Raw genomic sequence first — 57671 nt, 5'->3', positions numbered from 1 at the left:
TGAGATCAGCGCCCCCGCGCTGGGCGCGGCGGTCCAGGTCTGGAACGCTGAGGGCGAGGAGGTCCCGGTCGGCACACCGGGAGAGATGGTGATCACCGAGCCGATGCCGTCGATGCCGTTGCGCTTCTGGGACGACCCCGACGGCCGGATACTGCGGGACACGTACTTCGACATGTTCCCCGGCGTGTGGCGCCACGGGGACCTGACCGCGATCACGGAGCGTGGCACCGTCGTGATCCTCGGGCGCTCGGACGCGACGATCAACCGACACGGGGTGCGGCTGGGCTCGGCGGAGATCTACGAGGCCCTCAGCGGCATGCCGCAGGTCGAGGACGCTCTTGTCGTGGGCGTCGAGGAACCGGACGGCGGATACTGGATGCCGCTCTTCGTCGTGCCGCACGGCGATCAGGACCCGGCCGACCTCGTCAGCCGGATTCGCCGGCGCATCGCCGAACGGGCCTCGCCCCGGCACGTGCCCGACGAGGTGATCCTGGTTGCCCAACTGCCGCACACGAAGACCGGCAAGCGTCTCGAGGTCCCGGTCAAACGCATCCTGCAAGGCGCTGACGCGGACCGCGTGGTCAACCGCGGCGCCGTCGACAACCCGGAGGCCCTCGACATGCTCATCAGCTCCGCACGGTCGAGGCGGCGTGAGCAGTGAACAGGCGAACCGAACACGAGGCCCCCGGATTCACGTTCAGCGAGGTGACGACCGAGCCGATGTCTGCCGACTCCAACTGGCGGGAGTACGGGCCCTTCGAATTCCCGCGCATTCTCGACGCCGCCCTGCAGGCGTTCCACGAACACGGCTACCACGGCACGACGACGCGTGACCTGGCGCGCCGGTCCGGCCTGTCCGTGCCCGGCGTGTACCACCACTACCCGTCCAAGCAGGACATCCTCATCGACCTCATGATGGTCATCATCGACGAGCTGTTGACCCGCAGCCGCCAGGCGCTGGAGACCGCGTCCCCCGACGCCCGTTCGCAGTTCGACGCGCTGGTCGAGTCGCTGCTGCGGTTCCACATGTACCGGCGCACGGGCGCCATGGTGTCGACGGCCGAGCTGCGCAGCCTCGAGCCGGGCAATCGGCAGCGTTACATCGCCAAACGGGACGAGCAGCAACGCATGCTCGACCGGGTGATCCTCGAAGGTGTGCGCAACGGCGACTTCTCCACGCCCTATCCGGAGCATGCGAGCCGGGCGATCGCCTCGCTGTGCGTAGGCGTCGCGTCGTGGTACCGGCCGGATGGCACGCTGCCGGTCGAAGCGCTCCTCGATCGCTACCTGACGATCGCGCGGTCGATCGTCGGGATCGGCGAAGGAACCTCCGGCGAGGCAGCCTCGATGACGACCGCCACCAAACCCTCGGCCGGACGGTCGACGGCGACCCGCCATGAGCCGGCGCGGTCCGCGATCGTCACCGGCGCGTCCCGCGGCATTGGACGCGGCATCGCGCTCGCGCTCGCCGCGCGTGGATGGCGGCTGACACTCGCGGCTCGCGATCCGGACCGCCTGGCCGCCGCGGCGGCCGAGGTCGAGGCGGCCGGAGCGTCGCATGTGGACTATGTCGACGTCGACCTCGCCACACCGGACGCGCCCGCAGCTCTCGTCACCGCGCACGCCGAGCGGCACGACTGCCTGGACGCCCTCGTGCTCGCGGCGGGCGTCGGCTCGGCCGCGCCGCTGGACGGATATCCGGTATCGCGTTACGACCAGCAGTTCGCGCTGAACACACGCGCCCCCTTCCTCATGATCAGCCAAGCGCTGCCGCTGCTGCGCGCCGCGGCGCAGCGGCGTCCGTCCAGCGGAGCGAAGGTCGTCGCCCTGGCGTCGATCGGCGGGGTGTACGCCGAACCGTCCCTCACCGTCTACGGGGCCGCGAAGGCGGCCCTGCTGGCCCTGTGCCGTGGGCTCAACGCCGAGGAGTCGGCCGGCGGCGTCACCGCGACGGCGATCGCGCCCGGGTACGTCGACACCGACATGAGCGCGTGGGTGCACGATGCGGTGCCGCCCGAGTCGATGATTCCGGTCGACGACGTCGTCGCCGCGGTGACCGCGCTGCTCGACATGTCGCCGCGCAGCGTGATCAACGAGATCGTGATCAGTCGGGCTGGAACAAGCGGATACCAGGCATGAGTCCCGACCCCTCCGTCCTCGACGTTCGCAGTGTGCGCAGGTTCCTCGAGAGCCAGGGCGTCCACGCGGCCGGACCGCTGACCAGCGAGCTGGTCAGCGGCGGAAAGTCCAACCTCACGTACGTCGTCACCGACGGCACGCACCGCTGGGTCGTCCGGCGGCCACCGATGTCCGGTCTCACCCAGTCAGCGCACGACGTCGCGCGGGAATGGCGGGTGACCCAGGCCCTGCAGTACAGCGCCGTCCCGGTGCCTCCGGCGGTCGCACTGTGCGAGGATCCGGCGGTCATCGGCGCGCCATTCGCGGTCACAGGTTTCGTACCGGGACAGGTCATGCGCACCCGCGCGCAGCTCGCCGCCTACACCTCCCACGAGCTCGAGTCCTGCGTCACGGAGCTCGTTCGGGTCCTGGCGGACCTGCACTCCGTCGACGTCGCCGAGGTCGGACTCGACGGCCTGGGCAGGCCCGACGGTTTCCTCGGGCGCCAGGTCCGCCTGTGGTGGCGACAGTGGAACGAGGTCAAGAGCCGGGACCTCGCCGACGCGACGCGCCTTCACGCGCACCTCCTCGCCGCACTTCCGAGCAGGTCGGTGCACATCGGCGTGGTCCATGGGGACTACCGGATCGACAACACGTTGGTGGACGGCTCGGACATCACGAAGGTGCTCGCGGTGGTCGACTGGGAGCTCGCGACCGTCGGCGACGTCCAGACGGACATCGCGCTGATGTGCGTCTACCGTCAACCACAGCTCGACTCGATCCTCGGGTTCGACGCAGCGTGGGCGAGCGACCGGCTGCCGGACGGTGACGCGATCGCCGAGGCGTACGCCCGCCGGCGTGATGTCGACCTGAACCACTGGCCGTTCTACCTGGCCCTGGCCAACTTCAAGCTGGCCGTCATCGCGCAGGGGATCAGCTACCGCGCTCGGCGGGGCGCGGCGGCCGATACGACCTCGGCGTTGGCCGAGCAGGCCGTTCCCGCGCTCCTCGCTGCCGGCCTCCGGGAACTGCCCACGTCATCCGGCGGCCCCGCTGCGGTGTGAGGATTTCACGCAAGCGTAGCGGATCGCGGCATACCGCCCGCGTTCAAGGTGCCGTCGCAACACCGCCCTTTCGATCACCATAGCCGATGGGCGCCCTGCGTGTGCTAATTCGTATTAGCGTCTTGACATCCTCCGATCGGAGCCGCAAAACTCATGGACCGTTCGTCTGATCGATTGATCGGACACTGACCAGGCCTGTGGCACGCGATCCACATGGGAGTTCCCGCCCCGGGCTCGAGTTCGCGTCAGTCACGTGAAAGGCAGCACATGCGCCGTCTGGTCTCCGCCCTTGCGACAACCGCCGCGTCCGTGGCGCTCGTCGTGACCGCCGCGCTCACCGCCCCGGCGGCGGTCGCCGAGGACGCCCCCGCCTTCGGCGCCCCGGACGCCATCGCCGCCGACTACTACGGCGCCCTGCTGCGGCACACGCGCTGGGTCGAGACGGTGTGGGACCCGGCGGCGGGCGCCTACCAGCTGACGGACTTCAACTTCGCCGTGGTCCTGGGCAACGCCGTCCTGCTCACGCACGGCGACTACGACGCCGACCTCGCGGGCGTGAGCAAGGACGTGCTGCGGGCCCACACGCTGGCCACGATCAAGAAGTTCGCCGCGGACAACCGGCTCGTCCGGGCGGACGGCACGTGGGGCAAGAGGCTCTTCTGGGACTCGACATTCGAGTCGTACTTCCTCGACGCCGGCCGGCTGATGTGGAACGACCTCGACGCGGTCACGCAGGCCAACCTCAAGACCATCGCGACGGGCCAGGCGAAGTACACCGCCGATCTGCACTTCGCGCAGGACCCGCTGTCGGGCAGCTGGGACGCGCGGTGGCCCGAGGGCGCCTACCAGGGCGACACGGCGCTGGAGGAGTCCGGCGTCTACACGCAGGCGTTGTCCCCGGGCGTGGCGTGGGCGCCCGACGACCCCGATGCGGGGCGCTGGAGCGAGCAGCTGAACACCTGGGCCCGCAACGCGGCCGGGCAGCCGACCGCGGACCGCAACAACCCGGCCCAGGTGGGCGGGGCGCCGATCTCGAGCAACGTGATGCACAACATCAGCGACACGTACCTCGTGGAGAACCACGGGACCTACGCGCCGCACTACCAGTCGGACATCTGGCGCTCGGGCGGCCGCAACTCCATCCAGTTCATCCTCAACGGCCGGCCCGTGCCCGAGGTCCTGCTGCACCAGCCGAACTCGGCCGAGCTGTGGAACTCGCTCCTGCTCGACATGTCGGCGCAGGGCGAGCCCTTCATGCCGATGGTGGCCGACCGTGAGTTCCTGTACGGCCGCGACGTGATCCCGCTGGCGTTCGTGGGTCAGGTCCTGCGCCGGCCCGAGGCGGTCACCGCCGAGCAGCACCTGGCCGCGGGCCTGGCCGCCTACCAGGCATACGCGCCGGTGAACCGGCTGACGAAGTTCTCCGGCGAGGCGAAGTACGAGCCCGAGGCGCGCGCGGAGATCGCGATCTCCTACCTGCTGCACGAGCACGCGGCCGGCTCGGCCGCCGGGCCCGTGCGGCCCCTGACCGACGCGCAGGCGTTCGCCGCGGCCGCGGGCGTGCGCGACTACGGCGCGAGCGCGGGGATCGTCATGCAGCAGAGCCCGAAGGCCTGGGCGGCCGCCCTCAGCAAGCCCGGATACGTCAAGTTCCCGTGGGTACCGGGCCAGGACTCGTGGCTGTTCCAGATCTCGGGCTCGACGCCGTACCTGTACCCGTCGACGAGCGCGAAGGTCGCCTCCCGCGACGTCACGACGTACGTCAAGCCGCGCGACGGGTTCGACGGCACGGCGTCGGTCTTCCAGGTCGGGTCCGGCTACGCGGGGCAGGCGACGCTGCCCACGGGCGCGGCGGTCTACGCCTCCACGGGCGCCGGAGCCGATGACGGCATCGTCTCGGTCCGCAACCTCGACATGGGCGGCGCGTTCGGGCTCGACGGCTCGCGGGACTACACGACGGCCGAGGGCACCACCACGGTCGCGCCGGTCGCCAAGATCCCCGCCGACCCGGCCGACGCGAAAGCCGCCCGCGTGGACGAGCTCACGTTCGACGCGCCCACCACCGCCCGGTACGTGCGCATGCTCGGTCAGCAGGGCAACGCAAAGTACGGCTACTCCATGTACGCGCTGCACGCGTACGGCCCCGGCGACGGCTCGGCGACACCCACCGACGTCGCGGCCGGCAAGCCGGCGACGGCGTCGAGCGAGGACACCGCGACCGGCTACCTGGCCGCCCGTGTCACCGACGGCAACCCGTCGACCCGCTGGGCCGTCTCGGTCGCCGAGCGCACCCGGCCGGACTCCTGGCTCCAGGTCGACCTGGGCGCCCCGACCAGGCTGGGATCGGTCCGCCTCGCCTGGGAGTCGGCCGCCGGCGCCCGCTACCTGGTCCAGGTCTCCGACGACGGGCAGACCTGGCGCACGGCGGCGGCCTACGGCAACGCTCCCGCGGACGTCAACGTCGCGCGCCTCGACACCCTGGACCTGACCCCGCCCGGGCAGACGGCACCGGCGCCGGTCACGGCACGCTACGTGCGGATGCAAGGCGTGCGAGGCAACGCGCAGTACGGCTACTCGCTGTACCACTTCCGGGCGTTCTCTCCCAACGGCACCGACGTCGCGGCCACGCGGCCGGTGACGGCCTCGAGCGCCGACACCGGGCTCCCCGCGAGCGCCGTCACCGACGGCAGCCCGACCACGCGCTGGGCCGTCGCGAAGGCCGACCGGCTCCGCGGCGACTCGTGGATCCAGGTCGACCTCGGCGCGGCCACCGCGGTGTCGCAGGTGCAGCTCGGCTGGGAGTCCGCGGCGGGGCAGGAGTACCTCGTCCAGACCTCGACGGACGGCGTCACCTGGCAGAACGTCGCGCGGCACCGGGAGACCGGCAACCGCGTGCTCGAGTCGCACGGCGGCTGGATCTCCGTCGAGAACAAGGGCGGCTTCGTCGTGCGCGGCTCCGACGCCCCGATCACCGTCTCCCGCGCGAGCGACACCCAGCAGGTGATCCGCCTCGCCGACGGCGGCCAGGGACCGCGCGTGATCGAGATGGTGCCGGGCGCCGCCGCCGCGACGGCCGCGCAGTCCGCGCGGCCCGAGCCGACGACGTCGAACCCCGCCACGCAGGCCGCGCTCGTCGACGGCTTCCTCGTCGTCTTCAACCTCTCCGGCGCCGGGGCCACCACCGCGGTCACGATCCCGCACGACGGGGGTGCCGTTGCGCTCTTCACCGGCACGCAGCGCGTCGGGGCGACGTCATCCGAGCTGGACGTGACGCTCCGCCCGGGATCGGCCGTCGTGCTCGCCCCGCGGGCCACCGCGGTGGTGCCGGGCAAGGGGACGGCTCCGGCCGGACTGACCGCCGTGGTCACCGACGGGCGCACCATCCAGGTCTCCTCCCACGGCACCGTCCGCTCGGTGCAGCTGCGCAACCTCGAGACCGGGCAGGTGCAGGGCGCGGGCCTGCCGCCGACGGGCAAGGTTCAGACGGTGTCGTACGCCTCCGCCCACCCGTACCCGGTCGCGGACCTCGCGCTCGGCGCCGAGACGTTCCCCGCATCGGTACTGCCGCAGGGCATGACGTCGCCGTCCCTCGCCGTCGACGGCGAAGCAGGCACGGCCTGGGTTCCGGGCCCGGCCGGGCGCATGGTCGTCGATCTGGGACGGTCCACCGCGCTCGGCACGGTCCGGCTGAGCTGGAACGGCGCCAAGGCGCCGGCGGCGACCGTGTCGGTCAGCGACGACGGCCTGACGTTCACGAACGTCGGCTCGGTCGCGGCGGGCACGCGGCTGGGCTCGGTCAGGCTGGGCGTCACGGCCCGGTACGTCGCCGTGACCACCACGTGGCACTCGGGCGACGCCGGGCTCAGCGCACTGGAGGTCGGCCCGGGCGCGTCGTGAACCCGCCCGGCCGCGGGGCTAGTCCTCGACGTCCGCCTGCCACAGGTCCGGGCCGAACACCTCGTACCGGATGTCGCGCGACGCCACGTCGCGCTCGATCAGGGCGCCGCGCACGTACCGCATGAACGGCAGGCCCGACTCCGCGGTGACGAGGTGCGACAGCATCCCGGCCATCGGCGCGACCCCGATGCCGGCGCTCGCGAACACGACCGGACGGCCGGAGTCGTCGAGCACGACGTCGCCGTACGGCGCCGACAGCGTCACCCGGTCGCCGACGTGCAGGTCCTGGCACATCAGCGTCGACACCTCGCCGCGGGGCCCGTCGTCGCCGTGGACGCCCTTCACCGAGAACTGGCGGTGGCGGCCGTCGTCGGCGTGGCTGAGGCTGTACTGGCGCGGCTGTCTGACGCCGTCGGGCATCGGCATCAGCGCGGTGACGTACTGGCCGGGCAGCGAATGGCGCACGAGCCGGTCGTCGACGCGGCGCACGACGAACGTGACGACGTCGTCGGTCTCCGGGATCCGCCGGGCGACCTCCCACGTCCGCCACACCGTTTTCGGCGTGAGGCCGTGCCCGCCGCACCCGGCGGCAGCTTCACCGCCGCCGGGTGATCGCGTCGTGCACCGGAGCTTGCCGCGGCCGGCCCGGCGGTGGCCGTTGTCATCACCGGGCCGGTCCGGCGCTCAGAGCTGGCCCGACGTTCCCGTCGACCAGACCGCCTGGTTGCCGGTGGTGTAGATGACGAGGTTGCCGTCGTCCTGCAGGGACAGGTGCGCGCCATAGCTGGTCCAGGTGCCGGACGCCCACACCCCGGTGCCGTCCGGCTTGTAGAGCACGAGGTTGCCGTCGCCCTGCATCACGAGGTGGTTGCCGCCGGCGCCGAAGGAGTGCGTGGACCACAGCAGGTGGTAGCCGGGTCCGTAGAGCACGAGGTTGCCGTCGTCCTGCAGCAGCAGGTGGTATCGGCTGTCCGGTGACCGCAGGAAGTACGTCATCGTGATCTGCTGGTTGGTGGTCATCCCGGTCAGGCCCGAGAAGTTGGTGGTGTTCAGGTGGCTGCCGGACAGGGTGGCGGCGACCGAACCGTCCGAACGCTGCAGCACCAGGGCGCCGGTGTTGCGGACGGTGAAGTAGACCGCCCCGCTCTGTGCGGTGTTCGAGGCCCACGCGACGCTGTTGTCGGCGCGGTACACCACGAGGTTGCCGTCGGACTGCATGGCGACCCGGTTGCCCGGCTGGCCGGCGGTGTTCGTGCTCCACCACGGGTACGGGCCGGGGCAGTTGTCCGGCTGCAGGAAGCCGCACGGGCTGGGGCCGTACTCGACGAGGTTGCCGTCCGGCTGCATCAGCACCCCGTAGCGGCCGTCGGCGGAGAGCATGTACCGGCCGCCCGACATGGTTGCCGGCGCGGTCAGCGCGACCGGGCCGATGTAGCCGGCCCCGGCGAACGCGCCGGGGTTGACAGTGGCGGCCGCGGCGGGCGAGGCGGTGCCCGCGACGAGGGCCAGCGCGGCGGCCGCCGCGATGAGGAGATGCCGGCGGAGTCTCTTCACGGTGGGAGATCCTTCCTGTGGGCCAGGCCGGCGGCGCGCAGCAGGAAGACGATTGGCAGTCGCACGGCGGCCGTCCTGGGTTGCCGGTCCGCCGCGTTCGGGCGGGCTCGGGTTCAAGGTAGGAATCGGCCCGGATCCCCGGCATCCGTGTCAGCACGTACTCCCCGGATACGTCGGATGCCCGACGCATCCGGGGAGCCGGTCAGAGGGCGGCGCGGACCGCCCCGGCGAAGGTCCAGAAGGCGGTCGTCGTCGTGTTGCGCCGGCCCGCGCGGGTGTTGGTGCCGAACATCGCCGTGCGCAGCGGCGTCGTCAGCTCGAGCTGGGCTCCCGCGCCGGACAGCGTGCGGTTGATGATGTTCGCCGGGTCGTTGCCGTCGAGCTCGCCGACCCCGCCCGCGTCGACCGCGGTGAAGCCGGCCGCGACGAGCTGGTTGCGCAGGGCCGTGCGGAGCGCGGCGTCGCCGCCGCCGACGAGGACGGCCTGGGTGCCCTCCGGGAAGCCCGCCTGGCTCGGCGTGCAGCCGTGCAGCGACACGGCGCGCGTGGCGCCGCCGCAGATCGAGCGGGCGTAGGGGTCGTCGCAGTGCGTCGAGGTGACGTGCAGGACCCCGTTGTTCGACGCGCGCAGGCCTTCGAACATCCAGAAGTCGAACAGCGCCCCGCCCGTCGCCGCCACCGTCGCGGGGTGGTAGCCGGCGATCGCGAGGCAGAGCTCCGATGTGCCGGGCTCGATCCCGCCGCCGTGCGGCGCCACGATCGCCGTGCCGGGCAGCGCGGGCGACGCGGCGGTCTCGCTGTCGTCGACGGCCGCGTGCCGCCGGAACCGCCGCCCCCAGTCGGTGCCCTCCACGAGCGCCGGATCGGCGTAGAGCGCGGTGTTGGACGGATACACATCCGCCGCCGCGGCCGCCGGAACCGAGAGCGCGGGCGCCGCCAGGGCCGCCCCACCGATCGCCGCGAGCACAGCCCGCCGTTGCATCCCCATGTGGCCGAGGCTACTGAATCCGCTCGGTTCCCGCTGTCCCGCGCCGAGGACGCCTCCGGCCCGGCGATCGGCGGCGAGCGCCCCGCGGCGGCATCGTCGCCGATGCCGCCCCAGGGCGCTCTGCGCAGCTCCCACTGCGTGTCGTTCGGCCGGGAGGCCGCGGCGTCAGGGCCCGGTGACGCGGGCCCGCCGGGGGCTCACGCGCGGGTCCAGCGCTGGTTCGTGGCGCCGGTGCACGTCCACAGCTGGACGGGCGTGTTGTTGGCGGTGCCCGCGCCGCTCACGTCGAGGCACAGCCCGGACTGCACGCCGGTGATGGTGCCGTCGGCGTTGACGTTCCACTGCTGGTTGGTCTGGCCGTTGCAGTCCCAGATCTCCACCTTGGTGCCGGGCGAGGTCTGGTTGTTGTACGCGTCCAGGCACTTGCCGAGCACCTGCAGCTGCTTGGAAGCGGTGAAGGTCCACTGCTGGTTGGTGCCGCCGTTGCAGTCCCAGATCACCAGCTGCACGCCGTTGGTCGTGCTGCCGTTGGGGTCGTCGAGGCAGCGGCCGGACCCTGTGCCCCGGATCGTCGTCGTGGAACCGCCGCCCGGATTGCCGGTGGTACCGCCCGCGACCCGGTACATCACCACGCCGTGCCCGGGCACGCTCGCGGTGATCGCGCCGCTGGTGGTGCTGGTCGCCCCGCTCCACAGGTCGGTCAGCGAGTAGGACGACGCGCCGGACTTGCCGATCGCGGCGGCCGTGGTGCTGATCGTCGCGGTGGCGGTGTTCTCGTTGAACAGCACCACGGACACGTCGCCGTTCGCGAGCGGCTTGGCCAGCACGTCGAGCCCGCCGGAGGAGCTCACCATCCGGCCCTGCTTGCCGGCCGGGTCCTGGTCGACCGCGATCACCGCCTTGTTGCCCAGGATCGACAGCGTCGTGGAGCTCGCGTTGACCAGGTTGTTGCCGGCCAGGAGCGGCGCGGCCATCTCGGCCCACAGGCTGAAGTGCGCGCGGTCCTCGGTGGCGGACATCCCGTTGCCGACCTCGAGCATGTCGGGGTCGTTCCACTGGCCGGGGCCGGCGTAGGCGGCGAGGCCCACGTTCTGGTGGAAGATGTTGAGCACGCTGCCGAAGTTGGCCTGGATGTCGCCGGTGGTGCGCCACAGGTTGCCGACGCCGGGCGCCCAGGTCCACGGCGCGTTGACGCCCCATTCGCAGATGCTGTAGACGATCGGGCGCCCGGTGGCCGCGAGCGCGTCACGCATCGCCGAGTAGCGGGCGATGTACTGCTGGGTCGTCGAACTGCCGTTGTTGAAGCAGTTGTCGTACTTGAGGTAGTCGACGCCCCAGGCCGCGAAGCTGCGCGCGTCCTGCGTCTCGTGCCCGAGGCTGCCCGGGTAGCCGGCGCAGGTCTGGGTCCCGGCGTCCTCGTAGATGCCGAGCTTCAGGCCCTTGCTGTGCACGTACGCCGCGGTGCCGGAGATCCCGTCGGGGAACTTGGCGTAGTCGGGCTGCAGGTTGCCGCTCGCGTCGCGGCTGTGCTGCATCCAGCAGTCGTCGATGTTCACGTACTGGTAGCCCGCCGCCGCCAGCCCGGACGACACGAGCTTGTCGGCGGTCTGCTTGACCAGGGCCTCCGAGACGTTGCAGCCGTACGCGTTCCAGTCGTTCCACCCCATCGGCGGGGTGAGCGCCAGGTTGTTGGCCAGCGCCTGGGCCGGTCCGGCCGTGCGCACACCGATGAACCACAGGGCGGCACCGGCCGCGAGCAGCAATGCCACCGCGCGGGCCGGCCAGAGCCGCTGTTGTACACGCATGATCTCTCCCTCGATCGAGTCGGCTCGGCTGCGCTACTGCAGGGATGCGTCGTCGAGGTAGAGACCGTCGGTGCCGGCGGCCGTCTCGACGTAGAGTGTGGCGCCGCTCAGCGTGCCCGTCCACGAAACCGTGGCGGTGCCGGTCAGCTGGGTCCAGCCGCCGGTGTTCACCGTGGCGGCCGGGGTGAGCTGCACGTAGCTGGTCGTGCCGTTCGCGGTCAGGGCGAGCGTCACCTTCGCGCTCGGGGTGCCGCTCTGCGCGCGGACCCACGCGCTGGTCGTGTAGCTCTTGCCGTTGGTGAGCTTCGACGTGACGTCCTGGGCCGGGCCGTTCCACGCCGCGGTGCGGCCGGTGATCTGCAGCGACTGGCTGCCGCCGTGGGCGACCGAAGCGGCCGCCAGGGTGCCGGCGCCGAAGACCGACCAGCCGCTGGTGCCGCTCTCCATGGTGCCGTTGGCGAGCAGGTTGCCGCCGCCGTTGTCACCGCCGCCGGTGCCGGTGAACTGCCACCAGTTGACGTTGAAGAGGTTGCCGGAGCCGCCGGTGTACTTGAAGTACAGGTCGTGGGTGCCGGTCGCGCCGCTCACCGGGCAGGTCACGGTGGTCCAGGTCTGCCAGCCGCCGGTACCGCCGACGGTGCAGGTGCCGACGAGGGTGCCGTTGAGGCTGTCCAGGTGCAGCTCGATGCGTCCGCCACTGTTCGCCGAGGCGACCCGGGCGCTGAACGACGTCGCGCCGGCGCCGAACGCGACGCCCTTGACCTTGATGTTGTCGCCGTTCTCGATCCAGCCGACGTTCATGCCGCCCTCGCTGGACGGCTCGGTCTCCACGCCGTTCTCCCAGGCGATGGTCTCGGCCTCCTGGCGGGTGTACGGGTTCAGCGTGCCCACCTGCGGCGCGCCCGTCGTGGTCATGTTCATCGTCGGGATCGTGCCGTCGGCGTTGTAGCTGAACTTCTCCACGGCCACCGAGCGGGTGTAGCCGCCGCCGCCGGGCAGGGCCCCGTTGTGGTAGAAGAAGTACGACCCGCCGTTGAAGTCGATGACGCCCGGGTGGTTCGTGAAACTTGCACCCTGGGTCGGCATGACGGTGCCGCGGAAGGTCCACGGCCCGGTGGGCGACGTGGCGGTCGAGTAGGCGATGTACTCCGAGCAGCACTTCGCGGCGAAGACGTTGTAGTACAGGCCGTTGCGCTTGTAGACCCAGGGGCCCTCCTCGAACAGCGTCGGGCGGCTGGTGTTGCCGGTGCGGGTGCCGAACCCGGCGGTGGTCAGCGGGATCTGGGCCGGGCTGCCGGAGGTCGAGATCATGTCGGCGTTGAGCTTCACGTACCACAGGTGAGGGTTGCCGTAGTACAGGTACGCCTGCCCGTCGTCGTCGATGAAGACCGTCGGGTCGATCTCGGAGTTCTGGATCAGCGGCCGGCCCAGGGCGTCGCGGAACGGGCCGGTGGGGTTGTCGGCGACGCCGACCCCGATGGCGTTGCTGCCGTTGGCCATGCGCACCGGCACGTACCAGTAGAACTTGCCGTTGCGGTACACGGTCTGCCCGGCCCACGCGTCCGAGCTCGCCCAGCTGAACGTGGACAGGCTCATCGGCGATCCGTGGTCGGTCCAGTTGACCATGTCGGCGGAGGACCAGACCCGCCATTCGCGCATGGTGAAGTACGTCGAGTTGTCCTCGTCGTGCCCGGTGTACAGGTAGACCCGGCCGTTGTAGACCAGCGGCGCGGGGTCGGCGGTGTAGATCGTCTGCACGATCGGGTTGTCGGCCCGGGCCGCGGCGGCCGGCATGAGTCCGGTCAGGCACAGCAGGCCGGCGGCCGCTACGAGCGCGCGCCGGATGGAAGCTTTCACGGAACGCTCCTGGGGTGATTTGTTATCGCTCACATAGCGCTTGGCGGGCGCGGATGAGCGTCGGGGCGGGATGTCAGGGAACCTTGCCAGAATCGCTCACAGCATTCAAGTGAGTCGCTGTCCGGAGCCGGTGCGACCATCCCCGGGGCAGTCGCATAACGCTTTTCGAAGCGCTCCTTCCAGAACTTTGCCGCGAAAGTGTTATGGAGGGAGCGCGTGAAAGGTCGGCGGACCGCAATCGCGCCAATTCGCGCGGCAATGGCGGTCAAGGCTTGAAAGCGCGGGCTCGATCTGGCAACCTCATCGATCTCGATGCCTGACGGCCGGACGCGTTGACGCACCGCTGTTAGCGCTAACAAACAGTGAAGTCCCTACCGCCAGAAGGACTTACCTCATGCCTGCCCTTCTCCATCGCAACGCGCCCGCAGTCACACGGCGCCGGTCCGCGACGGCCTTCGCCGCCGTGCTCGTGCTGGCCGCGGCGGCCGCCGTCGTGGTGCACATCGCCCCGGCCGCCGCCGCCACGGTCGACACGAGCGCCTGGTACACCCTCGTCAACCGCAACAGCGGCAAGGCCATCGACGTCTACAACTCGGCCACCAACGACGGCGCGCGCATCACCCAGTGGACCCGCAACAACGGCGCGAACCAGCAGTGGCAGTTCGTCGACTCCGGCGGCGGCTACTACCGCCTCAAGTCGCGCTCGTCGGGCAAGGTGCTCGACGTCTACAACCTCTCCACCGCCGACGGCGCGAGCATCGTGCAGTGGGCCGACGGCAACGGCACGAACCAGCAGTTCCGCCTCGCCGACTCCGACGGTGGTTACGTGCGGCTGCTCAACCGCAACTCCGGCAAGGCGGTCGAGGTGCAGAACGCGTCGACCACGGACGGCGGCAACATCGTGCAGTACAGCGACTGGGGCGGCGCCAACCAGCAGTGGCAGCTGGTGCGGGCCGACGGCGGGACCAGCCCGACGCCGAGCACCTCGGCGCCGGCCGGGCAGTTCACCAACCCGGTGGTCTGGCAGGACTTCGCCGACGGCGACATCATCCGTGTCGGCGACGCCTACTACTACTCCGCCTCGACCATGCACTACTCGCCGGGCGCGCCGATCCTGCGCTCCTACGACCTCGTGCACTGGGAGTACGCCGGGCACTCCGTGCCGAGCCTCGACTTCGACTCCAACGCCTACAACCTCAGCGGCGGCCGGGCCTACGTCAAGGGCATCTGGGCCTCGACGCTGAACTACCGTCCGAGCAACAGCACCTACTACTGGCTCGGCTGCGTGGAGTTCAACCGGACCTACGTCTACACCGCCTCGGCGGTCGACGGGACCTGGTCGAAGAAGGCCCGGATCAACTCCTGCTACTACGACGCCGGCATGCTCATCGACGACAACGACACCATGTACGTCGCCTACGGCAACAGCACCCTCAGCGTCGCGCAGCTGTCGGCGGACGGGACGAGCCAGGTCCGCTCGCAGCAGGTGTTCACCGCGCCGTCCGGCATCACGCTCGAGGGCTCACGGTTCTACAAGCGCAACGGGTACTACTACATCTGGGTCACCCGCCCCGCCAACGGGCAGTACGTGCTGCGCTCCTCCAGCCCGTGGGGCCCGTACGAGATGCGCCAGGTCCTGCTCAACACGCCCGGCCCCATCTCCGGCGGGGGCGTGCCGCACCAGGGCGGGCTCGTGCAGACCCAGAACGGCGACTGGTACTACATGGCGTTCACCGACGCCTACCCGGGCGGCCGGGTGCCGACGCTCGCGCCGATCACGTGGAGCGGCGACTGGCCGGTGCTGCAGACCGTCAACGGCGCGTGGGGCGTGAACTACCCGAGGCCGAACATCACGACCTCGAAGACCGTCAAGCCGATGGTCGGCACCGACACGTTCACCACCGCCGCGCTCGGCCCGCAGTGGGAGTGGAACCACAACCCGGACAACACCAGGTGGTCGTCCGGCAGCGGCCTGCGGCTGCAGACCGCGACCGTGACGAACGACCTGTACTCGGCCCGCAACACGCTGACCCAGCGCATCCAGGGCCCGTCCTCGACGGCGACCGTCGAGCTGGACTCCTCGGCGATGGCCGACGGGGACCGCTCCGGCCTGGCCATGCTGCGCGACTCCTCGGCCTGGATCGGTCTGCAGCGCGACAACGGGTCGACCCGCGTCACCATGGTGAACGGCTTGACCATGGACGGCAGCTGGAACACCACCGGCACGGGCTCGGTAGCGGCCTCGGCCGCCGTCACCGGCGGCCGGATCTGGCTGCGCGCCACCGCCGACATCCGGCCCGGCTCCGGGCGGCAGGCCCGGTTCTCCTACAGCACCGACGGCGTCAATTTCACCGCCCTCGGGCCGGCGTTCACGCTCAACAACGCCTGGCAGTTCTTCATGGGCTACCGCTACGCCGTCTTCAACTACGCCACCAGGTCGCTCGGTGGCGCCGTCACCGTGCGCTCGTTCACCCAGACCGCTTAGGAGTTTCCGTGCACAGCAAAGCCCTCGGCGCCATGCTGGCGGCGACGGTCGTGGCGGCCGGGGTGGTGGTCGCTGTCAACGCGACCTCCGCCTCGGCGGCGACCGTCGACACCACGGCGTGGTACACCCTCGTCAACCGCAACTCCGGCAAGGCCCTCGACGTCTGCGGCGCGTCCACCGCGGACGGTGCGTGCATCCAGCAGTACAGCCGCTCCGGCGGGCAGAACCAGCAGTGGCAGTTCGTCGACTCCGGTGGCGGCTACTACCGGCTCAAGGCGCGCCACTCGGGCAAGGTCCTCGACGTCTACAACCTCTCCACCGCCGACTCCGCCAAGCTCGTGCAGTGGACCGACGGCAACGGCACGAACCAGCAGTTCCGCCTCGCCGACTCCGACAGCGGCTACGTGCGGCTCATCAACCGCAACTCCAGCAAGGCCGTCGAGGTGCAGGGCGCCTCGACCGCCGACGGGGGAGCGGTCGTGCAGTACAGCGACTGGGGCGGCACCAACCAGCAGTGGCAGCTGGTCCGGGTCGACGGCACGACCCCGACCACGCCGGGCAACACGGGCGGGGGCTGTTCGCTGCCGTCGTCGTACCGGTGGTCGTCGACGGGTGCGCTGGCGAGTCCGGCGAATGGTTGGGTGTCGTTGAAGGACTTCACGAATGTGGTCTACAACGGGAAGCATCTGGTGTATGCCACGACGCATGACACGGGTTCGTCGTGGGGGTCGATGAATTTCGGTTTGTTCACGAACTGGTCGGACATGGGGTCGGCGAGTCAGAACCGGATGAGTTTCAGTGCGGTCGCGCCGACGTTGTTCTACTTCGCGCCGAAGAACGTCTGGGTGCTGACGTATCAGTGGGGTGGGACGGCGTTTTCGTACCGTACGTCGAGTGATCCGTCCAATCCGAATGGCTGGTCGGCGCAGCAGACGCTGTTCACGGGGAGTATTTCGGGTTCTGGGACGGGTCCGATCGATCAGACGATCATCGGTGACGGGTCGAACATGTATCTGTTCTTCGCCGGTGACAACGGCAAGATCTACCGGGCGAGCATGCCGATCGGGAACTTCCCGGGCAGTTTCGGTTCCAGTTACACGCAGGTGATGAGTGACTCGACCAACAACCTGTTCGAGGGGGTCGAGGTCTACAAGGTGCAGGGGCAGAACCAGTACCTGATGCTTGTCGAGGCGATCGGTGGTCAGGGGCGTTACTTCCGGTCGTTCACCGCGACGAGTCTGGGTGGGTCGTGGACGCCGCAGGCGGCCAGTGAGAGCAACCCGTTCGCGGGCAAGGCCAACAGTGGTGCGACCTGGACCAACGACATCAGCCACGGTGACCTGGTGCGCACCAACCCCGATCAGACCAAGACGATCGACCCGTGCAACCTGCAGCTGCTGTATCAGGGCCGGTCCCCGAGCTCCGGCGGCGACTACGGCCTGCTGCCCTACCGCCCGGGCGTGCTGACCCTGCAACGCTGACCGTCCCTCGGCGTAGTTCCGGTGGTCGCAGGCGGATCGGCGTCGCCTGCGGCCACCCGTCGAGGTCTCGCGAACACTTACGTACGACGGATCGAGAGGTACCGCCATGTCCTCCTTGTTTCTGTCCCGCCGCGGTCTGCTGACCGTGGCCGCCGCCTCCACCGTGGCGACCGCCGCCGGGCTGTCGAGGCCCGGCGCCGCCACGGCCACCAGCGGCCCGCAGAGCTACACCGCGGCCTGGTCGTCGGTCGACCAGCACCCGCCCGCGCCGGAGTGGTTCCAGGACGCCAAGTTCGGCATCTACTACCACTGGGGCGCCTTCAGCGTCCCGGCGTACGCCAGCGAGTGGTACCCGCGCAACATGTACAACAACGGCTCGAACGAGAACAACCACCACAAGGCCGTCTACGGCGATCCGTCGGTGTGGCCGTACCACAACTTCATCAACGGGGCCCGCGACAAGGCCGGCAACTTCGTGCAGTTCGCGCCGCGGCTCGTCTCCGCCGGTGGCAACTTCGACCCCGACGCGTGGGCCCAGCTGTTCGCCGACGCCGGCGCGAAGTTCGCCGGCCCGGTCGCCGAGCACCACGACGGCTTCTCCATGTGGAACAGCAGCGTCAACGAGTGGAACTCGGTCGCCAAGGGGCCGCGCCTGGACCTGCTGCGGCTGCACGCCGACGCCATCCGGGCCAAGGGCCTGCGGCTGTACGTCTCGCTGCACCACGCCTACAACTTCACCGGCTACTACCAGTGGGTCCCGCAGCAGTCGGACGCGAGCCTGCGCAAGCTCTACGGTCAGCTGGGCGCGGCCGAGCAGCAGCTGTGGTACGACAAGCTCCGTGAGGTCATCGACGGCTACCAGCCCGACATCATCTTCCAGGACTTCAACCTCGGCCAGGTGAGCGAGGCGCAGCGGCTGAACTTCCTGTCGTACTACTACAACCGCGCGGTCGCGTGGAACCGGGACGTGGCCGCCACCTACAAGGACGGCTTCAACAACCGCGGCGAGGTCTACGACTTCGAGCGCGGCGGCCCGGCCGACATCCAGAGCCCGTACTGGCTCACCGACGACAGCGTCTCGAGCTCGAGCTGGTGCTACACCAACGGCATCGGCTACTACCCGGCCACCGCGCTGCTGCACGCCCTGCTCGACCGGGTCAGCAAGAACGGCACGATGGTGCTCAACATCGCCCCGATGGCCGACGGCACGATCCCGTCCGGGCAGCGCAGCATCCTGCTCGCGATCGGCGATCACCTCAAGCGCTTCGGCGAGTCGGTTTACGCGACCCGGGCCTGGACCGTCTACGGCGAGGGCCCGACGCAGATGGGCGGCGGCTCCTTCCAGACCCCGCGCACCGGCACCGCCCAGGACATCCGGTTCACCCGCAGCAAGGACAACCGGGTGCTGTACGCCACCGTGCTGGGCTGGCCCGGCAGCACCCTGCACATCACGACGCTGAGCTCGAACCGGATCAACCTCGGCTCGCTCAGCGCCGTGGAACTGCTCGGCTCGACGGCCGGCACCGCCATCAACCTGCCGACCCGCGTCCAGGACGGCTCCGGCCTGCACATCACGATGCCCTCGTCGAGCGCTCCGTACAGCGCCGGCGCGTACGTGGTCCGGCTGACGTTCTCGGGCCAGATCCCCGCCCTCGGCAACGGCGGGACCACGACCGGCTGGGTCCGCATCGCCAACGCCACGACCGGCCTGGTGCTCGACAGCGGCGGCAGCGTCGCGTCCGGGTCGGTGCTCAAGCAGTGGAACTACGACGGCAGCACGAACCTGCAGTGGCAGATCGTCGACCTCGGCACCGGCTACGTCCGCATCGTCAACCGCACCAACGGGATGGTCGCCGACAGCTGGGGCAACACCGCCAACGGCGCGAACGCGATGCAGGCGGCGTGGAACGGCGGCAACAACCAGCAGTGGCGGCTCAACAGCGTCGGCAACGGGCGGTACCAGATCATCAACCGCGGCACCGGCACGGCCCTCGACGGCGCCGGCAACGCCACCGTCGGGTCCACCGTCGTGCTGTGGGCGCCGAACGGCAGCACCAACAACCAGTGGACCATCACCGCCGTCTGAAGGGGCGCCACCCGTGCTACGCAACAAACCTCTCGCCGCGCTGGCCGGTGTGCTGCTGGCCGCGGCCGGCGTCGTCGTGGCGGCCGCCGGGCCGGTCGCGGCCGCCACGTCCATCACCGTCAACGGCTCCTCGGGCGGCCGGACGTTCGACGGCGTCGGCGCGGTCAGCGGCGGCGGCGGCAACAGCCGGCTGCTGATCGACTACCCCGAACCGCAGCGCGGCCAGATCCTCGACTACCTGTTCAGCCCGGCCTACGGCGCCGCCCTGCAGATCCTCAAGGTCGAGATCGGCGGCGACACCAACTCGACGAGCGGCTCGGAGCCCAGCCACGCGCACTTCCGCGGCGACCTGAACTGCAACCGCGGCTACGAGTGGTGGATCATGGAGCAGGCCAAGGCCCGCAACCCCGGCATCAAGCTGGCCGGCCTGGCCTGGGGTGCGCCGGGCTGGATCGGCAACGGCAACTTCATGTCCACGGACATGATCGACTACCTGATCTCGTGGCTCGGCTGCGCGCGACAGCACAACCTCACCATCGACTACCTCACCGCGGCCCAGAACGAGAAGCGCACCGACGCCAACTGGACCATCAGCCTGCGCAGCGCGCTCAACGCCAACGGGTACAGCGGCGTGAAGATCATCTTCGGGGACGACTACCCCGGCAGCTGGAACCCGGCCAACGCCGTCGCGAGCAACGCGTCCCTGCGCAACGCCATCGACGTGCTCAGCGGCCACTACCCGTGCGGCTACCTCAGCGCCCAGACCACCTGCACGGTGTCGGCCAACGCCCTCAACTCCGGCGAGACGCTGTGGGACAGCGAAGGCGGCTCGCAGGACTACAACGACGGCGCCAAGCCCCTCGCGCGCGGCATCAACCGCGGCTACATCGACGGGAAGATGACCGCCTACCTCAACTGGGACCTCATCGCCGCGGTCACCCCGAACGTGCCGTGGAGCACCGTCGGGCTGGTGCTGGCCAACCAGCCGTGGTCGGGCTGGTACGCCGTCGGCAAGGACACCTGGGCCCTGGCCCACACCACCCAGTTCACCGCGCCCGGCTGGAAGTACCTCGACTCCTCCAGCGGCTACATCGGCGGCAACCGCGGCAACGGCAGCTACGTCAGCCTGAAGTCGACGAACAACACCGACTACAGCACCATCATCGAGACCATGGACGCGACCGCCGCGCAGACGCTCAACTTCACCGCCACCGGCGGGCTGTCCACCGGCACCGTGCACGTCTGGTCGACCAACCTCAACTCCGGCAACGCCGCGGACCAGTTCCGCCACGCCGCCGACATCACGCCCACCGGGGGCGCGTTCTCCCTGACCGTCCAGCCCGGCTACCTCTACTCCATCACCACCACGACCGGACAGGGCAAGGGCACCGCGACCAGCCCCGCCCAGGGCGCGCTGGCGCTGCCCTACACCGACACCTTCGACGGCTACGCCGCCGGCCGGCTGCCCAGATACCTGCAGGACATGCAGGGCGCGTTCGAGACCGCCGCGTGCGGGGCCGGCCGCTCCGGCCTGTGCCTGCGGCAGTCCTCGCCCCAGGCGCCGATCACCTGGAAGACTCTCGCCGACCCCAGCACCTACGGCGGCAACCTGTCCTGGGCCAACTACACCGTCTCCGCCGACGCGCTGCTGGAGAAGTCCGGCTACGTGCAGCTCGAGGGCCGGGTCGGCGGCCAGAACCTCGACCCGATCGGCAACCAGAACGCCTACTACCTGCGCGTCACCGACGGCGGCGCCTGGTCGATCCTGCGCAACAGCAGCAGCGGCAACCTCACCACCCTTCGCAGCGGTACGGTCGCGGCGCTGGGCCTGAACCGCTGGCACAGTCTGGCGCTCGGCTTCTCGGGCAGCACGATCACCGCGACGATCGACGGCACCACGGTCGGCAGCGTCACCGACGGCGCCTACGGCTCGGGCCAGGTCGGCTTCGGCACCAGCCAGGGCGAGACCGCCCAGTTCGACAACCTCTCCGTCGTGGCCGGCCCCGGCGGCTCCGGCGGCGCCACGGCCCCGCTGCGCAACCTCAACGCCGGCCGCTGCCTCGACGTCCCGTCGCAGGCACAGACCAACGGCACCCGGCTGGCGCTGTGGGACTGCAACGGCGGCGCCAACCAGCAGTGGACGCTCACCGGCGGCAAACAGCTGCAGGTGTACGGCACCAAGTGCCTCGACGCCGAGGGCGCGGCGACGGCCCCCGGCACCAGGGTCGTCATCTGGGACTGCAACGGCCAGTCCAACCAGCAGTGGAACGTCAACGCCGACGGCACCGTCACCGGCGTGCAGTCCGGCCTGTGCCTCGACGCGAGCGGTGCCGGGACGGCCAACAGCACCCCGGTGGTCCTGTGGACCTGCAACAACGGCAGCAACCAGCTGTGGACCCGAAGCTGATCCCTGATCGACGCACGTCTCGCAGGCCGCCCCAGGGGGCGGCCTGCGCCTTGTGACTCCGGTGTATCCCGGTGGCCGGGTCCTCGGCGGCTCGTCGCGTCCGCCGGCGGTTCCTACCCGGCCGCCGGGTCACGCGCGGCGGCGACGGCTCGCGCCCGGCGCCGGGCAGCCGCGACCCTCCTGGTCGTGTCCCGGATCACCAGCTGCGGCGGGAGGGCGCGGTCGAGGTCCTGGCCCACCAGTCCGCCGTGCCCGGTGACGGCGTCAAGCTCCAGCAGCGCCGTGACACAGCGCCGGCCGATCTCGTCGTAGTCCTGCCGGACCGTGGTCAGCGGCGGGTGGAGGTATGCCGCCTCCGGGATGTCGTCGAAGCCCACGACGCTGACGTCGTCGGGCACGCGGATGCCCCGCTCGGCGAAGGCGCGCAGCACGCCGACGGCCATCTGGTCCCCAGCGGCGAAGACCGCCGTCACGTCCGCGCGGCGGGCCAGTTGGAGCCCGGCGGCGTAGCCGGACTCGGCGCTCCAGTCGCCCTCGAGCATCGACGGCGACGGGCGGCGGAACGCGCGATGTGCCGCCCGCCAGCCCGCGATGCGGCTGTGCGTCTCCGGCCAGTCGTCCGCGCCCGACACGTGCCACACCTGCGCGTGCCCGAGCCGCAGCAGGTGCGACACCGCGGCCCGGGCCCCCGCGGCCTGGTCCGTGACGATCGCGGGGACCGTCCCGGACGTGTCGGACTGGATGGCGACGACGGGCACATTCCCGGCGAGCCGCAGCAGCGCGGTCGGCGGGAGCGACGCGGCGGCGATCACCCCGGTGACGGCCTGGCTGCCCAGGGTGGCCAGCGCCGCGGCCACGGTGTGCTGGTCGGCCCGGCGCAGCGACTCGACCCGCAGGCTGTAGCCCGCCGTGCGCGCGGCGCGCTCGATGCCCAGCAGCGCCGAGGAGGCTCCGTGCACGGCCCGGTCGCGGGTGATCACGCCGATCACCCGCGACCGGACGCGCCCGGGCTGACGCCGATCCGTTGGGAGCACCGTCAGCGGTACCCTCGGCGGGGAGTGCACGCAGGCAACGGGGGTCCCTCCAGGGCTCTGCCGGTCGCGGCCGGCCGGTCGGTCTTTCGCGAATACATGCGGAAGTGTTAGCGCTCACTTCGCCGATGTCAACCGACGTCCTCGCCGGCCGTCGTCGCGCGACGGCCGGGCCCGGTGGGGGTGCCGCCGGTGCGGCGCGAGCCGTGGGCTCAGCCGGTCGGCGCGGTGGTGAGGCGGGCCGCGGTCCAGGAGATCGGGGGCAGCCGGAGCGTCGCCGTGTGGCCGTCGACGGTCACGTCCTCGGCGGGCCGCAGCGTGACGCGGTCGGGCCGGTCGCGGGTGTTGGTGGCGCGCACGTCGTCGTCCCACAGCGTCCACGACCCGGCCGGCCGGGCCGGTGCCCCGAAGGCCCGCAGATCGACGGTCAGTTCCACCGGCCGGGCCTGGTCGCGGTTGACCGCGAACAGTGCCAGGGCGCCGGTGGCGGCGTCGTAGGTGGCGACGGCGTCGACGATCGGGGCCTCGCCGTAGCGGGAGGTCTCGTACCCGGGCGCGTCGACGGTCGTGCGCAGGACGACGCCGCGGGCCAGGGCGGCGGTGCGCGCGAACGGGTGGAAGATGCTCTGCCGCCAGGCCGGCCCCCCGGGTTCGGTGCGGATCGGCGCGATGACGTTGACGAGCTGGGCCTGGCAGGCGGCGGTGACCCGGTCGCTGTGCCGCAGCAGCGAGATCAGCAGGTTGCCCACCACGACCGCGTCGGCGACGTTGTATTCGTCCTCGATCACCGGCGCGGCGACCTGCCACTGCGTGGGCGTCGGCCGGGCCTGGAAGCGGGACATGTACCAGACGTTCCACTCGTCGAAGGAGAGCTGCATCTTCTTGCGGCTGCGCAGCCGGGCTCCGACGCTGTCGGCGGTGGCCACGATGCTGTCGACGAAGTGGTCCATGTCGGTGGCGCACGCCAGGAACGAGCCGAGGTCGCCGTCGTGCTCCTCGTAGTAGGCGTGGCAGGAGACGTAGTCGACCAGGTCGTACGCCTCCTCCAGGACCGTGGCCTCCCAGGCGCCGAACGTCGGCATGCCGGAGCCGGAGCTGCCACAGGCCACCAGCTGCAGGCCCGGCTCCGCGGCGCGCAGGGCGCGGGCGGTGGCGGCGGCGAGCCGGCCGTATTCGCGGGCACTCTTGTGCCCGATCTGCCACGGCCCGTCGAGCTCGTTGCCCAGGCACCACATGGAGATGCCGTACGGCTCCTCGGCGCCGTTGGCCCGGCGCAGGTCGGCCAGGCGGGTGCCGGCGGGCTGGTTGCAGTACTCGTGGACGTCCAGAGCCTCCTGCACGCCGCGGGTCCCGAGGTTCACCGCGTACATGATCTCCACGTCGGCCTTGGCCGCCCACCGGGCGAACTCGTCGATGCCGACCTCGTTCGTCTCGATGCCGTGCCAGGCCAGGTCGCGGCGGCGGGGGCGGTGCTCGCGCGGCCCCACACCGTCCTCCCAGCGGTATCCGGAGACGAAGTTCCCGCCGGGGTAGCGCACCGTGGTGACGCCGAGCTCGCGGGTCAGGGCCAGGACGTCGGTGCGGAACCCGTCCTCGTCGGCGAGCGGGTGGCCGGGCTCGTAGATGCCGGTGTAGACGCACCGGCCCATGTGCTCGACGAAGGAGCCGAAGGTGCGGCGGCTGACCGGGGCGACGACGGCGGCGGGGTCGAGGGTGACACGCACTTGCAGCATCGATGTCCTTTGCGGAGTGTCCGGTTCATGATGAGGGTCCCGATGGTCAAGCCGCCACAGCTCCTGGTCACGGCCCGGGACGGCGGACCGGCCGGCCCGTCCGTGACGCGGTGCCCACCGGCGGCGGCGCGCTCGGCCGTCAGGCGGTCCCGAGTCGCTGGCGGCGCTGCTGATTCGCGGTGGCGGCGGGATCGTCGAGCGCGTCGAGGAGGCTGGTGAGCAGCTCTTGCAGGAGCTCCCGCTCGCCGGCGGCGATGGCCAGCGTGCTCGTGCTCGCATCGATCTGCTGGCTGATGCGCTGGTGGAGCCGGCGACCGCGCGGGGTGAGGTGCGCACGGACCCGGCGGCGGTCGATCTCGTCGCCGCGCCGGTAGACGAGATTGTCCTCGACGAGGTGGTCGACCAGCTTGGTGAGCGTGGCGGGCGGCAGGAACGCGTGCTCGGCGATCTCGGTCATGTGGTGGCCCGCACCGTCGGAGAGCAGGCTGATGACGCGCCAGGCGTCGAGGGAGTGCCCCTCCACATCGAGGATCGTGGTGAGGCGACGGCTCAGCAGCCGCTCCGCTCGCGTCAGCAGCTGGGTCAGGTCCTGGGGCCGACCAGCGCGCGCATCGGTCATGACACTCCTCGGGCCGGCGGGGCAAGGCCATGCTACAGAACGGCCGCATCTGCGGGAACGCTCTGGAGATCCTGCACCGCGCGGGGAAGCATGTCGCTATGTCTCGGTCTGGCCGGCTGGTGCCCGGTCCGGTGCCCGGCCCCGTCTCCTCCGGGCCGCCGGTGGCATTTGCGCGCGAGCGCTCCGAGCTGCTGGAGATCGGCGACGAGACGGTGGCGGTGGCCCTGGTCGTGCCGCTGCAGGGCACCGCCGGAATCTTCGGGCCGAGCTGTGAGCTGTGTGCCGAGCTGGCGGTCGAGGAGGTCAACCGGGCCGGGGGCGTGCTGGGGCGGGAACTGCGGTTGGTGCCGGTCGACGGCGGCGCCGCGCCGCAGCGGGTGGCGGCCGAGGTGGATGCGCTCGTGTCGTCGGGGGCCGTGCAGGGGGTCACCGGGTGGCACATCTCCTCGGTGCGCCAGGCGGTGGCGCCCCGGATCGCGAACCGGGTGCCGTACGTGTACACGGCCCTGTACGAGGGCGGCGAGCGCACCGACGGGGTCTTCCTGACCAGCGAGACGCCCGACATCCAGCTGTACCCGGCGATGCGGACACTGGCGCAGGAGCGCAGGCTCCGGCGATGGTTCATCGTCGGCAACGACTACGTGTGGCCCAGGCGCTCCGCGCAGGCCGCCCGGCGCTATGCGGCCCGGTCCGGCGCCCGCATCTGTGGCGAGGCGTACGTGCCGCTCGGCACCCACGACTTCGCCGACGTGCTGCGGCGGGTCGAGCGGGCCGGGGCGGACGCGGTGCTGATGCTGCTCGTCGGCAACGACGCGGTGCGGTTCAACCGTGCGTTCGCCCGGGCCGGGCTCGACCAGCGGTGTGTGCGGCTGAGCACGCTCATGGACGAGAACATGTTGCTGGGCAGCGGCGGGGCGGCGACGCACGGCCTGTTCAGCACCGCGGGGTTCTTCGCATCGCTGGTCACCGCCGAGAACCTGGACTTCCACGCGCAGTACGCGCGCCGGTTCGGGGTCGACGCCCCGCCGCTGGGCAGCCTGGGCGAGTCGTGCTACGAGGGTGTCCTGCTGCTGGCCGCGCTGATCGAACAGGCCCGGTCGCTCGATGTGCGGGCCATCGGCGCCAGCGCCGAGTCGGTGTCTTTCGAGGGGCCGCGCGGATTGTTGCGTATGCGGCGCCGCCACGTTCGCCAGCGCATTTACCTGGCCGAGGCGCGCGGCCTCGTTTTCGATGTGGTCGCCCAATTGCCGGCGGGGCCGCCGGACGCTTGACAGCGCCCGCGATCGGCACCGAAGATGCTTCCTGCGTGAAGCATCTGCCGGAGTTCCGCACGTCTCGGCTCCGTGCTGCCGGATGTCGTCCTGCCCCTGCCGGGACCGCGCGAATCCGTGTGCATGAAAGGCCAGCCGATTGGCTGGCTATTTTTCTTTCCGTGCGGAAGCGGCGTGGAGAAGAACGCGGAAACGGCCAATTAAGGGCCGTGCAATCTCACTGAAATCAATCTCACCGACGCTGAGCGTGCCCATCCGGTAGGGCGCGACACCCGCTCCGCGCGGCCACGAGCCGCGGCGCCGGTGTCCGGCCACGGCACTGTCCCGCGCTGTTTCCCGACCGTGGCTCCGCAGCGTTGCGGGCCCTGTCGCCGACTTCTTCTGATGCTCATCCTCCCGTTGAGGCAAGGAGACTTCATGTCCTGGATTCGCGGACGCCGCGCGGCGGCGTTGGCAGCGATGCTGGCCGCCACCGTGACGCTCGCCGCGTGCGGCAGCAAGACCGGCGAGAGCGCGACCGGCGGTGGCGCGACCGCCGATACGGCGGGCGACACCGTCAAGGTGGGCCTGCTGAACTCGCTGTCGGGCACCATGGCCATCAGCGAGGTCACCGTGCGCGACTCCCTGCGGCTCGCCGTCGAGGAGATCAACGCCACCGGTGGCGTGCTCGGCAAGAAGATCCAGCCGATCAGCGAGGACGGCGCCTCCGACTGGCCCACCTTCGCCGAGAAGGCGGAGAAGCTCATCAAGCAGGACAAGGTCGCCGCCGTCTTCGGCTGCTGGACCTCGGCCAGCCGCAAGGCCGTCAAGCCGGTCTTCGAGAAGAACAAGGCGCTGCTGTTCTATCCGGTGCAGTACGAGGGGCTCGAGCAGTCGCCGTACATCTTCTACACCGGCGCCACCACCAACCAGCAGATCGTGCCCGGCCTGGACTACCTGAAGTCGCAGGGCAAGACCTCGATCTACCTCGTCGGCAGCGACTACGTGTTCCCGCGGACGGCGAACAAGATCATCAAGGCGTACGCGGCCGCCAACGGGATGACCGTGCTCGGCGAGGACTACGCGCCGCTCGGCTCCACCGAGTTCGGCACGATCGTCAACAAGGTCAAGGCGTCCAAGGCCGCCGCGGTCTTCAACACCCTCAACGGCGACAGCAACGTGGCCTTCTTCAAGGAGTACAAGTCGGCCGGTCTGACCGCCGCCTCGATGCCCGTCGTGTCGGTCTCGATCGCCGAGGAGGAGGTCAAGAGCATCGGCACGCAGTACCTCGACGGCCAGCTCACCGCCTGGAACTACTACCAGACGACGCCCGGCGCGGCCAACGAGAAGTTCGTCAAGGCGTACAAGGCCAAGTACGGGGCGGACAAGCCGACGTCCGACCCGATGGAGGCCGCGTACGTCTCGGTCTACCTCTGGAAGGCCATGGTCGAGAAGGCCGGCTCCTTCGACGTGGAGAAGGTCAAGGCCGCCTCCGACGGCGTCGTGCTCGACGCGCCCGAAGGCAAGGTCACCGTCGACGGCGCGACCCAGCACATCTACAAGACGGCGCGGATCGGCAAGGTCGGCGCGGACGGCTTGATCACCGAGGTGTGGAACTCCGGTCAGCCGGTCAAGCCGGACCCGTACCTCAAGGGCTATCCCTGGGCGACCGGCCTGTCCTGACGAGCACCGCGGTCCGGTGGCGCAGGCGGCCCCGTCCTGCGCCACCCGCCCGCGGCGGCCCACCCCGATCCTCGGCGAATGGACATCACCCATGGTCATCGTCAGTCAACTGTTCACCGGCGTCAGCATCGGCGCGGTACTGCTGCTCATCGCCCTCGGCCTGGCGCTCACGTTCGGCCAGATGAACGTCATCAACATGGCGCACGGCGAGTTCATCATGGCCGGCGCCTACACCGTGTACGTGCTGCAGCAGCTCATCACCGATGCCGGCGTCTCGCTCCTCGTCGCACTGCCGGTCGCCTTCCTCGTCGCCGGTGCGATGGGGGTGTTGCTCGAAATGCTGCTCATCCGCCGGCTGTACACGCGTCCACTGGACACACTGCTGGTCACCTGGGGTGTGTCACTGATCCTGCAACAGGCGGCGCGGGACATCTTCGGCGCCCCGAACGTCCAGACCCGGGCCCCCGACCTGCTCACCGGCAACATCAAGATCACCGGCGACCTGGTCCTGGCGAACAACCGGCTGTTCATCCTCGCCCTCGCGCTGGCCGCCGTGGCCGCGCTGACGCTGGTCCTGCGCTTCAGCTCGCTGGGCCGGCGGATCCGGGCGGTGGTGCAGCATCGCGACCTCGCCGCCGTCTCCGGCATCCCGACCGCCCGGGTCGACCGGCTCACGTTCTTCATCGGCTCGGGCCTCGCCGGCGTGGCCGGGGTGGCCCTCACGATGCTCGGCCCCATCGGCCCCACCATGGGCACGAACATCATCATCGACGCGTTTCTCGTCGTGGTGGTGGGCGGGATCGCGCAGATCAAGGGCACCGTCATCGTCGCCTTCGTGCTCGGCGTGCTGCAGTCGACGGTCGAGTACTCCACGACGGTGAGCGTGGCGAAGGTCGGCGTCTTCATCGCCATCGTGGCGTTCCTGCAATGGCGGCCCCAGGGGCTGTTCACCCTACGAACCCGGAGTCTCACATGACCGGTCCGAAGACCTCGCTCCTCGCGCCGGGCCGATGGACGCGGACGGTAGCGGGATTCGCCGTCGGCGCGGTGCTGCTCTTCGCGGTCGCGCCGGTGGCACTGTCGGACTTCCGGCTCAGTCTGCTGGCCAAGTACCTGTGCCTGGCGATGGTCGCGATCGGCATCGGGCTGGCGTGGGGACGCGGCGGCCTGCTCACCCTCGGCCAGGGGGTGTTCTTCGGGCTGGGCGGCTACGCGATGGCCATGCATCTCAAGCTCGCCGACGCCGGACCGGGCAACATGCCGGACTTCATGGAGTTGTACGGCCAGCTCGACGCCCTGCCATGGTGGTGGCGCCCGTTCGCCAGCCCGTACTTCGCCCTGCCCGCGGCCGTGCTCCTGCCGATGGCCGTGGCGTACCTGCTCGGCTCGCTGGTCTTCCGCCGCCGGGTCCGCGGCGCGTACTTCGCGATCCTGTCGCAGGCGCTCGCGGCCGCGCTGGCGATCTTCCTCATCGGGCAACAGGGCACCACCGGCGGTACCAATGGACTCACCGACTTCCAGGGGTTCTTCGGGTACGCCCTGGACGACCCGGTCAACCAGCGGATGGTGTACTTCATCATCGCCGGCGCGCTGCTGCTCCTGCTGGCGCTGGCGAGGCACCTGATGCACAGCCGCTACGGCGAACTGCTCGTCGCGGTCCGCGACGCCGAGGAGCGGGTCCGCTTCCTCGGCTACGACCCCGCCAACGTCAAGCTCGTCGCCTACGTCACGGCCGCGGGCATGGCGGGCCTGGCCGGCGCGCTGTTCGTGCCGGCGGTCGGCATCATCAATCCCGCGCTCATCGGGATCGTGCCGTCGATCGAGTTCGTCATCGGCGTCGCGGTCGGTGGCCGGGCCACGCTGCTCGGCCCCGTGCTCGGCGCGGTGGCCGTGGCGTGGGCGCGGACCTCCCTGTCGGAGCAGTTCCCGGCCGCCTGGACCTATCTGCAGGGGCTGTTGTTCGTGCTCGTCGTCGCCTTCCTGCCCGGTGGCCTGGCGTCACTGGTCCGGCGTGTCCGCGCCCGGCGCCGCGCCTCGCAGACCGTTCCCGCCCAGGAGGTGCCGGCATGACCGACGAGCCGGCCGGACTGCAGATCCGGGATCTGCGGGTGGTCTTCGACGGCTTCGCCGCCGTCGACGGGGTCAGCCTCGACGTGCGCCCCGGCGACCTCCGCTTCCTCATCGGGCCCAACGGGGCCGGCAAGACGACGCTGGTCGACGCCGTCACGGGGCTGGTCAAGGCGACCGGATCGGTGCGCTTCGGCGACCGGGAACTGCTCGGCCGGCCGGTGCACCGCATCGCGCGGCTCGGCGTCGGCCGGACGTTCCAGACGGCGACGGTGTTCGAGGAGCTGACCGTGCTGCAGAACCTCGACATCGCCGCCGGCGCCGGACGCGGCCGGCTCACCATGCTCCGCCGCCGGCGCGGCGTGCCGCCCGAGGTGGCCGAGGCGCTGGAGACGATCGGCCTCACCGCGCGGCGCGACCACCTCGCCGGCACCCTCGCGCACGGGCAGAAGCAGTGGCTGGAGATCGGCATGCTCCTGGTCCAGGACGTGCGGCTGCTGCTGCTCGACGAGCCGGTCGCCGGGATGAGCCAGGACGAGCGCGATGCCACGGGCGAACTGCTCGGCGTCGTCGCCCGGGACCGGACCGTCGTGGTCATCGAGCACGACATGGACTTCCTGCGGCGCTTCGCCCGGACGGTCACCGTCCTGCACGTGGGCCGGGTCCTCTCCGAGGGCACCGTGGCCGAGGTGCAGGCCGATCCACGGGTGCAGGAGGTCTATCTGGGACACGCCCCCGAGGCGGGCGACACGACCTCGGCGACGGCCGGGCGGGAGGCGTGATGCTGCAGTTCGACGACGTCCACGTCGGCTACGGCCGCAGCATGGTGCTGCACGGCGTCTCCGCCGACGTGCCGGTCGACGGGGTGGCCGCGGTCCTGGGCCACAACGGGGCCGGCAAGAGCACACTGCTGCGCGCGGCCATCGGGCTGCTCACTCCCAAGCGCGGGACGATCAGCCTGGACGGGGAGGACATCAGCCGCCTGGCCCCGCACCAGCGGGTCGCCCGGGGTATGGCGTACGTGCCCCAGGGGCAGCAGTGCTTCCCGCATCTGACCACCGCCGAGAACCTCCAGCTGGTCGCCGACGGCCGCGCGGGCGGCCGGGCCGCCATCGACGAGGCGCTGGAGATGTTCCCGGCGCTGCCGCCCCTGCTCGGCCGGCGGGCGGGCCTGCTGTCCGGCGGTCAGCGCCAGCAGCTGGCCATCGCCCGGGCGTTGATCACCAGGCCGAAGGTGCTGCTGCTCGATGAGCCGACCGAAGGCATCCAGCCCACCGTCGTGGCGGAGATCGAGCAGACGATCCTGGCGCTGGCCGGGCGCGGCGGCATGTCCGTGCTCCTCGTCGAGCAGCACATCGGCTTCGCGCTCAACGCGGCCGGGAGATACTACGTTCTGGAGGCCGGCCGGGTCACCTCGTCCGGTCGCGGCGGCGAGCAGGCCCGAGCCGCGGTCCGCTCGGCCCTCTCCGTCTGATCCGGAAGGACGACATGTTCCTGACCCCGCACGAGCAGGAGCGCCTGCTCATCCACGTCGCCGCCGACGTGGCCCGCCGACGGCGCGAGCGCGGCCTGCGGCTCAACCACCCCGAGGCGGTCGCCGTCATCACCGCGTTCCTGCTGGAGGGCGCACGCGACGGCCGCACCGTCGTCGAGCTCATGGAGGCCGGCCGCCACGTGCTGACCCCGGCCGACGTCCTCGACGGGATCCCCGAGATGCTGAAGGAGGTGCAGGTGGAGGCGACGTTCCCGGACGGTACCAAGCTGGTGACGGTGCACCACCCGATCGGTTGATCCCCGGCGAGATCCTCCCGGCCGGTGAGCCGGTGGAGATCAACGCCGGGCGTCCGACGACGACCCTGCTGGTCACCAACACCGCCGACCGCCCCGTGCAGGTCGGCTCGCACTACCACTTCGCCGAGGCCAACCCGGGCCTGGAGTTCGACCGGTCCGCGGCTTGGGGGCAGCGCCTCGCCGTCCCGGCCGGGACCGCGGTGCGCTTCGAGCCCGGCGTGAGCCGGCAGGTCGAGCTGGTGCCGCTGGGCGGCGCGCGGATCGTGCCGGGGCTGCGCGGCGAATGTGGGGGACCCCTGTGAACGCGCCCGCCCGCGGCGCGCACCCGCACGACCGGAAGGCAACGCAGTGACGCTGCTGGACCGGCGGCGCTACGCCGCCCTGTACGGCCCGACGACCGGCGACCGCATCCGGCTCGCCGACACCAACCTGCTCATCGAGGTCGAGTCGGACCACTGCGCCGGCGGCGACGAGGCCGTCTTCGGCGGCGGCAAGGTGATACGCGAGTCGATGGGGCAGTCCCGGGCCACCCGCGCCGAAGGCACCCCCGACACCGTCATCACCGGCGCGGTGATCCTGGACCACTGGGGCATCGTCAAGGCGGACGTCGGCATCCGCGACGGCCGGATCGTGGCGATCGGCAAGGCCGGCAACCCCGACACCATGGACGGCGTCCACCCCGGCCTGGTGATCGGACCCTCCACCGAGATCATCGCCGGCAACGGCAAGATCCTCACCGCCGGGGCCGTCGACACGCACGTGCACTTCATCTGCCCGCAGCTCGTGACCGAGGCACTCGCCGCCGGCGTGACGACGCTGGTCGGCGGGGGAGTCGGCCCGGCGGAGAGCAGCAAGGCCACCACCGTCACCTCCAACGCCTGGCACCTGGCCCGCATGCACGAGGCGCTCGACGTGTGGCCGGTCAACGTCCTGCTGCTGGGCAAGGGCAACACCGTCTCCGAGGACGCGATGTGGGAGCAGCTGCGGGCCGGGGCGGGCGGCTTCAAGCTGCACGAGGACTGGGGTACCACGCCGGCCGCCATCGACGCGTGCCTGCGCGTCGCCGACGCCTCCGGGGTCCAGGTGTCCATCCACACCGACACGCTCAACGAGGCGGGATTCGTCCAGGACACCCTGCGGGCGATCAACGGACGGGCCATCCACGCGTACCACACCGAGGGTGCCGGCGGTGGCCACGCGCCCGACATCATCACGGTCGCCGCACACCCCAACGTGCTGCCGTCGTCGACGAACCCCACCCGGCCGTACACCCACAACACGCTGGCCGAGCACCTGGACATGCTCATGGTGTGCCACCATCTGTCCCCGTCCATCCCGGAGGACCTCGCGTTCGCCGAGAGCCGGATCCGGCCCTCGACGATGGCCGCGGAGGACCTGCTGCACGACCTCGGGGCCATCTCGATCATCGGCTCGGACTCGCAGGCGATGGGGCGCATCGGCGAGGTGGTCATGCGGACCTGGCAGACGGCCCACGTCATGAAGGACCGGGTCGGCGCGCTGCCGGGCGACGGGGCGGCCGACAACCACCGCGCCCGCCGCTACGTGGCCAAATACACCATCTGCGCGGCGATGGCCAACGGGCTGGAGGCCGAGGTCGGCTCGGTGGAGGCCGGCAAGCTCGCCGACCTGGTGCTCTGGGACCCCGCCTTCTTCGGCGTCCGGCCGCAGCTGGTGATCAAGGGCGGCCTGATCGCCTGGGCGCAGATGGGCGACGCCAACGCCTCCATTCCCACCCCGCAACCGATGCTGCCGCGGCCGATGTTCGGTGCCTACGGCGTCGCCGCGCCGGCGACCAGCGTCGCGTTCGTCGCCCCGGCGGCGCTGGAGGCGGGGCTGGAACTGGACGTCAAACGCCGGCTCGTGCCGGTCGCGAACGTGCGCTCCCGCGGCAAGGCCGACCTTCCGCACAACAACGCCATGCCGCGCATCGAGGTCGAGCCCGACACCTTCAACGTCCGCATCGACGGGGCGGTGGTCGACCCGGACCCGGTCACCGAACTGCCCATGACGCAGCGGTACTTCCTGTTCTGACGATGGACGCCACGACCACGACCCTGCTGCTGCTCGCCGACGGCCGGTTCCCGTCCGGCGGCCACGCGCACTCCAACGGCCTCGAGGCCGCGGTGGCCGCCGGGCGGGTCACCGGCGCCGGCGAACTGGAGGCGTTCCTGCGGGGCCGCCTGGCCACCGCCGGCCCGGTGGCGGCGGCCTTCGCCGCGGCCGCCCGGCTCGCGGCAGCCGCGGCGGACGGCGACCTGGCCGGGCTCGACGCCGAACTGGACGCCCGCACCCCCTCGCCCGCGCAGCGGCTGGCCTCCCGCCGGCAGGGCCGGGCGCTCTTGCGGGCCGGCCGGCTGACCTGGCCCGCGCCGCTGTTCGACCGGGCACCGCGGCACCCCGACGGGTGCCATCACCCGATCGCGCTCGGGCTCACCGCGGCGGCGGCGAACCTGACCGCCGAGCAGGCCGCGACGATCGCGACCTACGGCATCATCACCGGTGCCGCCAGCGCCGCCGTGCGCCTGCTCGGCCTCGACCCGTACCAGGCGCAGGCGCTCCTGGCCCGGCTGGCCGCCGCCTGTGACGCGGTGGCCGTCCAAGCGGCCACCGATGCCCGCGAACAGAACCCTGCCGACCTGCCGGCCACCACCGGGCCGCTGGCCGACATCCACGCCGAAACTCACGCCACCTGGGAGGTGCGTCTCTTTGCGTCCTGACATCGTGCACGACGAGACCGTTCCGCACAGCCACCCGCACCCCGACGTCGATCCGCACGCCCCGCTCGCCCCGGCCGGGCGAGCGCTGCGCATCGGCATCGGCGGTCCCGTCGGATCGGGCAAGACCGCCCTGGTCGCCGCGCTGTGCCGGGCCCTCGGCGGGGAGCTGAGCCTCGGCGTGGTGACCAACGACATCTACACCACCGAGGATGCCGACTTCCTGAAACGCAACGCGGTCCTGCCGCCCGAGCGCATCCGCGCGGTGGAGACCGGCTGCTGCCCGCACACCGCCATCCGCGACGACATCTCCGCCAACCTCGACGCCGTCGAGGAACTGGAGACGATGCTCGGGCCGTTGGACCTGGTCCTGGTGGAGAGCGGCGGCGACAACCTCACCGCCACGTTCAGCAAGGGGCTCATCGACCGTCAGATCTTCGTCGTCGACGTGGCCGGCGGCGACAAGGTTCCGCGCAAGGGCGGCCCCGGGGTCACCGCCGCCGATCTGCTGGTCATCAACAAGACCGACCTGGCCCCCATGGTCGGGGCCGACCTGGCGGTGATGGACCGCGACGCCCGGGCCCGCCGCGGCGACCTGCCCACGATCTTCCTGTCGATCGCCGCCGACCAGCACGCGACGACGGTCGCGGACTGGGTGCGCCACCTCGTCGCGCACCATCGCGACGAGCACCCCAGCCACGAGCACCACGCGCCGACCGGCGCGGGCTGATGCGGGCACACGCCAGGGTCGTCGCCGAGGCCGACGGCCGCGGCGGCACCCGGCTGGCCCGGCTGCGCGGCGAGACGCCCCTGCTGCTGCGCCGCACCGACCTCGCCGCAGGCGTGGCCACCGTGCACCTCGTCGGCGGGGCGGCCGGCCCCCTCGGCGGCGACGACCTGTGTCTGGACATCGACGTCGGGCCCGGTGCCACACTGTTCCTGCGGACCGTCGCGGCGGCGCTCGCCCTGCCCTCGCGGGCCGGCACCCGCTCGCGCCTCGCCATCCGCGCGAGCATCGCCGCCGGCGGGACACTGCACTGGCTGCCCGAGCAGACCATCGCCGGGACGGGCTGCCGGCACACCACCACAGCGAGCGTCGACGTCGCCGAGGGCGCGGCCGTGCTCTGGCGCGACGAGCTCGTCTGCGGGCGGCACGGCGAGCAGCCCGGCGACGTCACCACCATCACCTCCGTGACCTACGGCGGCCGGCCGCTGCTGCGCCAGCGGCTCGACGTCGGTCCGGGTGCCGATGGCTGGGCGGGCCCGGCCGTGCTCGGCGGCGCCAAGGCGACCGGATCGCTGCTGCGGGTCGACCCGGACGCGGCGCCGGAAGCCCCGCTCGTGCTCGGCCCCACCGCCGTCCGCATGCCCCTGGCCGGACCGGCGTGGCTGACCACCGCCACGGCGCCGGACGCCCACACGCTGCGCCGATACCTCACTGAGGCCACCCGCCACCCGGTGATGTCCACTGTGGACTGACTGGCGTGTGGTCCGGCTCCCCGCGTGAGGGGATCGGCCCGGGTTCAGGCGGTGCCTCGCGTGCGGTGGCGCCGCAGCCATGGTTGGCACAGGACGATCGCGCCGCCGATGAGGCCGCCGATCACCGTCTCGACCCCCCGGTCGAAGAGGAGCGGCCCGGCCGGGCGGGCCACCGTCAGCTGCCCCATCAGCAGCGCCAACGGGGTGATGAACAGCAGCGCCAGCCCGTAGTGCCGCCCGACCAGCAGCTCCGTGACGATCTGCAGCGCCGCCACGACCAGCACGGTCGCGAACGGCGGGAGGTGCAGCGCGAGCAGCGCCGCGCTGGGCAGCAGCCCGAGCAGCGTGCCGAGGATCCGGTGCGCGGCGCGGACCAGCTGGGCGGTGCGGCCGGGGGCGCTGAGCGGAGCGGCCGCCGCCACCATCGCCCAGTACGGGTGGCCGATCCCGATCCCGGTCGCCAGGCCGCCCGCCAGCACGACGGCGAGGGCGTAGCGCACCGGTTCCCACGTCCACACGTGCACCAGCCGGGCCGGCCGGCTCCGCTGCCGCCGGACGAGGCTGCCCACGTTCCCGACCACCAGCGCGAACAGGCTGCTGCCCCCGGCCACGGCGGCGGCGAGCGCAGCGTCCGACACGTGGTGCGGGGCCGAGGCGACCGCACCGAACGCGAAGACCAGGAAGAGCGGCCCCGGTGGATGCCAGTCCTGCGCGGCGGCGAGCACGGCGCCCAGCGCCGCGACGAGGGCGGCGACCGGCACCGAGACCCACGCCCGCGACTCCAGCGAGCCGACGAGCACGCCGAGGACGACCGACACCGTCAGCGCCGCCGCGGCGCTCGCCTGCATCGCGGCGCGGGACAGGTGCACGTGGTTGCGCCCGTACAGCGAGGCGAACGCCCCGAAGGCGGCGTATGCCGTCCAGTTCGGGTGGCCCAGCGCCAGCACGGTGAGCACGGGGACCAGGACGCTGACACCGGCCCGCAGCGCGACCCGGTGGGTGCCGCGCATCGGGCGGATGTGGAGCAGGTCCGTGAGCATGGCCCGCACCCGCTCACCCACCCTGTTCACTCGACTTCTCCGCACCCGCGATGGCCGCCCGTCCCGCATATCGCGCCGGTCGGCTCCGGCCGGGGCAGGGGCGGAGCCCGAATCCGGCGTACGCCGACAGCGCAGACAAGGCCGGCCGTGGACGGTTCGAGGCCGTGCAGCCGGACTAGAATGTCATCAGTGCATGTCGGCTCACTGTCCCGGCTGGTGCGACCGACACCCCCGCCCCGTGGGCTGGGGATCGTGGTCGCCGTCCTGCTGATCATGGTCGAGACCCTGCTGGTCTATCCGCTCCGGCAGGTCATGCCACCCTACTCCGGGGGCCTCGTCTACATCGTCGGCGTGCTGGTCGCCTCACTGGTGTGGGGTATGTGGCTCGGGCTGGCCACCGCGGTGGCCAGCACGCTGGCGTTCGTCTTCTTCCACGTCCGGCCCCCCCGGGACGTTCACCGTCTCGGACATCCAGCAGGTCGTCGAGTTGGCGGTGCTGCTCATCGTCGCGGTGCCCACGAGTGCGGTGGCCGACCTGTACCGGTTGCGCGCCGCCCAGGCCCAGGAGTCCGAGCTCACCGCTGAGATGGCCCGGCTACTCCTCAACGCCGACGACCTGCAGTCGGCGCTGCCGGCTGTCGCAGCGTGCATTGCGCGATCCCTCGGCCTGCCGGATGCCGCGATCGACCTCGCGGCCGTCCCCGGCGATGATCGGCACGCGGCGTTGCCCCTGTGCTCCGGCACTGTCCGGCTCGGGACCCTGCTGGTGCCCGTCGACGTGCCGACGCGGACGATGCGGCGGCTGCGGGAGGTCATTGTGCCGTGTCTGGCGTCGCTGCTGCACGCCGGCCGGGAACGTGCGGCCGCGCTCGAGACGCTGGAGTCAAGCCGGGAGCAGTTGCGCCGGCTCGCCGCCGAACAAGCGGCGTTGGGGCGAGTCGCGAAGCTCGTGGCCCACGGCAGTCCTCCGTCCGACGTGTTCCGGGCGATCACCGTCGAGCTGCGCGGACTGCTGGGTGAATACAGCACGTGGCTGTGCCGCTATGAACCCGACGGCACGGCGAGCGTCGTCTCCACCAACCTCACCGGCCCCGACGCCGACCGGGTGCGCTGGCCGATCGAAGGCGAGAACGTCCTGGTCAAGGTGCACGAGACCGGACGCGCCGCCAGGGTGGACAGTTTCGAGGACGCGGCCGGCCCGGTCGCCGCGTTCGCCCGCAGGCTGGGCATCCGTTCCGTGGTCGGGGTGCCGATCGTGGTTGACGGGCGGCTGTGGGGCGTGGCCGGCGTTGCGTGGGCCCGGCCCCAGCCTCTGCCGCCCGACACCGAGGCGCGCGTCGCGGACTTCACCGACCTCGCCGCCACCGCCATCGCCAACGCCGACAGCAAGGCTGAGCTCGCCGCGTCCCGGGCCCGGCTCGTAGCCGCCGCCGACCAGGCCCGGCAGCGCATCGAGCGCGATCTGCACGACGGTGCCATGCAGCACTTCCTCGCCGTCGCGATGCAGCTCGGCGCCGTCCAGGCCGCCCTGCCGCCGCAGATGGGGCAGGCCAAGGCGCAACTGGCACGCGCCCTGTGCGGTCTGAGCGGTGCCATGGACAACCTGCGCGAGATCTCACGGGGCATCCATCCGACGCTGCTCGCGTCAGGCGGCCTGCCGGCCGCGCTCAAAGCACTCGCCCGCAGATCTCCCGTACCGGTCGAGCTCGACCTCGACACCAGCGGGCGTATGCCCCCGGTGGTCGAGATGGCCGCGTACTACGTCGTCTCCGAGGCGCTGACCAACGCGGCCAAACACGGCCACGCCACACTCGTGCACGTGCGGGCGGCCTCCCGCAACGACCTCCTGCACCTGTCGATCCAGGACGACGGCACCGGAGGCGCCGACCCGCAACGCGGGACCGGCCTCACCGGCCTGCGGGACCGCGTCGAGGCACTCGGCGGCAACCTCACCATCACCAGCCCCACCGACGGCGGCACCCGGCTGCTGGCCAGCATCCCGACCACGTCCGTCGCCTGCGTTGCCCCGGACTGAACGGCCCGCGGCGAACCGGCTCAGCCGGCGGTCGTCGACGCCGGCGTCGGTCCGGCGCCGGCGACGACGGAGTAGGACCGGACTCGAGTCGGGACCTTCGGCCTTGGAACGGGCGCCGCGGCGTATGGACCATGAAGTGAGGCCGGTTCGCCGTGCCGACCCGGCTCCCGGCGGGACGGAGGCTCCGATGTCACAGCGGCGAGGTGCCCGCCTGTGGGCCGCCCGAGAGGCACTGCTGTTCTGGTCGGCGACGCTGCTGCTCGTCGCCGGTGTGGGGGCCGCCGCCGCGGGGGCGGGCCGTCCGGCGGCCGCGCTGTGGGCCGCTGCGACGCTGCTCGGCCTGGCCTACTCGACGGTCGCCATCGCTGTCGCGCTGCTACGCCGGCGGCCCTCGGTGGACGTCATCGCGTGGCTGGCACTGGTGGGCGCCCTGCTGGTCGGCCAACCGCTGGCGGGCGCGGTGATCGCGGTCATGCTGTTCACGGGAGGCGTGCTGGAGGCGCGCGCGTCGGCCCGGGCCCGCCGGGAGCTCGGCCGCCTGGCCGCGGGCGCGCCGCGGATCGCCCGCCGGGAGGGCCCGGTCGGCGTGGAAGAGATCCCGGTGGACCGGGTCGCGGCCGGCGACCGGCTGGTGGTCGGCGCGGGCGAGCTCGTCCCGGTCGACGGCCGGCTGCTCGACGACGGCGTGTTCGACGAGTCGGCGCTGTCCGGTGAGCCGCTGCCGGTCGAGCGGCGGGCCGGCGACAGCATCCGCAGCGGTGTCGTCAACGCCGGGCCGCCGGCGCGGATGCTGGCCACCGAGACCGCCGCCGCGTCGACCTACGCGGGCGTGGTGCGCCTGGTCGAGCAGGCCCAGGCGAGCGGCGCCCCCTTCGTCCGCCTCGCCGACCGGTTCGCGCTGGCCTTCGTACCGCTGACACTGCTGGTGGCCGGGCTGGCCTGGGCGATCTCGGGTGATGCGGTGCGGGCGGTGGCCGTGCTGGTCGTGGCGACTCCCTGCCCGCTGCTGCTGGCCGCCCCGATCGCCATCATGTCCGGCGTGTCCCGGGCGGCCCGCTACGGGGTGATCCTCAAGGGTGGAGCGGCGCTGGAACGGCTGGCCGCCGGACGGGTCCTGCTGTTCGACAAGACCGGCACGCTGACCAGCGGCCGCCCCGTGCTCGCCACGGTGGTCACCGGCCATGACCTGCCGGCTGACGAGGTCCTGCGGCTGGCCGCCGCGCTCGACCAGGCCTCGGCGCACGTGCTCGCCGCGCCCATCGTGACGGCGGCCCGCGAGCGCCGGATGAGCCTGCCGGCCGCGTCGGACGTGCGGGAACGGCACGGTTTCGGCATCGAAGGAACGGTCGAGGGGCATGCGGTACGCCTCGGCAAGGCGGCCTGGGTCGTCGACGGCCCCGTACCGCCTTGGGTGCGCCGGGCCCGCCGCCGGGCCGCGCTGGACGGGTCGCTGACCGTGTTCGCGGCGGTGGACGGCCGGCCCGCCGGGGTCCTGCTGTTCACCGACCCGCTGCGGCCCGACGCGCCGCGCATGATGCGGACGCTGCGCAACGCCGGCATCGAGCGAACCGTCCTGATCACCGGCGACCGCGCGGACATCGCCGAGACCGTCGGGCGGATCGCCGGCGTCGACGCCGTGTACGCCGACCGCGACCCCGCCGACAAGCTCGCCATCGTCGGCGCCGAACAGGCCGCCGCCCCGACGGTCATGGTCGGCGACGGGGTGAACGACGCCCCGGCGCTCGCCGCCGCCGGGGTCGGCGTCGCCCTCGCGGCCCGCGGTGTCACGGCCGCCGCCGAGGCGGCCGACGTCATGCTCACGGCGGACCGCGTCGACGGCCTCGCCGACGCCATCCTCGTCGCCCGGCGCGCCCATCGCATCGCCCGCCGCTCGGCCGCGCTCGGCATGGGCCTGTCGGTTGCCGCGATGGTTCCGGCCGCAGCCGGTCTGCTCACGCCGGTGGCCGGCGCGCTGCTGCAGGAGGCGATCGACGTCGCGGCCATCGGCCTGGCCCTGACGGTCCTGCTGCCGCAGCGCACGCACACCGTCAGCATGCCCAGCGCCGACCTCGCCGTGGCCCGGCAGCTGTACGCGCAGCACACCGCCATCCGCCCGCTCGTCGAGCAGATCCGGGCCGTCGCCGATGACCTCCCCGCCACCGGAGGTGACCTCGGCCCCGCCCGCGACCTGCTCGACCGCCTCGAGGCCGACCTGCTGCCGCACGAGCGGGCCGAGGAGGCGCAGCTGCTGCCGATCGTCGCGCGGGCCCTCGGCGGCCCCGACCCGATCGCGGCCCTCAGCCGCACCCACGCCGAGATCGAGCACCAGATCCGAAGGCTGCGCCGAACCTTGCCGGACCGCGACAGCCGGCCCGAGCCGGAAGACGTGATCGACCTGCGGGCCGGGCTCTACGGCTTGCACGCCATCATGCAGCTGCACAACGCGCAGGAGGAGGAGAACGCGTTCAGCCTCATGCCGGCGGCGTCCACCCCGGCCTGAACCGCACGAGGATTACCGGCGCGATTGCCGGGTAGCCCGGCGTCTTGGCTTCCCAAGGGGGCAAGATGATCATCCTAGGCTTGATCCTGCTGCTGATCGGCGTGTTCGTCGGCATCCCGATCCTCACCACGATCGGCATCATTCTCATCGTGATCGGCGCGGTGCTGTTCATCCTGGGGTCGCTCGGCCACCCGGTGGCCGGACGGCGTCATTACTGGTAACCGGACCTCCGCGGCGGCGCGGCCCAGGCCGTCTCGGCCGCCGTGTCGCTCGGCCATCTCCGGGCGGCGCGCACCGCGGTGCCCGGGGGCGCCCGCGCTGCTGGACCCGGCCGCCGAACCGGGGTCCGGCGGGGCGTTGCAGCCGTTGAGCAAGGTCGAAAGCGTGTCCGCGTTGCGCTGGGCGACGTCCCGGTAGCAGTCGTGTGTGCGTGAGCGGCATGCTCACAAGGGTTTTCGCAGGCGGTCTCCGAGCGACTCGGCCGCGGCCGGACGCGGGCGGAGCGGGCGTTGCGCCGCACTCCCCGGTTGGCCTTCACGAACTCGACGAGGCCACTGATGTCGGACCTTCACATCGTCCATCGGCCGCTGCCCCCACTGCTCCTCGATGCGGTTCCAGTAGCTGCTGCACGCCCGCAGGACACGGTCCGGGCTGCCGGACGCGAGTTGCGCCAGCGTTCTCAGGCTGGCGGCGGCTACGATTTCATCCGGCTGTCGCCGAACGATCGGACCGGTGCCGGCCGACCTGATCCTGATCTGCTTCGGCTATTCGGGCCTGAATCTGGCGCGGACCGTGGGCTCGAAGTCCAGGTGTCCACGCGACGTTGCTCAGGTCGAGTTCGGCGATGACCTGGGCAACTGTTAGCGCTTCTCGTATCACCGCCAATGCGATCGACTGCCCGGGGCATCGGTGCGGACCGTAACCGAAGGAAACATGGAGCCCTCGCGGAGAGGCTGCATCTCTGAGATCCTTGTTGGCGGCGGCGAGCGACAGGAGCACCGTCTGGCCAGCTTCGATGACAGCGCTGCCAACCCGTTGTTCGTTGCTGGCAAAGCGCCGGAATGCGATGGACTGGGGCGTGTACCGGCCGAGTGCTTCGTCGGCGTGGCGCCGCCAGCGCCGGCTCCAGGAACCGTGGTCGTCGCTCTCGCTCGCTACGATGACCGCGCCAGCGACCGCGTTGACGGAGATCTCGTACCACACGAACAGCAGGTAGAACACCATGGCGGTCGTTTCGGCCGGGCGCATCTGGCCGCTGTCGCGCATGGCGAGCAGGCGATCGATGACGGTTCCAGGCTTGCTGGGAGTGGTGGTCGCCTCCTCCACCAGTGCCGCCATGGTCGGTAGCGTGTCCCGGCCGCGCAATGTGGCCCATTGCGGTCCGACGAGCTGAGCTGCCCAAGCGAGATACGTGTTGCGGAGCTGGCGTTCCAGGCCCAGCCAGGCTGCGGTTGACGCCGCGACGTAGGGTCCGGCGAAGTCCCGAATCAGATCAAATGTGCCGTGCGTCGAGGCTTGTTCAAAGACTTCTCGGGCGGTGCGCTGCAGGGCCGGGCGTATCGCCTGGGCCGCGGAACGGTCCATGAGCGGCGCGATGAGCCGGCGAACGCGGCGGTGATCCGCCGGCGGCGAGCTGATGATGTTGTCGCGAAACGCAGGCGGGAGGTCGTACCCGCGGTAATCCTCACCGGTGGCAAGATGAGGGCACGTCGAGAGATCAGTGCTCGTGAAACCGGCGACAACGTCGTCGTACCGGCGAAGAATCCAGGCCGGTCCGTCGGCGGTGGTAACCCTGACCGGGTCCCCGACTGCTCGGGCCAGCTCGCCGTCGGCATCGATGGTCATGCGTTCGTCCCAGCGTGTGCGGGCTTGCCGTGCGGGTGTACGAGCGGTGAGTGAGCGAGTGCGTCGCAGACCCGGCTGAGCCACTCCGCCTCGACGTCAAGGTCGCTGTCTATCGCAGGATCAGCTGTCGCGACTTTCGCTGTGCGGAGGTGACCGGCCCGGCGCTGGGCCGTTGAGTGCAGCGCCGGGGCAATCCGTGCCGCTTCGGTGATCGCGTCTACCTGCGGATCAGATAATCCGGCCGCTTGCGCGCGAGCCTTCGCAGCGGCGGCGTCAGCCTCGCTGAAGTCGGCCCGGGTGGCCCCGTCGATGGTGAGCGGCCGCGGAAGCGGCATCGCGTCGACTTTAGCCCCCTGTTCGCTGATGATGCGCGCAACCTCGCGGTGGCTGCACTCCTCGGTGCCGTTGCGGATCGTGCGGAACAGATAGTCCAGGCGGCTCGCCAAACTCCGGCCAGGATGCGGCTCCTCCTGATCCGACCTCACATTGATTCGGCCACCTGCCATACCGCTTCCCCCCATCGACTTCGGCAATTGAGGTTGCCACACGGAATGAAGACGGTTCAAGTGGTTGACACGTCGACCGTGGTCCTACAGAGTGCTCAACGGGTTGCCAAGAGTAACCAAAGTGGCAAGTGAAGTTGCCACACGCTCGTCACGCGGGGTTGACCTTTGCACGGCGGGGAGGTGGAGAAACGGGGGAGGGCAGCCGGGCAGAGTGCACCCAACCGGGATCGTCCGGCTGTCGCCGCGTTCCGCTGGGAGGTGAATGGCTCTGCGCTTTGTGGCAGAAGCGTCATGGAGGCGCACGGGCATGCGGGCATCGGTCTCGCAGCGCTCGCTGCTGTGGCATATTCGCCGCGCTTGTCCAACACGCATCGGGCAAATGTGTGGATACGTCACGGCGGGGGAGCAACTACGAACGCTGCTGCCAACATGGCGCCGAAGACTCGGCCCACGAGCGATTCCTGGCCTCATTTACGGCAGGAACAAGTCGCAAAAAAGAATGTCAGCCAGGAGGATATAGCGCATCTGAATGGACAGTAGCAGCTCGTTCATCGCTTCGGCGGCCGGAGCCGGAGAAGCTCGGCGCCGCGGTGCAGCGATTCGGCGGTGCCGTCGCGGCCGACGGCACGGACCGGCTGCGGGTCACGGGGCTGAGGCGGAGGCCATCGGCGATGCGGCCTTGGCCGCGGACGTGGCCCTGCGGACCCGGTCATCACGCTGCCCCCGCTGCCCGGCGGCGACCTCGGCATCGGCGGCGGGCTGGTCGGCCTGCTCAGCACCGCGGTCGGCGGGGCGTCGGCCGCGGCCCAGCTGGCGGTCGACTCGATCGGGCTGCTCATCCTCAGCATGACCGCGGGGATCGTGGGCCGGGAGAAGGACGACTACATGGGCGGCGCCTGGGGCCCGCAGGAGATCAAGTACTGGGATCTCGACCACTCCATCGCCGACCCGCGCGGGCGGGCCTCCGGGGCGGAGGCGTGCTACTCGGGCGGCGTGGTGAAGTCAAAGGGCAGCCCGGCCCGGTACACCCCGCCGGGCTTCGTGTCCGGCGTGCACGACCGGGGCCACCTCATCGCCGGCACCCGGCTCGGCGGCAGCGGCGTCGACCCGCGCAACATCACGCCCGTCTTCACGAAGGTGGTCAACCAGAGCGCGCAGTACCACGGCGTGGAGAAGTACGTGGCCGACCGGGTCGCGAGCGGTGACGACGTGTACTACCGGGTCGAGCCGCGCTACCGGCCGGGCGCGGAGGTGCCGTACGAGACCGACCACGTCGTGGCGTCGAGCTCCGTCGGCGTGGTGCACATTGTGGTAAAGAACGTGCCATGACCGATGCCCTGTCCGAGCTGACGGCCCTGGTCGGCGCGCCACCGCGGCCGGGGCCGCCGATCCCGGAGGCAGCGCTGCGCAGCGCCTTCGGCACCGCCGTGCCCGAGGACTACGTGCGCTACGTCGGGGCCGTGCCCGCCGGGACCTACCAGACCTTCCTCACGGTGCTGCAGCCCGCGGCGGACGGCTCCACGGAGGAGCTGCGCGCCGCGGTCGCCCTCCACCGTCGGCTGATCGCCGACGACGGCGGCCCCGGCCCGGACCAGACCGACCTGGTGCCGTGGGCCGCCATCCAGTCCGACGCGATCGTGTGCTGGGTGGCGCTGGGCGAGCCGGCGGACTGGCCGGTGGCGGTCTTCGACCGCTACGGCCCGGCGGTGCACGAGTTCCCGGGCGGCTGCGTGGCGTTCCTGCTGGCGTTCGTCCGCGGCGAGACCGGCATCGAGGCGCTGGCCTACATCCACGAGGACCAGCCGCGGCCGCGCTTCGACCCCGATCCCGGGTGGGCCGCCGCGGATCCGCCCGGCCCGTCGCGGCCCGAGGAGCCCCTCGCGGCGCCGATCGACGCGGGGCGGCAGCTGCTCGCCGCGGCGGGGGTCGGGCCGGGTGCGCCGCGTACGACCGACTGGGCGGCGGTGCAGGCGGGGCTCGGCCGCCCGGTGCCGGGGGACTACCGGCGGCTGATCGACGCCGGCTGCGGCTCCCGGATCGGTCCCGTGCTGCTCACGATGCCCGGCGACGGCCCGGAATCGAGTGATCCCGCGCCGGCCGACCCCGGCCTGGACCGGCTTGGACTGGTGCCGTTCGGGCGGCTGGACGGCGGGGCGGTGGTGGGCTGGTCGCCGGTAGGGCCGGACCCGGAGCGCTGGCCGGTGACCGTGGCCAGCGCCGACCGCCGGGTGCGGGCCACGCATCAGCTGAGCGCGACGGCGTTCCTGCTCCGCCTGGTCGAGGGCGTCCCGCTGTACCTTCCGGACTGACGCGGCCGCCGTGCCGGCCGGACCGCCGCAACCTTCAGCCGCCGGCGTCGAGGTCGGCGGCGAGCAGGTGCTCCAGCGCCACGGCCACCTGCTCGACCGTGGTGTTGGCGAACAGCAGCGACAGCGGCACCGCCAGCTCCAACGCGGCCTGCAGCCGGGCCGCCAGCACCGAGTGGCCGCCGATGGTGACAACCGGCCGTTTCCGCGCCCTGCACGGTCTGGCCCTGGCATGGTGGCGGCTGGGCCGCTTCGATGACGCGCTGCCACGGAACCGTGACGGTGGGGCTGTCGAGCAGATCGTGAGGCCAATAGGTCACGGCAGTGGTGTAAGGGTCGACGGCATCGAGGACCACGAGCAACTCGACCCCGCTCAAGCGTGTCCAGGTCGCCTGCAGCAACGACGAGCACGACCGTGCGCCGGCGAAGGGCCTGGCACAGCTGCTGGACGAGCTCGCCGGATCCCGGCCCTGCGGCGCCGGGATCCTCGGCCCGGCTCCAACGCCACCGCTGCGGCACACGGAGCCGTCGGAGACCACCGTCACCCCGAACTGCAGCTGGCAGGAGGGGTGGCCACCGCCCCAGACGTTGCGGTACAGCAGGCGGGAGCTCGCGTTCGCCGGGCCGCCTACAGCCGCCGCAAAGCCATTGTCGAACCCGTCTTCGGCCAGATCATGACCTGCCAGAACGGCCGCCAACTCCTCCTACGCGGCGAGGACGGCGCCCGAGGAGAGTGGCGCCTGCTGGCCACCCTGCCACAACTTCCGCAAGATCTTCCGCCAGGCCGGAAGCGCCGGTCTCACCACGGTGATGGCCTGACCCGCCCGCCAGCGGCCCCCTTCGCAGCCATCGCCAGGCCGGCAGAACCCCACCGCCGACACCGGACTGACGGACCCCCTGACCACGACCGCGACCGCTTTTCAGGGACCCGCCGCTTGCTCGTTCCTGACCCACACTCCTAGCCCCAGCCCCAGCCGGTACGCCCACGCGCGGTCGCCGCGCAGTCCCCGGCAGGCGACGCCCGTCGCAACGGCGAACAGGAACGACGCGACGATGTCGCCAAGCCGGATCGCCGTGCCGATGGCGCGGCCGACTGCTGGTGCGGGCAGCAAGTAGACCGGCCCAAGGAGCGGCCCGACGTTCAAGACCGTGAGCACCCACAGGGTTCCACAAGCAGCACTGATCCGATCAGCCCGATCAGCAACCAAGTACCGGCCCGCGCGACCGGACTCTGGCGTGGTGGTAGTCTGCGCGCCCGGGACGGCGACACGACGTGATCCGGCACGGGGCGGAGGATCGGTGACGGTTTCATCAGAGGTGCCGGGCGTCGAGGACGAGGCGCCGGCGGACGAATCGGTCGAATCGGCACCCGAGGACGCCCCGGCCCGGTCGCGGTGGCGCCGATGGGCGGACCTGCCGGCCATGCTCGCCTACCTGCTGCTCTCGGGCTACGTGACCGCCGAGTTCTGGTCCGACCCGAATCACCGGGAGCCGGTCTTCCTCAACGGCAACGACGCGATGCTGACCCAGTGGTTCCTCGCGCACTCGGCACACGCGGTGGCGCACTTCGAGAACCCGTTCTTCTCCACGGCGCTGGGGGCGCCCGAGGGCGTGGACATCGCCGGGCAGGCGAGCGTGCTGCTGCTCGGCCTGGTCCTGGCGCCGCTGACGCTGGTGGCCGGGATCGGCGTGACGACGTGCGTGGTGATGACCGGCTGCGTGCTGGGCACGGCCGCGGCCTGGTACTGGCTGCTGTCCCGGCGGCTGGGCCTGCACCGGGGCGCCGCCTTCGTGGCCGGCCTGATGTGCGGGGCCGCCTCGAGCGTCGCGGAAGACGCCGTCATGGGCCACCCCCACGTGGCCGCGCAGTTCCTGCTGCCGCTGATCATCTGGCGGGTGGTGCTGGTGGCGCGGGCTGAGCGGCCGGTGCGCGACGGCCTGGTGCTGGGCCTGCTGGTGACCGCCCAGGCGTTGATCGGCGAGGAGGTGCTGCTGATCACCGCGATGGCCGTCGTGACGTTCCTGGTGGCCTACGCGGTGCGACAGTGGCGGCAGGCCCGTGCGGCGGTGCCGGCCCTGCTGCGCGGCGGGGCGGTCGCCGTTCTGACGGCCGGGCTGCTGCTGGCGGTGCCGCTGTGGTACCAGTTCGCCGGCCCGCAACACTTCACCGCCAACCCGCAGAGCCCCCTGCCCTTCGGCCGATCGGTCGTGGACTACGTCGGCCTGCCGGTGCACACGCTGTGGTGGACCACGGCCGGCAGCTGGGGAATGGTCGCTCCGGTGCTGGGGCTGCCGATCGTGCTGACGCTGCTGGTGTTCGGCTGGCCCCTGCGGCGCAACGTGGTGTTCACCAGCGCGATGGTGGTCGTGCTCGTGATGGGCGTGCTGTCGCTGAGCGTGGACGTTCACCTGCGGCAGCGGGTGTTCCCGGGCATCGGGCCGTGGCGGCTGTTCGCGTACCTGCCGGTGTTCCAGTGGGTGATTCCGCTCCGACTTGCCCTGATCGTCATCCCGGCGGCCGCGATCGGCCTGGCGATGATCATCGACCGGGCGCTCAAGCGGTGGGCGGAGGGCGCGCGGTGGCCGTCGGCGATCGCGATCGTGATGGCGGTCGTGGCGGTGGCGTTCACGGTGCCGGAGCGCTCGACCTACGACACCGTCGTGTTCCCGTCCACGCCGCGGTTCGTGACCAGCGGCGCCTGGCAGCGGTACGTCCCGGACGGCCGGACCCTGGTCACCGTGCCGCCACCGAGCCTGCAGTCGTTCGACGGGATGCGCTGGGCGAACGACAGCCACGGCGACATCCCGATCCCGGGCGGCTACTTCCTCGCCGTGAGCCCGGACGGCAAGTCCACCACCTTCGGCCCGGTGCCCAGGTGGACCACCCAGATGCTGAACACCGTCGACGCGACGGGGCAGGTGTGGCAGTTCAAGGACGGCGAGCGCGAGCGGTTCCTGGCCGACCTGCGGTACTGGAAGGCCGGGGTGCTCGTGCTGGTGCCCACCCGGCCGCACGTCGCGGCGCTGCGCGAGACCGTCGAGGAGCTGCTCGGGCCGCCGCAGCAGGTCGACGACGTCGTGGTCTGGGACATCCACACGCTCGTCTGACACGCCTCGGCGCACGTCCGCCGGCCCGGAGGACCGGGCCGGCGGCCGTGCCGTCGACGGGTCAGTTGTACGTGTCGCTGGACCAGCGCACGACGCCGTCCTGGTCGTAGGCGACGAAGTTGCCGTCCGGCCCAACCCCTGGATTCCGTCGCAGCACATGATCACCGGCAACAGTGGATGAAGGAGACCGCGGAGCCCGGCAGTCGCCGGCCGAGCGAACAGCGCCTTGGCGAGGCTGTCGCGCTCGGCGATCTGGACTACTTCATCTGCGCGTGCCCCAACGATGTGACGATGTACGAGGACGCCATCAAGACCTCGGGTCACTCGGACGCCATCGTGCTGCGGGAGATCTCCGAACTCGGAGGTGGCTCCCGCCGGATCGTCGATGAGTCCTGAACCGCCGGCGCCGGGCCTGAGGGCTACGCGTCCTTCTTGTCCCGCCGGCCGCCGGGTTCGGGGTGGTAGCCGTACGCGGCGGCCCGCACCCTGTCCTCGTCCTCCAGCCCGGAGCCGATCGCGCCGCCGACGGTGGCCAGGGAGCTGCCGATCCAGGCGAGTGTCAGGTAGTCGGTGAGACCGACCGGCCGCTGCAGGGTCTGTTGCAGGACCGAGGTGTCGATCAGGAGCCCCGCGGCGAGGACTGTACCGATGAACAGCGCGAGGTAGGACACCGTGCTGGCCAGGGTGAGCGTGAGGATCGTGCCCAGGTTGAACAGCCGGGCCAACTCGGCCGGTGTCTGCTCGTCCGGTTGCTCCCACAGGTCGTGCGCGACGATCAGCCAGGTCACCAGCGCAGTCAGCGCGACCAGCATGATCACGGTGAGGCGGAGTCCGCCGAGCGCGGCACCCATCTTCCAGACGTTGTTCGTGGTGAGCGCGAACGCGGCCGTGCCGAGCGCGCCGACCAGCAGTTTGGACAGCCCCAGCAGGGCGCGGCCCGGGCGGTTGGCCCGGACCATGCCGGCGACCAGCCGCATTGGGCCGATCACCGGCGAAGCCAGGTACCTGAGCTCCCCGGCGTCCTCGCTCACCACGCGGCCGATGGCGGCAACCCGGCTTGTCAGCTCGTCCGGCGCCCAGCCGGCCGGTGACACGCGGGCGTCGGAGGTGTCGGTGAGCAGCCGGCTCACGAGATCCGGGACGGCTGCGCGGAGCGCTCGTAGCTGGCGCAGTCCCAGCGCGGGCAGGGACACCACCGCGACCCGGCGCCGAGCGGAGACGTGCGCGACCAACGGCACCCCTTCGCTGAGCAGGGGGAGGTCCGTCAGGCAGATCGCGACATCCCACCGGGCATCGGCACGACGGCGACCAAGATCGTCGAGCAGGGCCTCGATGCCACCGTCGCGGTGCGGCGCCACGTCACCCCAGCCTTGCCGGACGGTCCAGAGCACCTCCGCGTCCACCCGCTCGGCCAGCCGATCGGCCAGCTCGGCGGCGAGCCGCGCAACCACCTTGGCCGGGTAGTCCGGCGGAGTCGCCACCAGGCCTACGACGATCTCCGGGCGACGCCGATCAGTGGTCACCATCAATATCCCTTACTCGTTGCCGCCCGAGATCGGCGTCCGACTACCCCGGCTCGGCAGCGCCCGCGCCGCCGCGCGTGACCCGCGCCTGACCGGACGGACCGCCGGCGACCCCGGCGGTCCGTCATCCGGACGCCGGCCGCAGCGGCGGGACGGGCGGGACCTCCGAGGCGCTGTCGATGTCGGCCTGGGTCATGCGGAACTGCGGCGGGTACGCCTCGCGGGTGGTGCGGCGGGGCGGTTCGGTGGTGCGCCAGGTGTACAGGCACCGCCCGCACGACAGCACCTCCCACACGCCGGGGACGGGGGACGTCGCGAGCCGGTCGATCCCGTCGAAGGCGCAGCGCGGACAGATCATGTCGGCTCCTCCCGGCGGGCGGCGTGCATGGCCTGCAGCCTGGCGAACCAGGCCGGGGTCTCGGGCAGGTCGGTGACGGGCTGGCTGTAGTGGCCGCGGCGGTCCGGCTCGACCGGGGTGGTGGCATCGATGACGAGCTTGTCGGTGATGCCCGGCGGCTGCGAGCCGGGGTCCAGCTCCACGATCGACAGGTTCGGAATCCTCACCAGGTCGCCGGCCGGGTTGACCTTCGTCGACAGCGCCCACATCACCTGCGGCAGGTTGAACGGGTCGACGTCCTCGTCGACGACGATGATGATCTTGCAGTAGCCGAGGCCGTGCGGGACGGTCATGGCGCGCATGCCGACCGCCTTGGCGAAGCCGCCGTACCGCTTCCTCGTCGACACGATGCCGAGCAGGCCGTGGGTGTACATGGCGTTGACCGCCTGCACCTCCGGGAACTCGGCCTTCAGCTGCTGGTACAGCGGCACGCAGGTGGCCGGGCCGATGAGGTAGTCGATCTCGGTCCACGGCATGCCGAGGTACAGCGTCTCGAGGATCGGGCGGGTGCGGTGCGACGCCCGGTCGATGCGCACCACGGCCATCTTGCGCCCGCCGGAGTAGTGGCCGGTGAACTCGCCGAAGGGGCCCTCGATCTCGCGCTTGCGCGACTCGATCACGCCCTCCAGCACCACCTCCGAGCCCCAGGGGACGTCGAACCCGGTCAGCGGGGCGGTCGCGATCGGGGCGGGCGCGCCACGCAGGGCGCCGGCCATCTCGTACTCCGACTGCTCGTACCCCAGCGGCGTCCCGCCGACGATGGTGACGATCGGGTCGTTGCCGATGCTCACGACGACCGGGAGGTCCTCGCCGCGCTCCTCGGCCTTGCGCAGGTGGATCGCGATGTCGTGCATCGGCACCGGCTGCAGGCCGAGCCGGCGGGCGCCCTTGACCTGCATGCGGTACACGCCGACGTTCTGCTTGCCGAAGCTGCCGGGGTCGTCCGGGTCGCGGGAGACCGTGACGGCCTTGTCGACGTAGAAGCCACCGTCACCGTCGTTGAGCCGGAACAGCGGCAGCAGCCGGAACAGGTCGACGTCGTCGCCGTCGGCCCGGTGCTCGGCCCACGGCGGGTCCTCCCGGCGCTCGGGCGGCACCGGGAAGTCCTCCCAGCGCCGGATGAACTCGGCCACCTGCTCCTTGACGCCCGTCGCCGGCGGCAGCCCCATCGCGATCGCGTGGTTCGTCCAGGAGCCGTGCAGGTTCAGGGCGATCCGTGCCTCGGTGAAGCCGGTGACGTTGTCGAAGTAGAGACCGGGTGCGGCGTCGCCGAGCCGCGGCGCCGCGTTGGCGGCCGCCCCGAGGTCCGGCTCGGGCGCGACCTCGTCGGTGATCCGCAGCAACTGCCCGTGCCGGTCCAGCGCGTCGAGAAACGAACGGAGGTCGTCGTACGCCATGATCTTCCCTCCGGGCGGTGCACCGAGCCGCCCCGCCGGCGTCTGCCCCCGATCGCCCGCATCATGCGCACACCGGGAAGGTGACCCGGATGTACTGGTTCGGTCGGCTTCGCCGGCAGCCGCACCGCCGAGGTCCGCTGCGCCCTGCACGCGGCGGCGGAGGTCGGCATCGGCCCGGTCGGCAGGATCGGCGGATCGCGCAAGCGGATGACCGCCGAGGTGGCACTGCCGGAGGCCTGGTTCGCCGCGCCCGGCCGGGTGCTGCTGGAGTACCGGTTGCTGTCCGCCGCCGTCGCCGGGCTCGACGCGATCGGGCGCCGCGTTCGGCCTCGACCCGTGCCGGCCGAGGTGTACGGCGCCGTTGCGGGGGTAGTCCGCGGCCGTGATCCTGGTGACCGGGGCGACGGGCACGGTGGGGTACCGGTTGCTGGAGAATCTCGGCGACGCGGCGGCCCCCACCACCGCCATGGTCCGGACCGAGGGCGACGCGGTCGACCTGCCCCCGCGGGTGCGGTACCTCGTCGGCGCGCTCGACGAGCCGCCGCCGCCGGAGGCGCTGCGCCAGTTCGACCAGGTCTTCCTGCTCAGCCCCGACGTCGAGGGGCAGGCCGAGGCCGAGGTGCTCTTCGTCGACGCCCTCGTCGCCGCCGGTCACCGGCCACGGGTGGTGAAGGTGGCGTGCGACGGTTTCCAGGACGTCGACTGCGGTGTGCGGTACATGCGCAGCCACCGGCTCGTCGCGGCGCACCTGGACCGCTCCGGTTTGCCGGCCGTCTACCTGGCGCCTCGGCTGTACATGGAGGACCTGCTCCAGGCGGCGGAAGCGGTGCGCGACGAGGCGCTGCTGCGGGCCCCTGCCGGTGACGCCCGGGTGGCCATGGTGTCTGCGCGGGACGTGGCCGACGTCGCCGCCGCGGTGCTCACCGGCGACGCCACGCCGGACGACGGGGACGTGCTCGTCCTGACCGGGCCGGAGGCGCTGAGCTACGCCGACGTCGCCGACCGGATCTCGGCCGTCTTCGCGCGAACCGTCGAGTACGCCGCCCTCACGCCCGAAGCCGCCCGCGCCGCCCTGCGCGACGGCGGCCTGACCCCGTGGGACGTGGACGGGCGCCTGGAGCTCTTCGGGTGGATCCGCGCCGGCGGCATGGACGGCGTCACCGGCACGGTGCGGGAGACGACCGGCCACCCGGCCCGTCCGCTGGAGGACTGGCTCGACGAGGCGCGGGCCGCGTTCCTGCGGCCGCCCGGGACGCCGCCGCCGCGGATCTGACCCGCGCCGTGGCGTCAGCCGTACGCCACCGTGACGCGCTGCAGGACAAGGCGGACCTTCCCGCGAGGCGCGGGATGATGCGCCGATGGCACCAGCACAAGGCGGCGAAGCGAGTACCACCGACCGCGCCCTGAGGTAGTCCGCCGCTCCCGCCGCATCATCTGGAGCCGGCCTTGTCACAGCCGGCCGCCGGCGGACCCGACCGGGCCGGCGCCGGCCCGGTCAGCTCCGCGGCGAGGGCATAGCTCCCGGAGTATCCGCAGAAGGCGGCGGTCGCCGCGTTGAGCAGTTCCCGGTAGTCTCCGTCCTCGATCGCGGCCCGCCATGCCTCGAGGCTCGCCCACCGCACGATCGTGACGACCTGGAACCGCGTCCGTGGCTCGACGGCCCGGTGCAGCCGAGCCTCCAGGAAGCCGACCTTGCGACTCATGACCGCGGCACGCTCGCGCCAGTCCGCGACGAAGCCGTCGGACTGCGCAGCCGGGACCTCGAAGACGTTGATCAGCGTGATCGGCGACCGGCTGTCCTGACTCATGGGCGGAATCCTCCGGTGAGGTGACGTGTGCCAGATAGACCCCGGCCGGCGGCCGGAGGTAACACGCCCGCCGCCACCTCGCGGCGGATCGGCAAGGGCGCGTCAGTCCACCGGCCGCGGGCGCCGGGCCCGCATGGTCCATCCCAGGGCGCCGCCACCGGCCAGCAGTCCGCCTGCGGGCAGCGCGATGGCCACCGAGTGTCCAACTCCACGATCCGGCGCTTTCGCTGCCGCGGAAGTGAGGGGGCTACGGGGTGCCGTTCCCCGCTTCCGGCCGCTGGGGCCGGTCGAGGCGTGCCACCTGGGCCGGCGGTGGCCACTCGGCCGCCGCCGCGAGCGACGCCTGCTGGCGGTGCTGCTACTGAAGCGAACCGGGTGGTGGCGGCCGGCCGGCTCGAGGACCTGCTCCGGCCGCCAACTTGACGTACATGGGATCCGCCCGTATCGATGAGGACGCCCGTGGCAAGGTCCATGGCAAGGACGCGCGGTGACACTGGCGGCCACCGCAGGCTCTGGAGGAAGCGTGATGGATCGAAGTGACCCGGGCGGCGAGAGCGCGTCGATGCCGCCGGTCAGGCTGGCTGTCGACTACGGCACGTCGCACACGGTCGCGGTCTGGCAGGCCGACGGCGGGCTGCCGCGTCCGCTGCTGTTCGACGGCACGCCGCTGCTCGCGTCGGCGGTCTTCGCCGACGCCGACGGGCGCCTGGCGACCGGGGTCGACGCGACCCGCGGTGCGCGGCTGGACCCGGCCGGCTACGAGCCGCACCCCAAGCGCCGGATCGACGAGGTGGAGGTTTTCCTGGCCGGTCAGGCCTACCCGGTCGTCGACCTGGTCGCGATGACCCTGCGGCGGGTGGCCGCGGAGGCGGCGCGAGTGGCCGGTCCCGTGCGCGAGCTGGTCATGACGTGCCCGGTCGCCTGGGGCCCGGCCCGCCGGGCGGTGCTGTCGCAGGCGGCGGTGCAGGCCGGCCTGCCGTCGCCCGCCTTCGTCACGGAGCCGGTGGCGGCCGCGGCCTACTTCGCTGGCACGCTCGACGCGGTGATCGCGGCTGGGAGCGGATTGGTGGTCTATGACCTTGGCGGCGGCACCTTCGATGTTTGTGTGGTCCGGTGCGAGACGGTCGGCTTCGAGCCGCTGGCCCATCGGGGTCTCGACGACTTCGGCGGGATCGACCTCGACGCGCTGGTCGTCGGCCGGATCGGTGCCGTGGTCGACGGTGAGGCGCCGGAGGCATGGAAGCGGCTGATCGACGACCCGGCCAACCGGCGGTACCGGCAGGGTTTGTGGGACGACGCCCGACAGGTCAAGGAGGCACTGTCACGTCAGCCGCAGGCCGCACTGTACGTGCCGGTGGCCGATCGCGAGGTGCATGTGACCCGGGAGGAGTTCGAGCAGGTGGCTCGGCCCCTGCTGGAGCGCACGGTGCAGGTGACCCTGGCCACGCTGCGGGAGGCCCGGGTGTCCCCGCCTGACCTGGCCGGGCTGTTCCTGGTCGGCGGCGCCACCCGGACACCACTGGTCGCGACCCTGCTGCACCGGGGCATCGGGGTCGTCCCGACGGTACTGGAGCAGCCGGAGACCGTCGTGGCGCAGGGTGCGCTGCTGGCCGCCGCCGCGGCGGGAGCCGCCCACGCCCCGGCGGCACCGTCCCGGTTCGGTCCGCTGGCCCCGGCGCCCGAGGTGGCCGTGGCCGCCCCGCCGGCCGGGCCGGCTCGGGCACCCGTCGCGCGCCGTCGCCGGCCACTGGCCGGGCTGCTCGCGCCGGCGCTGGGCGCGGGGTCGGGCCTGCTGACCGTCACCGCGGCGGCCAGCCCGCGCATTCGCGAGCAGCTGTACCTGTCCGTGGCTGCGCTGACGACGGCCGTTGCCCTGTCGGTGATCGCCGCGGGGCTGGCGGCAGCGGTGTCGATGCGGGCCGGGCGGTCCATCCCGAGACTGTGGAGCGTGCTCTGCTCCGGCCTGCTCATGTCGGGTTCTGCCGTTACGGCGCTGGCGGGGTCGACGGGGTCGGCGGGGATGTTCGCCACCGGGCGGGTGCTGGGGGGAGTGGGCACCGGAGGTCTGGCCGGGCTGGCCTGGGTGCTGAGCGGGCGGTTCGGGGCGCGGGCGGGCTTGGCCCGACGCGTGCTGCTCGGCGCGGCCGTACTGGCCGCGGGCGCGGGCCCCCTGGTGGGTGCCGCCATCGACACGGTCCTGCCGTGGCGCTGGACGTTCATCCTGGCCACCTGCGCCGCGCTCGTCGCGCTGCTCGTCGCCGCGGTCGCGGTGCCGTCGAGGAAGATCATCGCCGCGGAGGCGGCCGCCCGCGCGGTCGCGCCGGCGGTTTGACGAACACCGTCCGCCCGATCGTGTTACCTCAACCGCCCGCGGCGGGTCATCACGGTGTCGGCAGTCATGTGGCGCCGGCCGGGTTGCCGGCGCCGAACCGTAGCGGAGGACGCCATGCAGGCGCGTATGCGAAGCATCGTGGAGCTCGTACCGGAGGCGGTGAAGGCGCTGGTCGCCTTCAGCGCGGCGGCCAGGACGGCCGGGGTGCCGGACGCGACAGCCAACCTCATCCACCTGCGGGCCAGCCAGATCAACGGATGCAGTGTCTGCACCGAGATGCACGCCCGGGAAATGCGGGAGGCGGGCGAGAGCGACCAGCGGATCTTCGCCGTCGCCGCGTGGCGGCACGCCTCGTACTTCACCCCCGCCGAGCGGGCGGCACTGGCCCTGACCGAAGCCACCACCCGGCTCGCCGACGTCCCCGACCCCGTTCCCGACGAGGTCTGGGACGAGGCGGCGAGCCAGTACGACGAGCGGGCCCTCGCCGGCCTGCTCGTGGAGATCGCCACCATCAACGCCTTCAACCGCCTCAGTGTGCCCATCCATCAGCCGTCTGGCGGCGGAGCCTGAGAGCCGATCAGGACCGAGGCCACGCCCCGACACCGCGATCAACATCTTTGCGCTGCCGGCCGGGCAGGTCGACGGGTTCGTCGCCGGCTGGCGGTTTCGCGCCGAGACGATGGCGGCCGCCCCCGGATTCCGTGACTGCCGACTGCGTCGGCGCGGGCGCGCTTCGCGCTGGTC

48 protein-coding genes and 2 pseudogenes (1 of these 50 cut by a window edge) are annotated in these 57671 nt (G+C 71.7%); 33 read left to right on the top strand and 17 right to left on the bottom strand.

Going from position 1 to position 57671, the window contains the following annotated elements; all coding sequences use genetic code 11:
• From ACQP2P_RS27630 to ACQP2P_RS27615, 4 genes are all read left to right on the top strand, one after another.
• Positions 1–661: the end of an acetoacetate--CoA ligase gene (locus ACQP2P_RS27630; protein ID WP_433605544.1), read on the top strand. The gene continues 1319 nt to the left of window position 1, outside the view; 661 of the gene's 1980 nt are visible here — the last part of the coding sequence; the start codon falls outside the window, past its left edge; its stop codon occupies positions 659–661.
• Positions 662–705: 44 nt separating this feature from the next.
• Positions 706–2139, top strand: a complete 1434-nt coding sequence (locus tag ACQP2P_RS27625; protein WP_433605542.1) for an SDR family NAD(P)-dependent oxidoreductase — start codon at positions 706–708, stop codon at positions 2137–2139.
• 32 nt (positions 2140–2171) lie between these two features.
• On the top strand, positions 2172–3182 hold the full coding sequence (locus tag ACQP2P_RS27620; protein WP_433605540.1) for a phosphotransferase family protein: 1011 nt from the start codon (positions 2172–2174) through the stop codon (positions 3180–3182).
• Positions 3183–3491: 309 nt separating this feature from the next.
• The gene (locus tag ACQP2P_RS27615; protein ID WP_433605538.1) at positions 3492–7079 is read left to right on the top strand and encodes a discoidin domain-containing protein; all 3588 of its coding nucleotides are present in this window, start codon (positions 3492–3494) and stop codon (positions 7077–7079) included.
• Between the two features lie 18 nt (positions 7080–7097).
• Here the strand turns inward: ACQP2P_RS27615 and ACQP2P_RS27610 are convergent, their stop codons facing one another.
• The 5 genes from ACQP2P_RS27610 to ACQP2P_RS27590 all read right to left on the bottom strand — a co-directional run bounded on the left by ACQP2P_RS27610 (position 7098) and on the right by ACQP2P_RS27590 (position 13283).
• Positions 7098–7631: an FAD-binding oxidoreductase gene (locus ACQP2P_RS27610; RefSeq protein ID WP_433605536.1), complete on the bottom strand. Its 534-nt coding sequence runs from the start codon at positions 7629–7631 to the stop codon at positions 7098–7100.
• A 132-nt stretch (positions 7632–7763) separates the two neighbouring features.
• Positions 7764–8633: a hypothetical protein gene (locus tag ACQP2P_RS27605; protein ID WP_433605534.1), complete on the bottom strand. Its 870-nt coding sequence runs from the start codon at positions 8631–8633 to the stop codon at positions 7764–7766.
• Between the two features lie 202 nt (positions 8634–8835).
• The gene (locus tag ACQP2P_RS27600) at positions 8836–9621 is read right to left on the bottom strand and encodes a poly-gamma-glutamate hydrolase family protein (protein WP_433605532.1); all 786 of its coding nucleotides are present in this window, start codon (positions 9619–9621) and stop codon (positions 8836–8838) included.
• Positions 9622–9818: 197 nt separating this feature from the next.
• Positions 9819–11426, bottom strand: a complete 1608-nt coding sequence (locus tag ACQP2P_RS27595) for a glycoside hydrolase family 27 protein (RefSeq protein ID WP_433605530.1) — start codon at positions 11424–11426, stop codon at positions 9819–9821.
• Between the two features lie 33 nt (positions 11427–11459).
• A complete protein-coding gene (locus ACQP2P_RS27590; RefSeq protein WP_433605528.1) occupies positions 11460–13283 on the bottom strand; it encodes a family 43 glycosylhydrolase in 1824 nt (607 codons plus the stop codon).
• 394 nt (positions 13284–13677) lie between these two features.
• Between ACQP2P_RS27590 and ACQP2P_RS27585 the strand changes: the two genes are divergently transcribed.
• The 4 genes from ACQP2P_RS27585 (at position 13678) to ACQP2P_RS27570 (ending at position 21742) form a co-directional block, all read left to right on the top strand.
• Positions 13678–15768, top strand: coding sequence for a family 43 glycosylhydrolase (locus tag ACQP2P_RS27585; RefSeq protein WP_433605526.1), 2091 nt, complete (start codon positions 13678–13680; stop codon positions 15766–15768).
• Between the two features lie 32 nt (positions 15769–15800).
• Positions 15801–17249 carry a non-reducing end alpha-L-arabinofuranosidase family hydrolase gene (locus ACQP2P_RS27580; protein WP_433619292.1) on the top strand — a complete coding sequence of 483 codons (1449 nt, stop codon included), beginning with the start codon at positions 15801–15803 and terminating at the stop codon, positions 17247–17249.
• 106 nt (positions 17250–17355) lie between these two features.
• Positions 17356–19335 carry an alpha-L-fucosidase gene (locus ACQP2P_RS27575; RefSeq protein ID WP_433605524.1) on the top strand — a complete coding sequence of 660 codons (1980 nt, stop codon included), beginning with the start codon at positions 17356–17358 and terminating at the stop codon, positions 19333–19335.
• A 13-nt stretch (positions 19336–19348) separates the two neighbouring features.
• The gene (locus ACQP2P_RS27570; RefSeq protein ID WP_433605522.1) at positions 19349–21742 is read left to right on the top strand and encodes a ricin-type beta-trefoil lectin domain protein; all 2394 of its coding nucleotides are present in this window, start codon (positions 19349–19351) and stop codon (positions 21740–21742) included.
• A gap of 113 nt (positions 21743–21855) precedes the next feature.
• On the opposite strand, the gene ACQP2P_RS27565 is transcribed toward ACQP2P_RS27570, so the two are convergent.
• From ACQP2P_RS27565 to ACQP2P_RS27555, 3 genes are all read right to left on the bottom strand, one after another.
• Complete coding sequence (locus ACQP2P_RS27565) at positions 21856–22722, bottom strand: substrate-binding domain-containing protein (protein WP_433605520.1); 867 nt, start codon at positions 22720–22722, stop codon at positions 21856–21858.
• 263 nt (positions 22723–22985) lie between these two features.
• Positions 22986–24506 carry an alpha-N-arabinofuranosidase gene (locus ACQP2P_RS27560; protein WP_433605518.1) on the bottom strand — a complete coding sequence of 507 codons (1521 nt, stop codon included), beginning with the start codon at positions 24504–24506 and terminating at the stop codon, positions 22986–22988.
• A 139-nt stretch (positions 24507–24645) separates the two neighbouring features.
• A complete protein-coding gene (locus ACQP2P_RS27555; protein WP_433605516.1) occupies positions 24646–25125 on the bottom strand; it encodes a MarR family winged helix-turn-helix transcriptional regulator in 480 nt (159 codons plus the stop codon).
• A gap of 98 nt (positions 25126–25223) precedes the next feature.
• On the opposite strand from ACQP2P_RS27555, the gene ACQP2P_RS27550 reads away from it, so the two are divergent.
• The 12 genes from ACQP2P_RS27550 (at position 25224) to ACQP2P_RS27495 (ending at position 36130) form a co-directional block, all read left to right on the top strand.
• Positions 25224–26396 (top strand): substrate-binding domain-containing protein, encoded by a 1173-nt coding sequence (locus ACQP2P_RS27550; RefSeq protein WP_433605514.1) that lies wholly within the window; start codon positions 25224–25226, stop codon positions 26394–26396.
• 417 nt (positions 26397–26813) lie between these two features.
• Complete coding sequence (urtA, locus tag ACQP2P_RS27545) at positions 26814–28058, top strand: urea ABC transporter substrate-binding protein (RefSeq protein WP_433605512.1); 1245 nt, start codon at positions 26814–26816, stop codon at positions 28056–28058.
• A gap of 91 nt (positions 28059–28149) precedes the next feature.
• On the top strand, positions 28150–29034 hold the full coding sequence (urtB, locus tag ACQP2P_RS27540; RefSeq protein ID WP_433605510.1) for an urea ABC transporter permease subunit UrtB: 885 nt from the start codon (positions 28150–28152) through the stop codon (positions 29032–29034).
• On the top strand, positions 29031–30128 hold the full coding sequence (urtC, locus tag ACQP2P_RS27535) for an urea ABC transporter permease subunit UrtC (RefSeq protein WP_433605508.1): 1098 nt from the start codon (positions 29031–29033) through the stop codon (positions 30126–30128). The genes urtB and urtC overlap by 4 nt, the downstream gene beginning before the upstream one ends.
• Positions 30125–30907: an urea ABC transporter ATP-binding protein UrtD gene (urtD, locus tag ACQP2P_RS27530; protein WP_433605506.1), complete on the top strand. Its 783-nt coding sequence runs from the start codon at positions 30125–30127 to the stop codon at positions 30905–30907. Before urtC ends, urtD begins: the two co-directional genes overlap by 4 nt.
• Positions 30907–31599 carry an urea ABC transporter ATP-binding subunit UrtE gene (gene urtE, locus ACQP2P_RS27525; RefSeq protein WP_433605504.1) on the top strand — a complete coding sequence of 231 codons (693 nt, stop codon included), beginning with the start codon at positions 30907–30909 and terminating at the stop codon, positions 31597–31599. Before urtD ends, urtE begins: the two co-directional genes overlap by 1 nt.
• A gap of 14 nt (positions 31600–31613) precedes the next feature.
• On the top strand, positions 31614–31916 hold the full coding sequence (locus ACQP2P_RS27520; protein WP_433088668.1) for an urease subunit gamma: 303 nt from the start codon (positions 31614–31616) through the stop codon (positions 31914–31916).
• Complete coding sequence (locus tag ACQP2P_RS27515) at positions 31913–32218, top strand: urease subunit beta (RefSeq protein WP_433605502.1); 306 nt, start codon at positions 31913–31915, stop codon at positions 32216–32218. Before ACQP2P_RS27520 ends, ACQP2P_RS27515 begins: the two co-directional genes overlap by 4 nt.
• Positions 32219–32264: 46 nt before the next feature.
• Entirely contained in the window at positions 32265–33968 is a 1704-nt protein-coding gene (locus ACQP2P_RS27510) for an urease subunit alpha (RefSeq protein ID WP_433605500.1), read from the top strand.
• Between the two features lie 2 nt (positions 33969–33970).
• Positions 33971–34654 carry an urease accessory protein UreF gene (locus ACQP2P_RS27505; protein WP_433605498.1) on the top strand — a complete coding sequence of 228 codons (684 nt, stop codon included), beginning with the start codon at positions 33971–33973 and terminating at the stop codon, positions 34652–34654.
• On the top strand, positions 34644–35381 hold the full coding sequence (gene ureG / locus ACQP2P_RS27500) for an urease accessory protein UreG (RefSeq protein WP_433605496.1): 738 nt from the start codon (positions 34644–34646) through the stop codon (positions 35379–35381). The genes ACQP2P_RS27505 and ureG overlap by 11 nt, the downstream gene beginning before the upstream one ends.
• On the top strand, positions 35381–36130 hold the full coding sequence (locus tag ACQP2P_RS27495) for an urease accessory protein UreD (RefSeq protein ID WP_433605494.1): 750 nt from the start codon (positions 35381–35383) through the stop codon (positions 36128–36130). The genes ureG and ACQP2P_RS27495 overlap by 1 nt, the downstream gene beginning before the upstream one ends.
• 44 nt (positions 36131–36174) lie before the next feature.
• Here ACQP2P_RS27495 and ACQP2P_RS27490 read toward each other — a convergent pair whose 3' ends face one another.
• A complete protein-coding gene (locus ACQP2P_RS27490) occupies positions 36175–37200 on the bottom strand; it encodes an FUSC family protein (RefSeq protein WP_433605492.1) in 1026 nt (341 codons plus the stop codon).
• A gap of 150 nt (positions 37201–37350) precedes the next feature.
• Here ACQP2P_RS27490 and ACQP2P_RS27485 point away from each other — a divergent pair, with 150 nt between their 5' ends.
• The 5 genes and pseudogenes from ACQP2P_RS27485 (at position 37351) to ACQP2P_RS27465 (ending at position 41926) form a co-directional block, all read left to right on the top strand.
• Positions 37351–37755 (top strand): DUF4118 domain-containing protein, encoded by a 405-nt coding sequence (locus tag ACQP2P_RS27485; RefSeq protein WP_433605490.1) that lies wholly within the window; start codon positions 37351–37353, stop codon positions 37753–37755.
• A complete protein-coding gene (locus ACQP2P_RS27480) occupies positions 37664–39205 on the top strand; it encodes a GAF domain-containing sensor histidine kinase (protein ID WP_433605488.1) in 1542 nt (513 codons plus the stop codon). The genes ACQP2P_RS27485 and ACQP2P_RS27480 overlap by 92 nt, the downstream gene beginning before the upstream one ends.
• Positions 39206–39329: 124 nt before the next feature.
• Positions 39330–41231 (top strand): annotated as a pseudogene (locus tag ACQP2P_RS27475) (heavy metal translocating P-type ATPase); the annotation flags it as partial.
• A gap of 27 nt (positions 41232–41258) precedes the next feature.
• Entirely contained in the window at positions 41259–41705 is a 447-nt protein-coding gene (locus ACQP2P_RS27470; RefSeq protein WP_433619290.1) for a hemerythrin domain-containing protein, read from the top strand.
• An 80-nt stretch (positions 41706–41785) separates the two neighbouring features.
• The gene (locus ACQP2P_RS27465; protein WP_433605486.1) at positions 41786–41926 is read left to right on the top strand and encodes a DUF6131 family protein; all 141 of its coding nucleotides are present in this window, start codon (positions 41786–41788) and stop codon (positions 41924–41926) included.
• Positions 41927–42407: 481 nt separating this feature from the next.
• On the opposite strand, the gene ACQP2P_RS27460 is transcribed toward ACQP2P_RS27465, so the two are convergent.
• The gene (locus tag ACQP2P_RS27460) at positions 42408–43550 is read right to left on the bottom strand and encodes a cytochrome P450 (protein ID WP_433605484.1); all 1143 of its coding nucleotides are present in this window, start codon (positions 43548–43550) and stop codon (positions 42408–42410) included.
• Complete coding sequence (locus ACQP2P_RS27455; RefSeq protein WP_433605482.1) at positions 43547–43996, bottom strand: DUF6545 domain-containing protein; 450 nt, start codon at positions 43994–43996, stop codon at positions 43547–43549. The genes ACQP2P_RS27460 and ACQP2P_RS27455 overlap by 4 nt, the downstream gene beginning before the upstream one ends.
• 906 nt (positions 43997–44902) lie before the next feature.
• On the opposite strand from ACQP2P_RS27455, the gene ACQP2P_RS27450 reads away from it, so the two are divergent.
• Positions 44903–45385, top strand: a complete 483-nt coding sequence (locus ACQP2P_RS27450) for a DNA/RNA non-specific endonuclease (RefSeq protein ID WP_433605480.1) — start codon at positions 44903–44905, stop codon at positions 45383–45385.
• On the top strand, positions 45382–46365 hold the full coding sequence (locus ACQP2P_RS27445) for a hypothetical protein (RefSeq protein ID WP_433605478.1): 984 nt from the start codon (positions 45382–45384) through the stop codon (positions 46363–46365). Before ACQP2P_RS27450 ends, ACQP2P_RS27445 begins: the two co-directional genes overlap by 4 nt.
• 34 nt (positions 46366–46399) lie before the next feature.
• On the opposite strand, the gene ACQP2P_RS27440 is transcribed toward ACQP2P_RS27445, so the two are convergent.
• A complete protein-coding gene (locus tag ACQP2P_RS27440) occupies positions 46400–46534 on the bottom strand; it encodes a hypothetical protein (protein WP_433605476.1) in 135 nt (44 codons plus the stop codon).
• A 448-nt stretch (positions 46535–46982) separates the two neighbouring features.
• On the opposite strand from ACQP2P_RS27440, the pseudogene ACQP2P_RS27435 reads away from it, so the two are divergent.
• A pseudogene (locus ACQP2P_RS27435) lies at positions 46983–47181 on the top strand (transposase); the annotation flags it as partial.
• A gap of 101 nt (positions 47182–47282) precedes the next feature.
• Here ACQP2P_RS27435 and ACQP2P_RS27430 read toward each other — a convergent pair.
• Positions 47283–47519, bottom strand: a complete 237-nt coding sequence (locus tag ACQP2P_RS27430; RefSeq protein ID WP_433605474.1) for a hypothetical protein — start codon at positions 47517–47519, stop codon at positions 47283–47285.
• Between the two features lie 142 nt (positions 47520–47661).
• Between ACQP2P_RS27430 and ACQP2P_RS27425 the strand changes: the two genes are divergently transcribed.
• Positions 47662–49470 (top strand): hypothetical protein, encoded by a 1809-nt coding sequence (locus ACQP2P_RS27425; RefSeq protein WP_433605472.1) that lies wholly within the window; start codon positions 47662–47664, stop codon positions 49468–49470.
• 177 nt (positions 49471–49647) lie between these two features.
• Positions 49648–49866 carry a hypothetical protein gene (locus ACQP2P_RS27420; protein WP_433605470.1) on the top strand — a complete coding sequence of 73 codons (219 nt, stop codon included), beginning with the start codon at positions 49648–49650 and terminating at the stop codon, positions 49864–49866.
• Positions 49867–49889: 23 nt separating this feature from the next.
• Here the strand turns inward: ACQP2P_RS27420 and ACQP2P_RS27415 are convergent, their stop codons facing one another.
• From ACQP2P_RS27415 to ACQP2P_RS27405, 3 genes are all read right to left on the bottom strand, one after another.
• Positions 49890–50996: a hypothetical protein gene (locus tag ACQP2P_RS27415; RefSeq protein ID WP_433605469.1), complete on the bottom strand. Its 1107-nt coding sequence runs from the start codon at positions 50994–50996 to the stop codon at positions 49890–49892.
• Between the two features lie 121 nt (positions 50997–51117).
• Positions 51118–51351, bottom strand: coding sequence for a non-oxidative hydroxyarylic acid decarboxylases subunit D (locus tag ACQP2P_RS27410; RefSeq protein ID WP_433605467.1), 234 nt, complete (start codon positions 51349–51351; stop codon positions 51118–51120).
• Positions 51348–52787, bottom strand: coding sequence for a non-oxidative hydroxyarylic acid decarboxylases subunit C (locus ACQP2P_RS27405; RefSeq protein WP_433605465.1), 1440 nt, complete (start codon positions 52785–52787; stop codon positions 51348–51350). The genes ACQP2P_RS27410 and ACQP2P_RS27405 overlap by 4 nt, the downstream gene beginning before the upstream one ends.
• A gap of 382 nt (positions 52788–53169) precedes the next feature.
• On the opposite strand from ACQP2P_RS27405, the gene ACQP2P_RS27400 reads away from it, so the two are divergent.
• Entirely contained in the window at positions 53170–54060 is an 891-nt protein-coding gene (locus tag ACQP2P_RS27400; protein WP_433605463.1) for an NmrA family NAD(P)-binding protein, read from the top strand.
• Positions 54061–54217: 157 nt separating this feature from the next.
• Here the strand turns inward: ACQP2P_RS27400 and ACQP2P_RS27395 are convergent, their stop codons facing one another.
• Entirely contained in the window at positions 54218–54595 is a 378-nt protein-coding gene (locus tag ACQP2P_RS27395) for an antibiotic biosynthesis monooxygenase family protein (protein WP_433605461.1), read from the bottom strand.
• A gap of 526 nt (positions 54596–55121) precedes the next feature.
• On the opposite strand from ACQP2P_RS27395, the gene ACQP2P_RS27390 reads away from it, so the two are divergent.
• Complete coding sequence (locus ACQP2P_RS27390; RefSeq protein WP_433619288.1) at positions 55122–56927, top strand: Hsp70 family protein; 1806 nt, start codon at positions 55122–55124, stop codon at positions 56925–56927.
• A gap of 126 nt (positions 56928–57053) precedes the next feature.
• Positions 57054–57497 carry a carboxymuconolactone decarboxylase family protein gene (locus tag ACQP2P_RS27385; protein ID WP_433605459.1) on the top strand — a complete coding sequence of 148 codons (444 nt, stop codon included), beginning with the start codon at positions 57054–57056 and terminating at the stop codon, positions 57495–57497.
• Positions 57498–57671 lie beyond the last annotated feature (174 nt).

Origin of the sequence: Dactylosporangium sp. CA-139114 (assembly GCF_050955725.1) — a bacterium.
Classification (GTDB): Bacteria; Actinomycetota; Actinomycetes; order Mycobacteriales; family Micromonosporaceae; genus Dactylosporangium.
This window is presented reverse-complemented; position numbering and strand designations above follow the sequence as displayed.

Excerpts from the sequence above, each read along its gene's own strand:
- ACQP2P_RS27600 (WP_433605532.1), bottom strand. The coding sequence starts at position 9,621 with ATGGGGATGCAACGGCGGGCTGTGCTCGCGGCGATCGGTGGGGCGGCC.
- ACQP2P_RS27595 (WP_433605530.1), bottom strand. The coding sequence starts at position 11,426 with ATGCGTGTACAACAGCGGCTCTGGCCGGCCCGCGCGGTGGCATTGCTG.
- ACQP2P_RS27585 (WP_433605526.1), top strand. The coding sequence starts at position 13,678 with ATGCCTGCCCTTCTCCATCGCAACGCGCCCGCAGTCACACGGCGCCGG.
- ACQP2P_RS27580 (WP_433619292.1), top strand. The coding sequence starts at position 15,801 with ATGCTGGCGGCGACGGTCGTGGCGGCCGGGGTGGTGGTCGCTGTCAAC.
- ACQP2P_RS27575 (WP_433605524.1), top strand. The coding sequence starts at position 17,356 with ATGTCCTCCTTGTTTCTGTCCCGCCGCGGTCTGCTGACCGTGGCCGCC.
- ACQP2P_RS27560 (WP_433605518.1), bottom strand. The coding sequence starts at position 24,506 with ATGCTGCAAGTGCGTGTCACCCTCGACCCCGCCGCCGTCGTCGCCCCG.
- ACQP2P_RS27555 (WP_433605516.1), bottom strand. The coding sequence starts at position 25,125 with ATGACCGATGCGCGCGCTGGTCGGCCCCAGGACCTGACCCAGCTGCTG.
- ACQP2P_RS27550 (WP_433605514.1), top strand. The coding sequence starts at position 25,224 with ATGTCTCGGTCTGGCCGGCTGGTGCCCGGTCCGGTGCCCGGCCCCGTC.
- urtA (WP_433605512.1), top strand. The coding sequence starts at position 26,814 with ATGTCCTGGATTCGCGGACGCCGCGCGGCGGCGTTGGCAGCGATGCTG.
- urtB (WP_433605510.1), top strand. The coding sequence starts at position 28,150 with ATGGTCATCGTCAGTCAACTGTTCACCGGCGTCAGCATCGGCGCGGTA.
- urtC (WP_433605508.1), top strand. The coding sequence starts at position 29,031 with ATGACCGGTCCGAAGACCTCGCTCCTCGCGCCGGGCCGATGGACGCGG.
- urtD (WP_433605506.1), top strand. The coding sequence starts at position 30,125 with ATGACCGACGAGCCGGCCGGACTGCAGATCCGGGATCTGCGGGTGGTC.
- urtE (WP_433605504.1), top strand. The coding sequence starts at position 30,907 with ATGCTGCAGTTCGACGACGTCCACGTCGGCTACGGCCGCAGCATGGTG.
- ACQP2P_RS27520 (WP_433088668.1), top strand. The coding sequence starts at position 31,614 with ATGTTCCTGACCCCGCACGAGCAGGAGCGCCTGCTCATCCACGTCGCC.
- ACQP2P_RS27505 (WP_433605498.1), top strand. The coding sequence starts at position 33,971 with ATGGACGCCACGACCACGACCCTGCTGCTGCTCGCCGACGGCCGGTTC.
- ACQP2P_RS27495 (WP_433605494.1), top strand. The coding sequence starts at position 35,381 with ATGCGGGCACACGCCAGGGTCGTCGCCGAGGCCGACGGCCGCGGCGGC.
- ACQP2P_RS27485 (WP_433605490.1), top strand. The coding sequence starts at position 37,351 with ATGTCATCAGTGCATGTCGGCTCACTGTCCCGGCTGGTGCGACCGACA.
- ACQP2P_RS27470 (WP_433619290.1), top strand. The coding sequence starts at position 41,259 with ATGCCCAGCGCCGACCTCGCCGTGGCCCGGCAGCTGTACGCGCAGCAC.
- ACQP2P_RS27460 (WP_433605484.1), bottom strand. The coding sequence starts at position 43,550 with ATGACCATCGATGCCGACGGCGAGCTGGCCCGAGCAGTCGGGGACCCG.
- ACQP2P_RS27450 (WP_433605480.1), top strand. The coding sequence starts at position 44,903 with ATGACCGCGGGGATCGTGGGCCGGGAGAAGGACGACTACATGGGCGGC.
- ACQP2P_RS27445 (WP_433605478.1), top strand. The coding sequence starts at position 45,382 with ATGACCGATGCCCTGTCCGAGCTGACGGCCCTGGTCGGCGCGCCACCG.
- ACQP2P_RS27420 (WP_433605470.1), top strand. The coding sequence starts at position 49,648 with ATGAAGGAGACCGCGGAGCCCGGCAGTCGCCGGCCGAGCGAACAGCGC.
- ACQP2P_RS27415 (WP_433605469.1), bottom strand. The coding sequence starts at position 50,996 with ATGGTGACCACTGATCGGCGTCGCCCGGAGATCGTCGTAGGCCTGGTG.
- ACQP2P_RS27410 (WP_433605467.1), bottom strand. The coding sequence starts at position 51,351 with ATGATCTGTCCGCGCTGCGCCTTCGACGGGATCGACCGGCTCGCGACG.
- ACQP2P_RS27405 (WP_433605465.1), bottom strand. The coding sequence starts at position 52,787 with ATGGCGTACGACGACCTCCGTTCGTTTCTCGACGCGCTGGACCGGCAC.
- ACQP2P_RS27395 (WP_433605461.1), bottom strand. The coding sequence starts at position 54,595 with ATGAGTCAGGACAGCCGGTCGCCGATCACGCTGATCAACGTCTTCGAG.
- ACQP2P_RS27390 (WP_433619288.1), top strand. The coding sequence starts at position 55,122 with ATGGATCGAAGTGACCCGGGCGGCGAGAGCGCGTCGATGCCGCCGGTC.
- ACQP2P_RS27385 (WP_433605459.1), top strand. The coding sequence starts at position 57,054 with ATGCGAAGCATCGTGGAGCTCGTACCGGAGGCGGTGAAGGCGCTGGTC.